Source organism: Methyloceanibacter sp., assembly GCF_050726195.1.
Classification (GTDB): Bacteria; Pseudomonadota; Alphaproteobacteria; order Rhizobiales; family Methyloligellaceae; genus Methyloceanibacter.
Window position 1 is genome coordinate 110347 of record NZ_JBOHJC010000005.1, and the last position, 55276, is coordinate 165622.

The 55276-nt window shown below is 65.1% G+C and carries 53 protein-coding genes and 1 tRNA gene (1 of these 54 cut by a window edge); 19 read left to right on the forward strand and 35 right to left on the reverse strand.

Annotated features, from left to right (window positions below; translation table 11 throughout):
* The 4 genes in view from ACRECX_RS05190 to ACRECX_RS05205 are tightly spaced (at most 9 nt apart) and all read right to left on the reverse strand, a layout consistent with a single transcriptional unit that may run on beyond the window.
* Window positions 1–487 carry the 5' portion of a GNAT family N-acetyltransferase gene (locus ACRECX_RS05190; RefSeq protein ID WP_431557748.1) on the reverse strand. The gene continues 2 nt to the left of window position 1, outside the view, so 487 of the gene's 489 nt are visible here — the first part of the coding sequence; its start codon is at window positions 485–487; only part of the stop codon is in view: it crosses the left edge, with 1 base visible at window position 1.
* Window positions 487–1176: a tRNA (adenosine(37)-N6)-threonylcarbamoyltransferase complex dimerization subunit type 1 TsaB gene (gene tsaB, locus ACRECX_RS05195; RefSeq protein WP_431557749.1), complete on the reverse strand. Its 690-nt coding sequence runs from the start codon at window positions 1174–1176 to the stop codon at window positions 487–489. The genes ACRECX_RS05190 and tsaB overlap by 1 nt, the downstream gene beginning before the upstream one ends.
* Window positions 1177–1185: 9 nt before the next feature.
* Window positions 1186–1776: a malonic semialdehyde reductase gene (locus ACRECX_RS05200; protein WP_431557750.1), complete on the reverse strand. Its 591-nt coding sequence runs from the start codon at window positions 1774–1776 to the stop codon at window positions 1186–1188.
* Window positions 1773–2330: a NifU family protein gene (locus tag ACRECX_RS05205; RefSeq protein WP_431557751.1), complete on the reverse strand. Its 558-nt coding sequence runs from the start codon at window positions 2328–2330 to the stop codon at window positions 1773–1775. The genes ACRECX_RS05200 and ACRECX_RS05205 overlap by 4 nt, the downstream gene beginning before the upstream one ends.
* A gap of 847 nt (window positions 2331–3177) precedes the next feature.
* On the opposite strand from ACRECX_RS05205, the gene ACRECX_RS05210 reads away from it, so the two are divergent.
* Entirely contained in the window at window positions 3178–3384 is a 207-nt protein-coding gene (locus ACRECX_RS05210; protein WP_431557752.1) for a hypothetical protein, read from the forward strand.
* A 76-nt stretch (window positions 3385–3460) separates the two neighbouring features.
* Here the strand turns inward: ACRECX_RS05210 and ACRECX_RS05215 are convergent, their stop codons facing one another.
* The 4 genes from ACRECX_RS05215 to mepA form a co-directional block, all read right to left on the reverse strand.
* Complete coding sequence (locus tag ACRECX_RS05215; protein ID WP_431557753.1) at window positions 3461–3748, reverse strand: EF-hand domain-containing protein; 288 nt, start codon at window positions 3746–3748, stop codon at window positions 3461–3463.
* A 121-nt stretch (window positions 3749–3869) separates the two neighbouring features.
* Window positions 3870–4433, reverse strand: coding sequence for a universal stress protein (locus ACRECX_RS05220; protein ID WP_431557754.1), 564 nt, complete (start codon window positions 4431–4433; stop codon window positions 3870–3872).
* A gap of 65 nt (window positions 4434–4498) precedes the next feature.
* Window positions 4499–4894 (reverse strand): DUF2237 family protein, encoded by a 396-nt coding sequence (locus ACRECX_RS05225; protein WP_431557755.1) that lies wholly within the window; start codon window positions 4892–4894, stop codon window positions 4499–4501.
* 49 nt (window positions 4895–4943) lie between these two features.
* On the reverse strand, window positions 4944–6146 hold the full coding sequence (gene mepA / locus ACRECX_RS05230; protein WP_431557756.1) for a penicillin-insensitive murein endopeptidase: 1203 nt from the start codon (window positions 6144–6146) through the stop codon (window positions 4944–4946).
* Between the two features lie 207 nt (window positions 6147–6353).
* Between mepA and ACRECX_RS05235 the strand changes: the two genes are divergently transcribed.
* Entirely contained in the window at window positions 6354–6779 is a 426-nt protein-coding gene (locus tag ACRECX_RS05235) for a L,D-transpeptidase (protein WP_431557757.1), read from the forward strand.
* 4 nt (window positions 6780–6783) lie between these two features.
* On the opposite strand, the gene ACRECX_RS05240 is transcribed toward ACRECX_RS05235, so the two are convergent.
* Window positions 6784–7923, reverse strand: coding sequence for an alpha/beta fold hydrolase (locus ACRECX_RS05240; RefSeq protein ID WP_431557758.1), 1140 nt, complete (start codon window positions 7921–7923; stop codon window positions 6784–6786).
* A gap of 160 nt (window positions 7924–8083) precedes the next feature.
* Between ACRECX_RS05240 and ACRECX_RS05245 the strand changes: the two genes are divergently transcribed.
* The 4 genes from ACRECX_RS05245 to ACRECX_RS05260 all read left to right on the forward strand — a co-directional run bounded on the left by ACRECX_RS05245 (window position 8084) and on the right by ACRECX_RS05260 (window position 12401).
* Complete coding sequence (locus tag ACRECX_RS05245) at window positions 8084–9223, forward strand: class I SAM-dependent methyltransferase (RefSeq protein WP_431557759.1); 1140 nt, start codon at window positions 8084–8086, stop codon at window positions 9221–9223.
* A gap of 144 nt (window positions 9224–9367) precedes the next feature.
* Complete coding sequence (locus ACRECX_RS05250; RefSeq protein ID WP_431557760.1) at window positions 9368–10039, forward strand: carbonic anhydrase; 672 nt, start codon at window positions 9368–9370, stop codon at window positions 10037–10039.
* A gap of 149 nt (window positions 10040–10188) precedes the next feature.
* Window positions 10189–11316 carry a linear amide C-N hydrolase gene (locus ACRECX_RS05255; protein ID WP_431557761.1) on the forward strand — a complete coding sequence of 376 codons (1128 nt, stop codon included), beginning with the start codon at window positions 10189–10191 and terminating at the stop codon, window positions 11314–11316.
* A gap of 188 nt (window positions 11317–11504) precedes the next feature.
* The gene (locus ACRECX_RS05260; RefSeq protein ID WP_431557762.1) at window positions 11505–12401 is read left to right on the forward strand and encodes a hypothetical protein; all 897 of its coding nucleotides are present in this window, start codon (window positions 11505–11507) and stop codon (window positions 12399–12401) included.
* A 5-nt stretch (window positions 12402–12406) separates the two neighbouring features.
* Here the strand turns inward: ACRECX_RS05260 and ACRECX_RS05265 are convergent, their stop codons facing one another.
* Window positions 12407–12616, reverse strand: coding sequence for a hypothetical protein (locus ACRECX_RS05265; RefSeq protein WP_431557763.1), 210 nt, complete (start codon window positions 12614–12616; stop codon window positions 12407–12409).
* 229 nt (window positions 12617–12845) lie between these two features.
* Between ACRECX_RS05265 and ACRECX_RS05270 the strand changes: the two genes are divergently transcribed.
* Window positions 12846–14942, forward strand: a complete 2097-nt coding sequence (locus ACRECX_RS05270) for an AI-2E family transporter (protein WP_431557764.1) — start codon at window positions 12846–12848, stop codon at window positions 14940–14942.
* Window positions 14943–14961: 19 nt separating this feature from the next.
* Here ACRECX_RS05270 and ACRECX_RS05275 read toward each other — a convergent pair whose 3' ends face one another.
* From ACRECX_RS05275 to ACRECX_RS05285, 3 genes are all read right to left on the reverse strand, one after another.
* Complete coding sequence (locus ACRECX_RS05275) at window positions 14962–15216, reverse strand: hypothetical protein (RefSeq protein WP_431557765.1); 255 nt, start codon at window positions 15214–15216, stop codon at window positions 14962–14964.
* A gap of 258 nt (window positions 15217–15474) precedes the next feature.
* The gene (locus ACRECX_RS05280) at window positions 15475–16203 is read right to left on the reverse strand and encodes a trypsin-like serine peptidase (RefSeq protein WP_431557766.1); all 729 of its coding nucleotides are present in this window, start codon (window positions 16201–16203) and stop codon (window positions 15475–15477) included.
* A gap of 22 nt (window positions 16204–16225) precedes the next feature.
* A complete protein-coding gene (locus ACRECX_RS05285; RefSeq protein WP_431557767.1) occupies window positions 16226–16963 on the reverse strand; it encodes an SGNH/GDSL hydrolase family protein in 738 nt (245 codons plus the stop codon).
* 217 nt (window positions 16964–17180) lie between these two features.
* Between ACRECX_RS05285 and ACRECX_RS05290 the strand changes: the two genes are divergently transcribed.
* A complete protein-coding gene (locus ACRECX_RS05290; RefSeq protein ID WP_431557768.1) occupies window positions 17181–18965 on the forward strand; it encodes a pyrroloquinoline quinone-dependent dehydrogenase in 1785 nt (594 codons plus the stop codon).
* Between the two features lie 83 nt (window positions 18966–19048).
* On the opposite strand, the gene ACRECX_RS05295 is transcribed toward ACRECX_RS05290, so the two are convergent.
* Window positions 19049–20341 (reverse strand): MFS transporter, encoded by a 1293-nt coding sequence (locus tag ACRECX_RS05295; RefSeq protein WP_431557769.1) that lies wholly within the window; start codon window positions 20339–20341, stop codon window positions 19049–19051.
* Window positions 20342–20421: 80 nt separating this feature from the next.
* Here ACRECX_RS05295 and ACRECX_RS05300 point away from each other — a divergent pair, with 80 nt between their 5' ends.
* Window positions 20422–21012, forward strand: coding sequence for an HdeD family acid-resistance protein (locus ACRECX_RS05300; protein ID WP_431557770.1), 591 nt, complete (start codon window positions 20422–20424; stop codon window positions 21010–21012).
* 1 nt (window position 21013) lies between these two features.
* On the opposite strand, the gene ACRECX_RS05305 is transcribed toward ACRECX_RS05300, so the two are convergent.
* The 3 genes from ACRECX_RS05305 to lepA form a co-directional block, all read right to left on the reverse strand.
* Window positions 21014–22414 (reverse strand): SH3 domain-containing protein, encoded by a 1401-nt coding sequence (locus tag ACRECX_RS05305; RefSeq protein ID WP_431557771.1) that lies wholly within the window; start codon window positions 22412–22414, stop codon window positions 21014–21016.
* Between the two features lie 52 nt (window positions 22415–22466).
* A complete protein-coding gene (locus ACRECX_RS05310) occupies window positions 22467–23591 on the reverse strand; it encodes a TAXI family TRAP transporter solute-binding subunit (protein WP_431557772.1) in 1125 nt (374 codons plus the stop codon).
* A gap of 430 nt (window positions 23592–24021) precedes the next feature.
* On the reverse strand, window positions 24022–25839 hold the full coding sequence (lepA, locus tag ACRECX_RS05315; protein WP_431557773.1) for a translation elongation factor 4: 1818 nt from the start codon (window positions 25837–25839) through the stop codon (window positions 24022–24024).
* A gap of 177 nt (window positions 25840–26016) precedes the next feature.
* Here lepA and ACRECX_RS05320 point away from each other — a divergent pair, with 177 nt between their 5' ends.
* Window positions 26017–26220 (forward strand): hypothetical protein, encoded by a 204-nt coding sequence (locus ACRECX_RS05320; protein ID WP_431557774.1) that lies wholly within the window; start codon window positions 26017–26019, stop codon window positions 26218–26220.
* Window positions 26221–26417: 197 nt separating this feature from the next.
* Entirely contained in the window at window positions 26418–26642 is a 225-nt protein-coding gene (locus ACRECX_RS05325) for a hypothetical protein (protein WP_431557775.1), read from the forward strand.
* A 60-nt stretch (window positions 26643–26702) separates the two neighbouring features.
* Here the strand turns inward: ACRECX_RS05325 and msrA are convergent, their stop codons facing one another.
* Window positions 26703–27305 carry a peptide-methionine (S)-S-oxide reductase MsrA gene (gene msrA / locus ACRECX_RS05330; RefSeq protein ID WP_431557776.1) on the reverse strand — a complete coding sequence of 201 codons (603 nt, stop codon included), beginning with the start codon at window positions 27303–27305 and terminating at the stop codon, window positions 26703–26705.
* A 108-nt stretch (window positions 27306–27413) separates the two neighbouring features.
* Window positions 27414–28241, reverse strand: coding sequence for a M10 family metallopeptidase C-terminal domain-containing protein (locus ACRECX_RS05335; protein ID WP_431557777.1), 828 nt, complete (start codon window positions 28239–28241; stop codon window positions 27414–27416).
* Between the two features lie 259 nt (window positions 28242–28500).
* On the opposite strand from ACRECX_RS05335, the gene ACRECX_RS05340 reads away from it, so the two are divergent.
* Both ACRECX_RS05340 and ACRECX_RS05345 read left to right on the forward strand, forming a co-directional pair.
* Window positions 28501–30135 (forward strand): GMC family oxidoreductase, encoded by a 1635-nt coding sequence (locus ACRECX_RS05340; RefSeq protein WP_431557778.1) that lies wholly within the window; start codon window positions 28501–28503, stop codon window positions 30133–30135.
* A gap of 14 nt (window positions 30136–30149) precedes the next feature.
* Window positions 30150–31550: a CapA family protein gene (locus tag ACRECX_RS05345; protein WP_431557779.1), complete on the forward strand. Its 1401-nt coding sequence runs from the start codon at window positions 30150–30152 to the stop codon at window positions 31548–31550.
* A gap of 19 nt (window positions 31551–31569) precedes the next feature.
* Here ACRECX_RS05345 and pheT read toward each other — a convergent pair whose 3' ends face one another.
* The 6 genes from pheT to ACRECX_RS05375 all read right to left on the reverse strand — a co-directional run bounded on the left by pheT (window position 31570) and on the right by ACRECX_RS05375 (window position 37766).
* On the reverse strand, window positions 31570–33984 hold the full coding sequence (gene pheT / locus ACRECX_RS05350) for a phenylalanine--tRNA ligase subunit beta (RefSeq protein WP_431557780.1): 2415 nt from the start codon (window positions 33982–33984) through the stop codon (window positions 31570–31572).
* A gap of 1 nt (window position 33985) precedes the next feature.
* Window positions 33986–35074, reverse strand: coding sequence for a phenylalanine--tRNA ligase subunit alpha (gene pheS / locus ACRECX_RS05355; protein ID WP_431557781.1), 1089 nt, complete (start codon window positions 35072–35074; stop codon window positions 33986–33988).
* Window positions 35075–35108: 34 nt separating this feature from the next.
* Window positions 35109–35468, reverse strand: a complete 360-nt coding sequence (rplT, locus tag ACRECX_RS05360; protein WP_431557782.1) for a 50S ribosomal protein L20 — start codon at window positions 35466–35468, stop codon at window positions 35109–35111.
* Between the two features lie 40 nt (window positions 35469–35508).
* On the reverse strand, window positions 35509–35712 hold the full coding sequence (rpmI, locus tag ACRECX_RS05365; RefSeq protein WP_431557783.1) for a 50S ribosomal protein L35: 204 nt from the start codon (window positions 35710–35712) through the stop codon (window positions 35509–35511).
* A gap of 160 nt (window positions 35713–35872) precedes the next feature.
* Complete coding sequence (gene infC, locus ACRECX_RS05370; RefSeq protein ID WP_431557784.1) at window positions 35873–36394, reverse strand: translation initiation factor IF-3; 522 nt, start codon at window positions 36392–36394, stop codon at window positions 35873–35875.
* A gap of 148 nt (window positions 36395–36542) precedes the next feature.
* Window positions 36543–37766, reverse strand: a complete 1224-nt coding sequence (locus tag ACRECX_RS05375; RefSeq protein ID WP_431557785.1) for a glycosyltransferase family 4 protein — start codon at window positions 37764–37766, stop codon at window positions 36543–36545.
* 50 nt (window positions 37767–37816) lie between these two features.
* On the opposite strand from ACRECX_RS05375, the gene ACRECX_RS05380 reads away from it, so the two are divergent.
* The gene (locus ACRECX_RS05380) at window positions 37817–38617 is read left to right on the forward strand and encodes an alpha/beta hydrolase (protein ID WP_431557786.1); all 801 of its coding nucleotides are present in this window, start codon (window positions 37817–37819) and stop codon (window positions 38615–38617) included.
* On the opposite strand, the gene ACRECX_RS05385 is transcribed toward ACRECX_RS05380, so the two are convergent.
* The 4 genes from ACRECX_RS05385 to ACRECX_RS05400 are packed head-to-tail and all read right to left on the reverse strand — an operon-like array spanning window position 38602 to window position 41532.
* Entirely contained in the window at window positions 38602–38808 is a 207-nt protein-coding gene (locus ACRECX_RS05385) for a type II toxin-antitoxin system HicB family antitoxin (protein ID WP_431557787.1), read from the reverse strand. The two genes, ACRECX_RS05380 and ACRECX_RS05385, sit on opposite strands and share 16 nt — an antisense overlap.
* Window positions 38808–39704, reverse strand: coding sequence for an SDR family oxidoreductase (locus ACRECX_RS05390; RefSeq protein ID WP_431557788.1), 897 nt, complete (start codon window positions 39702–39704; stop codon window positions 38808–38810). The genes ACRECX_RS05385 and ACRECX_RS05390 overlap by 1 nt, the downstream gene beginning before the upstream one ends.
* Window positions 39701–40819: a tRNA epoxyqueuosine(34) reductase QueG gene (gene queG / locus ACRECX_RS05395; protein ID WP_431557789.1), complete on the reverse strand. Its 1119-nt coding sequence runs from the start codon at window positions 40817–40819 to the stop codon at window positions 39701–39703. Before queG ends, ACRECX_RS05390 begins: the two co-directional genes overlap by 4 nt.
* Before the next feature lie 26 nt (window positions 40820–40845).
* Entirely contained in the window at window positions 40846–41532 is a 687-nt protein-coding gene (locus ACRECX_RS05400) for a glutathione S-transferase family protein (protein ID WP_431557790.1), read from the reverse strand.
* A gap of 99 nt (window positions 41533–41631) precedes the next feature.
* On the opposite strand from ACRECX_RS05400, the gene ACRECX_RS05405 reads away from it, so the two are divergent.
* Window positions 41632–42429 (forward strand): undecaprenyl-diphosphate phosphatase, encoded by a 798-nt coding sequence (locus ACRECX_RS05405; protein WP_431557791.1) that lies wholly within the window; start codon window positions 41632–41634, stop codon window positions 42427–42429.
* Here ACRECX_RS05405 and ACRECX_RS05410 read toward each other — a convergent pair.
* On the reverse strand, window positions 42426–44888 hold the full coding sequence (locus tag ACRECX_RS05410) for a S8 family serine peptidase (protein WP_431557792.1): 2463 nt from the start codon (window positions 44886–44888) through the stop codon (window positions 42426–42428). The two genes, ACRECX_RS05405 and ACRECX_RS05410, sit on opposite strands and share 4 nt — an antisense overlap.
* Window positions 44889–45360: 472 nt before the next feature.
* Here ACRECX_RS05410 and ACRECX_RS05415 point away from each other — a divergent pair, with 472 nt between their 5' ends.
* Window positions 45361–46374, forward strand: coding sequence for a helix-turn-helix transcriptional regulator (locus ACRECX_RS05415; protein WP_431557793.1), 1014 nt, complete (start codon window positions 45361–45363; stop codon window positions 46372–46374).
* A 128-nt stretch (window positions 46375–46502) separates the two neighbouring features.
* On the opposite strand, the gene ACRECX_RS05420 is transcribed toward ACRECX_RS05415, so the two are convergent.
* Both ACRECX_RS05420 and ACRECX_RS05425 read right to left on the reverse strand, forming a co-directional pair.
* Complete coding sequence (locus ACRECX_RS05420) at window positions 46503–47264, reverse strand: calcium-binding protein (protein WP_431557794.1); 762 nt, start codon at window positions 47262–47264, stop codon at window positions 46503–46505.
* A gap of 490 nt (window positions 47265–47754) precedes the next feature.
* On the reverse strand, window positions 47755–49044 hold the full coding sequence (locus ACRECX_RS05425) for a calcium-binding protein (protein ID WP_431557795.1): 1290 nt from the start codon (window positions 49042–49044) through the stop codon (window positions 47755–47757).
* A gap of 241 nt (window positions 49045–49285) precedes the next feature.
* On the opposite strand from ACRECX_RS05425, the gene ACRECX_RS05430 reads away from it, so the two are divergent.
* Window positions 49286–50248 (forward strand): AraC family transcriptional regulator, encoded by a 963-nt coding sequence (locus ACRECX_RS05430; protein ID WP_431557796.1) that lies wholly within the window; start codon window positions 49286–49288, stop codon window positions 50246–50248.
* Window positions 50249–50349: 101 nt separating this feature from the next.
* Here ACRECX_RS05430 and ACRECX_RS05435 read toward each other — a convergent pair whose 3' ends face one another.
* The 3 genes from ACRECX_RS05435 to ACRECX_RS05445 form a co-directional block, all read right to left on the reverse strand.
* Window positions 50350–51921: a calcium-binding protein gene (locus ACRECX_RS05435; protein ID WP_431557797.1), complete on the reverse strand. Its 1572-nt coding sequence runs from the start codon at window positions 51919–51921 to the stop codon at window positions 50350–50352.
* Between the two features lie 87 nt (window positions 51922–52008).
* Window positions 52009–53178, reverse strand: coding sequence for a helix-turn-helix transcriptional regulator (locus tag ACRECX_RS05440; protein WP_431557798.1), 1170 nt, complete (start codon window positions 53176–53178; stop codon window positions 52009–52011).
* Window positions 53179–53303: 125 nt separating this feature from the next.
* On the reverse strand, window positions 53304–54278 hold the full coding sequence (locus ACRECX_RS05445) for a complex I NDUFA9 subunit family protein (RefSeq protein WP_431557799.1): 975 nt from the start codon (window positions 54276–54278) through the stop codon (window positions 53304–53306).
* Between the two features lie 129 nt (window positions 54279–54407).
* Here ACRECX_RS05445 and ACRECX_RS05450 point away from each other — a divergent pair.
* Together ACRECX_RS05450 and ACRECX_RS05455 are read left to right on the forward strand one after the other, a co-directional pair.
* Window positions 54408–54494: transfer RNA gene (locus ACRECX_RS05450), tRNA-Leu, on the forward strand.
* Between the two features lie 35 nt (window positions 54495–54529).
* Entirely contained in the window at window positions 54530–55177 is a 648-nt protein-coding gene (locus ACRECX_RS05455) for a ribonuclease D (protein WP_431557800.1), read from the forward strand.
* Window positions 55178–55276 lie beyond the last annotated feature (99 nt).

Genomic DNA, 55276 nt, shown 5'->3' on the forward strand with positions numbered 1-55276 from the left:
ATCGTCGACCCGCGCCATCATCGGGGGGTGAGTCTGAAAGGGCAAGGCTGAAGATCGCGGCGTCCGCGCCGCTTTCGTAATAGGCCGGGCGCCGTCCGACCGGCATGGCGCCCAAAGACCGATAGAGCGCGAGCGCTGCGGCGTTGCCCTCCTCAACCTCGAGGAACAGGCGCTTGACGTCGCCTGTCCGCAACTGCTCCGCCGCCTCAATGAGAAGCGCGCGGGCAAGGCCGAGGCGCCGACACGCCGGCGCGACGGCAAGGGTCAGAAGTTCGGCCTCGTCGGCGGCGCGCCGCGCGATCAAAATCCCGGCGGGAACCGGCCCAAAATCGCCGGCATACCCAACAAGGCAGAGCGTGCCGGGACCGGCGATGAAGGTTGCCATCGCCGCCTCGTCCCAGGCCTTCGCGAAACACGCTGCGTGGATGGACGCCATGAGTGCCGCATCGAATGGCGCCGCCTGGCTCACGAGAATCTCGACCGGCATCAGCGCCGCTCCACAGTCTGCGCCTGCGGCTTGGCGTCGGGCGGGCGCAGATAGAGCGGCCGCAAGGTTGGAGAGGTCTCGCGCGTTCCGAGCGCGATCTCGGCAAGCGCCGCCGCGCTCGGCTGGAGATCGGGCAAGACCGCTTCGATCTGCCGGCCCTTCGCCGTAGCCGCCGTCGCGAGCAGGTCTGCTCCGCTGCTGGCGGCAAGGTGCAACCCATCGGGCAAGAGAGCGATGGCATCATCGGGCGCAATGAGAAGGGGCCCCTCGATCCTGGTTCCAGCGGCATCGTAGAGACCGAGATAGAGCATGCCGCGGCGCGCATCCGCGGCGATCGCAAACGGCCCGTTCGGCGCGGTCTCTTGCTGAAGTGCAACTCGCGCCATCACCGTGAGGCTGTCGGTGCCGAAGAGCTTGGCCTTGGTTACGAGCGCGAGCCCGCGCGCCGCGGCAATGGCGATGCGCACGCCGGTGAAGCTGCCTGGTCCCACTGTCGCCGCGATCACGTCGAGGTCGTCCGGGCCGATCTCCGCCTCGGCCATGACCGCCTCGACCATCGGCATCAGCGCCTCGGCATGGCCGCGCATCATCTCCGCGTAGCGCGCATGTAGCCGACGCGCGTTGCCTTCGGCACACAACACTGCCGCGGAACAGGCACCCATGCTCGTGTCGAGCGCGAGGATGTTCATGGGGCTTCTTTAGAGGATGCGCGCCATCTGGTCGAAGCTGAACCGCGGCGAGCGCGGAAATAGCGTGCTCGCATCGCCATAGGCGAGATTGCACAGGAAGTTCGACTTGACGCTGGTGCCGGCGAAGAACTCGCGGTCGACGCCATCATTGTCGAATCCCGACATCGGCCCGCTATCGAGGCCGAGCGCCCGCGCCGCCATGATCAGATAGGCGCCTTGCAAGGTGCCGTTACGGAACGCCGTCTCTTCGATCTTCTTCGGCTTGCCCGCGAACCAGCTTTTGGCGTCGGTATGGGGAAACAGCATCGGCAGGTGCTCGTAGAAGTCAAGGTCGTAGCCGATGATGGTGCACACCGGCGCCTTTATCGTCTTGTCCCGGTTGCCTTCCGACAGATGCGGCTTGAGCCGTTCCTTCGCGGCGGGCGACTTGAGAAAGAGAAACCGCGCCGGGCTGCAATTGGCCGACGTCGGGCCAAGCTTCAGAAGATCGACGATCTCGTGCAACAGCTCGTCCGGAACGTCTTTGTCGCGCCACGCATTGTAGGTGCGCGCGTCGCGAAACAGTTGATCGAGGCAGGCGTCTGGTAGTTTCCCCGTCAAACCGGACGCACCTCTTGCACTTCGGGGATGAAGTGGCGGAGCAGGTTTTCGATGCCGTGACGCAAGGTCGCCGTCGAGGAGGGACACCCCGAGCAGGCGCCGCGCATGTGGAGAAACACAATGCCGTCGCGATAGCCCTGGAAGGTGATGTCGCCCCCGTCCTGGGCGACCGCGGGCCGCACCCGCGTATCGAGCAGCTCCTTGATGGTCTTGACCGTGGCCTCGTCCTCCGGCGCAAAGAACTCGCCCTCGCCCTCGGGGTGCGCCGGCTCGCCGCTAGTCACCGCCTCGCCCGACAGATAGTGCTCCATGATGGCGCCGAGAATGGCGGGCTTCAAATGCTGCCACTCGCCGTCGCCTTTGGTGACGCTGATGAAGTCCGACCCGAGAAACACGCCCCTCACGCCCTCGATCTCGAACAGGCGGGCGGCGAGCGGCGAGGACTTGCCCTGCTCGGGGTCCAGAAACTCGACGGTTCCCTCGCCGAGCACGGCCCTTCCCGGGAGGAACTTCAAGGTGGCGGGGTTGGGGGTCGCCTCGGTCTGGATGAACATCGTCTGCCTCTTTGGCTCCTAACGCGCGATCCCTGCGAAAGGTCACGCCAGATTAGAATAATTCTAGTCCATAGTTGGCCCTGCCTGGCCCAAAGTCAAGGCTGCGCGGCCTCTTATAGCATGGACGCACGACCCCGTTGCCGCGACGCGTTGAGCGCCCGGGTTATGCTCCTTTCTCCCCCTCTGGTCATGAGGGGGTGGCGCGCCGAACGGCGCAGTCCGTAATTGGTGTCGTGTCCTTGGCGAGGACACGCGGGCGCCTTCCGGCGCGCCACATGCGCTCAAGTAGGCCAGAGGCCGGTAGCGCATGCTCATTTGCGGCATTTACCAGCGCCGGGCCGCGCTTTCGCCGCAAGTCTCCCGCGCCGGGCCAGAGCTTCTTTCAGGTTTCGCCCCGGCGCGTTTGGTGTGGACCTTGCGGTCGTCAGTCAGCTCCTGACAGGACCTCATCTTGGGTCCGGGCGGAGCCCCGGCGCCGCCCGGGTGCTTCAGTGCGAGTGAAGCCCGCAGGCGCCGCACCCCGTCCCGCCACTCAAGACGCCTCTAGAGCAACGCCCCTTCAGAAGGACGAGGTGGCCGCATTGTAAGCGAGGGGTCGCGGAAGGTCTAGGAATATTTTCCAGCTGATATGGCGAACGCCTCGCGTGGGTTGTCCCGATTTCGCTTCGCTCATCCGGACCACAATTTGAACTGGCGGCGCGTCCTCCATACCTCGACTGTACGCAACGGATAGCCAGAAGGTATTGGGAAAGGGGGCGCGGGCTTTTTAGCCTGTCACTCAAGCCGGGTCTCGAACCGGCTGAGGACTCAGGAATCCTCCTGACCTCCAGATCCTTGGAGAACCCCCATGCTGAAATTTCTCTATGCCGGCGCCCTGATCGTCGCCTTCGCCACGCCCGCGCTTGCCGCGGACTATTATGTTGCGCTCCGCTACGGCGGCGGCTGCGTGATGACGTCAACCGCGCCGAGCAGCAAGTCTTACAAGGTGATGGGCGTCTACCCGACCAAGCGTCAGGCCAAGATGGCCATGCACGGCATGATGGAGTGCCGTTAGGCTCTGGCATGCAAAGCGGCCCCGGGACGAGACCCCGGGGCCGCTTTTCAATTGCGTAGTGAGCCGGCGCTGCCGCTCACCGGAACGGGTACTTCACAAGACCCTTCTTGCAGGCCTTCTTGAACTCCCGCTTGGAGATACGTCCGTCCTGGTCCGGACCGTCAGCCAGTGCGAAGTTGACGATGAATGGAGCGGCGTTCTGCCGGTAGAGATAGCGGCCATCGGGAACGGCAGCATGCCAGACCGTCTTGCACTGTTTCTTGTCCAGGACGGCGGACGGCCGGCCCGAGGTCATCGTCGCGGCCGAGGCGTATCCCGACACGACGAGCAAGGCCAGACCTGTCAGAATTGCGAACGTCCGCATTGGCATCCTCCTCTGTTATGAAGTTTCGGAGGTTACGCCTGTGCGCTCCGGCCCAATACGGCAAAGAGCCGCCCGGCAGCGTCCGCCTGCGCTCTTGGTAAACCGCAGGTATCCGGATGGCTCAGGCCAGCGCGAGAATTTCCTCGATGCTGAGGTGGCCGGGCACCACGGTGAGAGGCACCGGGAACACGCCGGCGAACTTGCCGCCGGCAAGACTCGACACGAGCGGGCCGGGGCCTGAGGGGTCCTTCGAGGCGCCGAGCACGAGCACGCCGATATCCTGGTCCTCCTCGATCAGCTTGGTAATCTCCTCGGCCTTGGTGCCTTCGCGCACGATCTCCTCCGGCACCAGGTCCTCGAAGCCCATGGCCTTGAGCTTGCGGCCGAACAGGCGGAACACGGCCTTCGCCTTGTTCTGTCCCTCCTCGCGCGCCACCTCCTCCACGCCGAGCCAGTGCAGCGCCTCGCCCTCGGGCTCGATCACATAGAGCAACGCCAGCTGGCCCGTGGTGCGCTGGGCGCGGCTGGCGGCGAAGGCGAGCGCGCTTTCGCATTCCGGCGTTTCGTCGACGACCACGAGAAACTTGCGCTTGTGACCTTCGGCAAAGATTTGCCGCAGCTTGCGCAACTTTGCACTCGCGGCGGGCGTCTTGGCAGGTTCGGCTGGCTTCTTCTTCCTAGGCATGGGGCGGCATGCTGCCATCACTCCGCGTCGCCAACAAGGAAACTTCCACGGGCGATCTCAGCGCCTCAAGCAAGGTCGATGGCGTAGCGCTTGAGGTCTTCGAGTGTCACCACCTCGAGCGTGGCCTCATGCGTCGCGGCGAGAATAACGCGCGGCGCGCGGTTTGCCTCGAGCGCCTCGCGCCAGCGCGCGGCGCACAGGCACCAGCGGTCGCCGGGCTTGAGCCCCGGAAATCCGAAATCGGGCATCGGCGTCGAGAGATCGTTGCCGCGCGACTTGGAGAAGGCGAGGAACTCGGCCGTCACCTCGACGCACACCGTGTGCAGGCCGAGATCCTCGGGCCCGGTGTGGCAGCAGCCGGTACGATAGAAGCCGGTGAGCGGCCGCTCGGAACAGTCCTTGAGCGGCTCGCCGAACACGTTCTTCTGCCCCTGGAAGGGATTTGCCCGCCGCTCCAACATGGGTGGGATTGTGCCCGAAGCGAACTGTGAGGTGAAGAGCCTCCCGGCCTCAGCGGATCGGGTTGCGGTCGGGCATTGGCATGCCGATCTGGCCGCCATTGCGCAAGGTCTGCAGCGCCGCCTGCGTGAGGATCGGCAGCCCGGGTCCCGCGTCCTTGCTGGCGAGGGCCTTAAGCGCCACCGGCGGCAGTTCCTCCTCCTTTGCGGGGGGCTCGAAGCCGCCGGCGGTGAGCACCGTCTTGCAATCGCCAGGCAGGTCGGTGAGCCGGAGCGGCGGCTTGGTCTTGGCCGGCTTGGCCGGCTTGGCGTCGGGCTTCACGTCTTGCTCCGCTTCTTCCGCCGCCTGCACTGCTTGTTGTTGTTCCGCCTGCCAGATCGCCGACTTCTTCAGCATCTCGTACCAGTCCTTGAGCTCCTGGCCGCAGCCGTCGTCGCCCAGCACCGGCTTCTGGTTCTCGCAACCGGCCATGCCAGGCGGGCAGGCGAGGCGTACGTGGAAATGGTAGTGGTGGTTCCACCACGGCCGCACCTTGCCGAGCCAGGCGCGCTCCGTGCCGACGCTCGCGGCGCGCTCGCAGAGCCCCTTTTTGATGGCCGGATGCACGAAGATGCGCGCGAGCTGGGGATAGGACGCCGCGCGCTTGATGAGCTTCACATGCCCAAGAGTGAACACCTCGGGATCGACGCTGAACGGGTCCTTCAGCATCGACACGGCGTTCATGTCCTCGCGCTCCTGCGGCGTCAGGATGCGGTCCGGCATCGGCGTGAGCCAGATATCGGCGTCGAGCCCGATCTGATGGCTGGTGTGGCCGTTGAGCATTGGCCCGCCGCGCGGCTGCGACATGTCGCCGACGAGAAGGCCCGGCCAGCCGTCGAGCGCGCGCGCATCGCTCGCCAGCCGCTCCATGAACTCGACAAGCTGCGGGCTTCCCCAGTTGCGGTTGCGGGTGAGCCGCATGACCTGCCAATCCGGCCCGTTGATCGGCAGCGACACGCCACCGGCAAGACAACCCTTCGAGTAGCTGCCGATGGCGCGGGCGGCGAGCGGCGCGGGCGTGGCCGCGGCTCCGAATAGAGTCTTGGCCGGGGGCGCCGGGGGCGCCTTGGGCTTCTTAGGCGCGGGCTTGGGCTGAGGCTTGTCGGTCGCCGCGGCCGCCACCGGCTTGGCGCCCACCTTGGGCGCCTTGATCTGCTCGGCGGACACGCCGCTGCAATACAGCAAAAGTATGAGACTCAGGAACAGCCCTCGCATCGGCACTTTCCCATCAGGCCCGTCTCGCGCTTTGAGACTAGCACAATTGATGTGGGTAAATGGAGACCGCGGGCCGAAGAAGCGCGATTTGGTCCGCGCGTTCAGCAGACGTTCAGCCGCAAGCGCTTAAATTTGACCGATATTTTGATTCGGGAACCGCCAGGCGGGGGCGCATCTGGCGGCCGACCTGAAACGGAGGGAGCGATCATGCGACGCTGCGTGTTTCTGGCCGGGCTGCTCGCCCTGGCGCTGGCCTTGCCCGGCTCTGCCTTTGCCGGCGTGCTCGCCCAGATCAGCCTCGGAAGCCAGCGCATGCAGGTCTACGTGAACGGCGAGCCGGTCTACAACTGGCCCGTGTCGACGGCGCGGCGCGGCTATCGCACCCCGACCGGGACTTACAAGCCGTACCACCTCGCGCGCCGCCACTACTCGACGATCTATGACGGCTCGCCGATGCCCCACTCGATCTTCTTCCACAAGGGCTACGCCATCCACGGCTCGTACGAGACGAAGCACCTCGGCAGCCCGGCGTCCCATGGCTGCGTGCGGCTCCACCCCTCCAACGCCGCCGCGCTTTATGGCCTGGTGCAGCGCTACGGCGCCGGCAACACCACCATCAAGATCACGCACTGAGCCGCTAGCGCCCGCACACGGAGGGCGCCGGGAGCCCACGAAAGCGGTCGTCCATCCATTTCAGCGCCGTCGATACGCTCGCTTTGGCGGCGAAGGTGTGGGAGACGCCGGGCAGCTCGACGAACATCACCCGCGTTCCTTGCTTGCACGGATGCGTGCCGAACTGCTTGGTGATCCTAGGCCAGACGGTCGTATCGGCGGTGCCTTGCGCCAGGAACACCGGCGCGCCGGCGGGCGCCTGACCCGGCGTGTTCTTCGCCATGATCGAGCGCCACGGCTCGGTCTTGGTGGGGTTGGCCTTGAGGAAGCGCATGGACTGAAGCGGCTTCTCGGCGTCGTTGATGGCGGCGAACTCGGCGACCGACTCGATGCAGTCATGCGCCATGGCCTGATAGGCGCCCATGGCGGCGGGCTCGACCAGCGTGGAAGCCGGCGTGCCGTAGAGGTTGGACCACGAGTAGATGGTCATGGCCGTGAGCTCCTTGCCTTCCGAGGTTCGGCTGTCGGCGTCGAACAGCTCTATGAGGTAGGTCGCGGGCGCCGCTGCGGCGATGCCGAGCAGCTTGAGCTCGGGCGCGTAGGCTCTGGCGAGCTCGCCGGTATAGAGCGCGGCGTGGCCGCCCTGGCTGTGGCCCCACACGACGAACCGGTTCGACGCGCCTGAGCGCGGCAAGGCGATCGCCGCGCGCACCGAATCGAGCACGGCGCGTCCCTCGCTGATGCCGATCAGGTAGGGATGAATGCCCGGCGTGCCGAGCCCCGGATAGTCGGTGGCGACGACGATGTAGCCCTTGTCGAGCATCGACGGGAGTCCCCAGATCATGCCGGCGGTGTCCGGCATCAAGGATGGCGCGCATTTCTCGACCACGCCGGATGTCGGGTGCGCGTAGGCGATGACGTTGCGGCCGCCTGCGGGCGGCGTGCCGGCAGGGATGAAGATCGCCGCCGATACGGCGATCGGCTCGCCCTTCAAGCCGGTCGACCGGTAGAGGATTCGAAACGCATCACCGTTACCGGGTCCGCCGCCGAGAAGCGGCCACACATTGAGGATGGCGCCAGGCTTTTCTGCCTTTGCGCTGTCCATGGGACCGAGGACGAGCAGGGCCGTGACGGCAAGCCGCAGGCAGGACTTCATAAGACGCATTCCAAGGCTCCCGGTTGCTGACGCGGCGGGATCATAGCCCGGCAGTCCCGCATTTCCGCTACCTGAACCTCGGATTTGCCGCAGTCGTGGGCATTTCATTCGACCCGCTTCCGGGGCACAATCGGCCCCGAATGCCAAGAAAAGCCGGGGGAATAACCGCATGCCATCAGCCGCAAGCACGCTCGACGCCTTCATCAACCGGGTCGGCGGGATCGCGACGCCGTTCTCCCTCGAGCTGCCCGACGGCGCCAAGCGAACCGTGGGACAAGGCAAGCCCGAGTTCCACGTCGGCTTGCACAACGAGCGGGCCATCAAGGCGCTCCGCACCTTGGACGAGGGCGACATCGCTGAGGCTTATCTACAAGGCGACATCGACATCGAAGGCGACATGCTGAAGCCGTTCGCGCTGCGCGCCTCGCTCGACGATAGCCATCCGCTGGTCGCCGCGTGGCGCTTCATTCAGCCGCTGCTGTTCGGGCAGGTCTACACCAACAAGCAGGCGATCGCGTCCCACTACAATCTCGACCCAAAGCTGTTCCTGAGCTTCCTCGATCCCGTCTTCCCGGCCTACAGCCAAGGCGTCTACGCTAACGATGACGAGCCGTTGTCGAAGGCGCTTCAGCGCAAATTCGATTGGGCCATCGCGCAATGCGATCTCGGCGCCGGCAAGCGCGTGCTGGAGATCGGGCCCGGCTGGGGCGCCTTCGCCGGCCACGCGCTGCAATCCGGCGTCCACTTCACCGGCATCACCAATTCGGAAGTGAGCCAAGCCTTCCTGCGCGACAAGCTCGCCAATTTCGGCGACCGGTTCGATATCCTGCTCACCGACTTCTACGACTTCGAGCCGAACGAGCCTTTCGACGCCATCGTTATCATGGGCGTCATCGAGCACCTGCCGAACTACGCGAAGGTGCTGAAGAAGTTCTACCGCCTGTTGAAGCCGGGCGGCCGCGTGTTCCTCGACGGTAGCGCCGCCAGGAAGAAGTACGAGCTGTCGACCTTCATGGTGCGCTACATCTATCCCGGCAACCACTCCTTCCTCGTGCTCGACGACTTCCTCAACAAGATGAACAAGACCGAGTTCGAGGTCGAGGAGCTGCACAGCGACCGCTGGAGCTACTACCTCACCTTCAAGCAGTGGGCGGAGAATTTGGAGTCTAACAAGGACTCCGTGAAGAAAACGTTCGGCGAGTTCGAGTATCGCCGCTTCCGCCTCTATCTGTGGGGCGCGGCCTACGAGTTTCTCGCCCGCAACCTCGACTGCTACCGCATGATCCTGTCGAAGCCTAAAAACGCCTAGGTCAGTAGACGTAAGTCTTAAGGATTGTCCGCCTAAAGATTGAGCCTGACCGGCGTGGCGCGCTCGAAAGGGGTGCGCCCACAAGGGAGACTCACAACCATGTGCGGAATTTGCGACTCTAAGGCGATCTCACGGCGCAGCCTCATGGCTGGTGCCGGCACGCTGCTCGCGGCGGGCGCTTTTGCCGTTCGCCCAGGCCACACTGCCGAAGAGGCGCCGCTGTCAAACGCCATCTCACCGTCCGAGGCGCTCGACCGGCTGAAGCAAGGCCACGCCCGCTACGCTGCCGGCGAGTTCAACGAGAGGGATTACCTTGCCGGCCGTGCCGCGCGGGCCGCGGGCCAATACCCAGTCGTGGCGGTCCTCGCCTGCGCGGACAGCCGCGTTCCGCCGGAGATCATCTTCGACAAGGGTCCTGGTGAAGTCTTCGTGGTCCGTGACGCCGGCAATGTGGTGAGCACCTATGGACTGGCGAGTATCGAGTACGCGATCGTGGTCCTCAAAGTGCCGCTCCTGCTCGTGCTGGGGCATTCAAACTGCGGCGCGGTCGCCGCGGCGCTCCAGTCTGCGCTGGAGCGCAGCAAGCTGCCGGGCCATCTGCCAGAGTTGGTCGAGGCGATCCAGCCGGCGGTGGACGCCGCCCACGGCAAGCATCCGGGCGATCTTCTGGCCGCGACCATTGACGAGAATGTCCGCCTCGGCATGAGCAACCTGAAGACGCGGTCGGATGTCATCGGTGACGCCATCAAATCGGGCAAGGTGGGCATCGCCGGCGGTGTCTACGATCTCGCCACAAGCAAGGTCAATTTCCTGTAGGCGCGCCGCATCCCCGCAAACTACCGCAAATGCCGTAGACTTCGGCGGCAAAGCCTTAAGCCTAGGTCGAGCGTGCCATGGATGCTTAATGGCGGCTTAGGGGATCGCCGCGATCATCGCCGCACGCACTTCTCTGGGAGGATGTCATCATGATCCGCCGCGCTGCAATCTATACACTCGCCGCTTCGCTCGCTCTCGCCACCACGCCGGCCTTCGCCTGCACCGGCATCAGCCTCAAGTCACAAGACGGCGCCGCCATCCGCGGCCGCACCTTGGAGTTCGGCTTTCCGCTTCAGTCGAACGTCATCGTCGTCCCTGCCGGCAAGGAGTTCACCGCCGTCATGCCTGACGGCGGCAAGGGCCTGACCTATACGACCCGCTACGGCATTGTCGGCGCCAACGCCTTCGACCAGGTGGCGATCATCGACGGTCTGAACGATCAGGGCCTCTCCGTCGGCCTGTTCTATTTTCCGGGCTACGCTCAATATGCCGACGCGAGCCAGGTCGACGCCGCGCACGCGCTCGCGCCCCAGGATTTCGGCATGTGGGTGCTCGGCAACTTCGCCACGGTCGATGAGGTGAAGAAGGCGGTCGAGGACATCGCCATGGTGGCGACGCCCATGCCTGGCCTCGGCAGCGCCAAAGGCGCGCCCGCCGACGTGCACTTCTTCATCCAGGACAGAAGCGGCAAGTCGATCGCCGTCGAACCTATCGACGGCAAGCTGAAGGTCACCGACGCGCCGCTCGGCGTCATGACCAACGCGCCGACCTACGACTGGCACCTGACCAATCTCAACAACTATCTCAATCTCTCGGTCAAGGACGTGACCTCGTCCAAGCTCGGCCCGGTCGGCTTATCGAGCTTCGGGACAGGCGCCGGCCTGCACGGCTTGCCGGGCGACTTCACGCCGCCGTCGCGCTTCGTCCGTGCCGCCATCTTCAGCCAGGCGGCGACGCCGAACGCTGAAGCCGAGGACGCCGTGTTCAGCGCCTTCCACATCTTGAATCAGTTCGACATTCCGAAGGGCTCGGTCCAGGGGTCGGTGGTCAGTAGCACGGCCGCTGAGATCACGGAGTGGACCAGCGTCAACGACCTCAAGAACCTGCGCTGGTATTTCCGCACCTATCAGGACCAATCGATCCGCATGGTCGATCTCGAGGAAGCCATCAAGGCGGCCAAGGGCGAGATCCGCACCATCGACATGGAGACCTCGGCCCAGAAGGTGCAGAACGTCTCGACCGAGGTGAAGAGCCCCAACCACGCTGCGGCGGACTAGCCGGCTTTCTTGGCGCGCTCATCAACGAGGCGGCCCCGGAGGCATCCCCGGGGCCGCTTTTGTTGTGGAGTGTCCCATTTCAAGACGGGCCGGGCGGAAACGCGTGGGGCGCCCCGCCGTGAGGCGAGACAGATGGCGTTTCCATGAATAGGATCGGCGCCCTGGGGAAACGTCCGCTGCGCCGTGCCATGTCTCATTGTCGTTTGTCGCTTTCATTTGCCCGTTTCCGCGCCGCGATCTGCGCGGCCACCCTTGCGCTTGCGCTCGTCGCCTTAGCGCCGCCTCCGGTCTATGCCCAAGAGCCGGCCGAAGAGCCGGCAGCGGAGCCGCAGCAAGAAGCGCCGGCGGAAAGCAAGCCGTCATGGGACGTTTCGAAGCCGTGCGAGAATGTGCAGCATCCCTACGAGGCCGACCTCTGCCAGCAATGGCGCACGGCGGAGGCTGCCGAGAAGACCGCCATTTCCACCGAGCGCGCCGTGGCGCTATCGCGGCTCCTGATGCTGATCGGCCTCGCGGCGACCGGCCTCCTCCTTTTGCTGTTCATTCCTCTCATCCTCGCCGCTCTCGCGGCGCGCCGCGCCGCCCGTGGTGCTGGCGCCGCCCATGCGTCAGCGCCCGACACGGCCGATCGCGAGGACGAGGTCCGCGCTTACGTGGACGTGGACAAGCTCGAGTTCATCGAGACCCCGGAGTCGGAAGGCGTGGTCAAGGTCAAGGTCGTGTTCCGCAATACCGGCCAGACGCCGGCCTTCAAGACCCGCAGCGCCACCCAGATCGGTATCAGGGGCGTGGCCGACGAGGACCTCATCCCCGTCATGCCGCTCCCCGACCGCGCCGCGAACTCGGCGCGCCCGCGGCTCGGCCGCGACGCCACCACCGTTGACATCGTCGAGTGCGATTCGACGCCGAGCCTCGCCGACCGCGTGATGAACGGCGACGCCACCATCGTCGTGTGGGGCTTCGCCGAATACATGGATGTGTTCGCGCGGCGGCGCCGGACGTCGTTCCAATATCTCTGCAACGCCGAGACGCTCGACACGGGGCAGGTCTTCAAGCCCATGGTGCGCGGCGACGAGGAAGGCTAGTCAGCCTAGTCGCACCAGGACCTCAGTCTGCCGAGCGGGCCGCGGCGCCAATAGCAATCGGGCCCGAAGGTCGGAGCCAACGCAACCGCATAACCGGGATCCACGGGCACGTAGCCGGGCGCCGCTTCGACATAACCCGGGTCCACATAGTCGGGCGCCACTTCGACATAGCCGGGCTCGACATAGCCGGGTTCCGCGACATAACCCGGCGCCACATAGCCGGGCTCGGGCCCGCACCCGTAAGGACCGCAATCGAAAGTCCGCGCGGATTCGCAACCGGGCGCAAGTCCGCGCGGATTCGGAACCGGCTAGGCTTTTCAACGGTTTCTTGGTCTATTCACGGTGCAATGCCGACCCCTGGAGCGTAAGCTTCAGAGCCAAGCGCCGGCCGGGCCCTCGCGCGGAGCCACGGGCGTCTTGGCGTGCCGGGACCGTAACGCGCCCATGTCGCCCCGACTGCCGCTCCTCACCACCTCCGCCGACGCGAGAGCCGCCACGCTTCAGGGCCTGCTCATTGCCACCATCGTCATCGGCGCGCTCTATTTCGCCCGCGACGTGCTCCTGCCGCTTGCGCTCGCCATCCTGCTGAGTTTCGTGCTCACGCCGCCGCTTCTCCTCCTCCGGCGCATCAAGGTGCCGCGCGTGCTCGCCGTCGCCATCGTCGTGGGCGTAGCCTTCGCCATCATCTTCGGCCTTGGCTGGCTGATCTCGCGCGAGGCTACCCAACTGGCCGCCGACCTTCCCGGCTATCAGGCGACGCTCTCGCAAAAAATCCAGTCGCTGCGCGAGTCGACGAGCGAATCGAAGGTTCTGCAAAAGGCGGAAGACGTCCTCACCGATCTGCAAGCGCAACTTGACCAGCCCCAACAAGCCCCGCCGGCGCCTTCGGTCGGCGCGGAGGCACTGCATCCCGACGACAAGCCGGTCGTGGTCGAGGTCCGCCAGCCGCCGCCGACAGGGCTCGCGCTCTACCGCCGGATTGCCGGCACGCTTCTCCCGCCGCTCGCCACCGCCGGCATCGTGCTCCTCCTCGTCGTGTTCATCCTGCTGCAGCGTGAGGACTTGCGCGACCGGCTGATCCGCCTGTTCGGCGCCTCCGATCTCCAACGCGCCACCTCCACCATGTCCGACGCGGCGGGCCGCCTCTCCCGCTATTTCCTCAGCCAGGTGCTGATCAACGCCGCCTACGGCACCTTCATCGCAGTGGCGCTATGGGCCATCGGCATGCCGAGCCCCATCGCCTGGGGCATCCTCGCCATGCTGATGCGCTTCGTGCCGTATGTCGGCTCCTACATCGCCGCCGCGCTGCCGCTCCTCATCGCCGCGGCCATCGACCCCGGCTGGACCACGGTGATCATGGTGCTCGTGCTGTTCGTCGCCGGCGAGATGTTCATGGGCCAAGTGGTCGAGCCGCAAGTGTTCGGCCGCGGCACCGGCGTCACCCCCATCGCCGTCATCGCCTCGACCATCTTCTGGGCCTGGCTGTGGGGGCCGCTCGGGCTCCTCATCGCCATGCCGATCACCGTGTGCCTCGCCGTGCTCGGCCGCCATGTCGAGGGGCTCGGCTTCCTCGACGTGCTGCTTGGCGACGAGCCGGCGCTGACGCCGGAGCAGAGCTTCTACCAGCGCGCCCTGACCGGCGACGCGGCCGAGGCCACCTATCAGGCCGAGCTTTGCCTCAAGGACCAGAGCCTCGTCGCGTATCTCGACAGGGTGGCGCTTGGCGGCCTCAAGCTCGCCGAGCGCGATGCCGCCCGGGGCGCGCTCGACGGCCAGCAGACCGAGCGCATCGCCCGCACCGTGAAGGAGATGCTGGAGAACCTCGCCGATTTCGAGCCGCGCCGCTGGTTTCAGCGCCTCCGCCACAAGGACGAGGCGACGGAAAACGGCAAGGAGGGCGCCGAAGGCTTGGCTTCGCTCGAGGCCGCGGAGGAGGACGCCGAGGAGAAGCTCCCGGTTATCGATCCGCTCCTGCCCGAGTGGCGCGACGGCGAGCCGGTGCTCGTCATCGGCGGCCGCTCGATGCTCGACGAGGTGGCCGGCGCCATGCTCGCTGCCGTGCTGGAAAAGCGCGGGCTCGGGGCCAAGGCTTTAGGCCCGGAGGCGATCTCCGCCGGCCACATCACCTCGCTGCACAACACGCAAGCGCGCCTCCTATGCCTGTCCTATCTCGGGCTCGGCACCGGGCCCGCCCATATCCGCTATCTGGTCAAGCGCCTGCGGCGCATCCTCCCCGAGGGCACCCTGATCCTCGTCGCCTATTGGCAGGACGGCCAGGACAGCGACAGCGTCAAGGAACTGCTCGATGTGGCCGGCGCCGACGCCTACGCCGCGACGCTTCACGAGGCTGCGGAGTATTGCGTGAAGGCCGCCAAGGGGGAGCTGAAGGGCGAGGCTGAGGCGGCAGAAGGCGAGGCGGAGAAGGGCGGCGATACAGCTGCCGCGGCGAAGGCGACCGCCGCGAAGGCCGCATCGGCCGCCAAGACGCCTGCGCCTGCCGACAAACCCAAAGGCAAGAAACCCGCCGCCCGCGTGGCTTGATGGACCGGACCGAACGCCCCTATGCCGCCCAGGAGCGGATCCCGAGGACCTGGGGCAGGACCTCGTAGGCTTGGCCGAGCAGCTGTGGCGGTTCGAACTCCAACTCAGACATGGCTCTTAGGAGCCTCTCGTCGGACTCCAGTTCGGCGGCGAGCTTGAGCCAGGTCTCCGCCAGGGCTACGAGCTCGCGTCGCGCCCCGTCCGTTGCCGCGCATTGGGCGAACGCCAGGAAGCGCTCCGCATTTTGGCGGCATTCGCCAGGATCTCCTGTCATGCCTGCCGTCCTTTCTGGTGCAGGCGGGAGTCTTGAGGCTCTCAGCCGCCGGGGCCTGTGGTGGTCATGTGCCGACGATGGAGAGAGCTTGCGCCCGCGGCCCGCGCAGTGCGAGTCCCTTATCTCGCAATGCAGCAACGCCGGCTGTCGGGCGAATCCACGATTTTGTCTTGCGGCAAGGCCCCGAAAATCGTGGATGCCCGGCACAAGGCCGGGCATTACGGGTGTCTATTGGGACGCGGAAGTCTGGATCGCGGGTCACGGGCAGGTGCGGCCAGCAATCATCCCGCCCCACGCCCCGATGGGGACGGCGACCGAACCTGCCTTCCCTGTCCCCACCATGATCGCCGCCAGTTTGAGTCCGGCTCCCGTTTGGACGAAGACCGGTCCCCCGGAGCTGGCCGGGTGCGCGGCGCAATCGGTGAGCCAAAGATGCTCGGCCTGTTTGACGAGGCGGCAGCCGAACTGCGCGGTCAACACGTAACGCCGCTTCGCCGGGTAGGCGGCATGGACCAGCGACGCGCCGGCGCCGCCAGCGCCGGCCTGATCGAGGTCCAATGGCGCGATCTTGTCGAGACTGTCGGCAAGCGTGATCAGCGCGACATCCTGTGCGAGCGACGGCTTTTCATAGTCGTAGCCGGGAGGAAAATGCAGACACTTGGCCGTGGCATGCCCGAGCCAGTCCGACCCTCTGACGCCGGCGAGAAAATGGATGTCATGATGCGGGAACGGCTTCTTGCGCCAGGGATCGACCACGCAATGCGCTGCGGTGATGACGACATTGGGCGCGATCAGCGACCCCGTGCATTCGCTTCTGCGCCGGTAGCCGGCGACATTGATCTGGCCGATCGCGCCCCAAGGGGGCCCCGTCTCCTCGATCACCTTCGTGCCGCCGTCCGACGGGCTTGATGGATCTTCTGCGAACGCGCTGATGCCGGTGATGAGGAAGACCGACAGGCATACGATGCCGTGCGCGCAGTGCCGCACGGCTTCGCATCTTGGGTGTCGATTATGCCCCATAGACCTCACTGCGGCGCATCTTGAAGTCGTGGGTGGTGACCACCTCGGCAATGACATGTGCGAGCTTGGCGCCGCCTTTGACCGACGGCTCGATGGGGTTGGCGTAGTCGGCTGGTGAATCGAAGACCAGGCGCAGATCGATGAGCGGTAGCCTGCGGGCGAACGCTTGCCTCGTGATGACGTCGTTGAAGATGGTGAGCCCCGTATTGCCGATGCGGCGCTCATCCGCATCCTCGTAGTTCGAGTCGTAGATCGTGCACACCACGACAGGGAGCTTCGTGCGCGTCACGGCATCGATCATCGCCGCATAGGTCTCGGTAAACGCGGCGCGCACTTTCGAGAGCTTGTCGAGCGCCTCTCCCACCGAGCGGGACTTCTCCTCGAGTATCTCCTTGTACTGAAGCGCGTCGTTGCCGCCCGACGACACCACGAGATGGGTCGCGCCCGCGGGCAGCCGCGCGATCTGGCCTTTCACGTCCGCCGTGACCGAACCGTCGACTGCGCCGAGCGTGGCGCTCCAGCCTGTGGGCAGCGCTTCGCGGAGCTGCTGGATGACGTCGGGGCCGTCGCCGACATAGGCCTTGTTGTCGAAGATCGAGTCGCCGAGCAGCACGACGTGCTTCTTGGCGGGGGCCGGCTCGGCGCGCGCACGCGAGGCGCTTGCGAGGATCGCCGCGCCGGCGATCAGCGCGCGGCGGGAGGGGCTCGGCGGGGTGTCATCGCTCATGGCCGGGCATCATGTCATCGCCGGCTGCGGCGATGCAATTCCCCTCTCCCTCCCCCCGCAGGGGAGTCTCTCCTCCCCTTACGCCGCCAATCCGGTTGAGAACCCGAAACTGTCATCCCGGTGACACCAGAGGTTCATGCGCGGTTGCGACTCTTTCCCTCGCCGCGGCCGGCCTCCCCTGCCGGCCGTACCACCTATGCAATTGAGGGAGGAGAGAATGCCAATATCCGCCTTCCAAATGCCCGTGTTGGCTGTCTTTACCGTCCTGTTGTCCACCGCCGCTTGGGCGGAGGAGCAGGCGCCAATCAAGTCCTACCGGAGCATCACCAGCGACGTTCTGCTCGATCCGAACCCCGCCGACTGGCTGATGTGGCGGCGCACCTACAATAGCTGGGGCCACAGCCCGCTCGATCAGATCAACAGCAAGAACGTCAATCGGCTTCAACTGGCCTGGGCCTATACCCAGGAACCTGGCAACCAAGAGGCCGCGCCGCTCGTTAATGACGGCATCATGTATCTGGCGCAGTCGAACAACGTCGTGCACGCACTCGATGCCACCAACGGCGATCTGCTCTGGGAATACCGCCACCCGTTGCCAGAGCTTAAAGGCAGCTACGTCAAGCGCCAGCTGCTGCGCTCGCGCAACGCCATCGCGCTCCATGACGACAAGGTCTATCTCGCCACCGGCGACGCCCGTCTCGTGGCGCTCGACGCCAAGACCGGCGAAATCGTGTGGAACGTCGCGGTCGCCGATTACAACCCCGGCTTCAACTACACCGCCGGTCCGCTGATCGTGAAAGACATGGTCATCGCCGGCATTTCCGGCTGTACCACGCCCGACACCGGTGGCGGCTGCTTCCTCACCGCCCATGACGCCGAGACCGGCAAGGAGCTATGGCGCCGGCACACCATTGCCCGCGGGGACGATCCCAACGACGCCACCTGGGCTGGTATCCCGCTCGAAGAGCGCAAGGGCGGCTCCATGTGGGGCACCGGCGCCTACGATCCCGAGCTCAATCTGATCTATTGGGGTGTCGCGCCGCCAATCCCGCACTCCGAGCTTGCCCGCGGCACGCCGGAGGCGGCGCACCTCTATACCAACTCGACGCTCGCCATCGACCCCGACACCGGCAAGATCGTGTGGTATTTCCAGCATCTGCCGAGCGACAACTGGAACCTCGATCACGCCTCCGAGCGCGTGCTGGTCGACGTCGGCGACGGCGACGACACGAAGAAGATACTGCTCACCATCGGCAAGACCGGTATCGTCTGGGCGCTCGACAGGAAGACCGGCAAGTACCTCTGGAGCACCGAGACCGTGCATCAGAACGTCATCTCCAACATCGATGAGAACGGCAAGATCACGCTCAACGAGGCGACGAAGCCCAAGGAGCTCGATGTCGACTATCTCGCCTGCCCGTCGCTCTATGGCGGCAAGATCTGGCAGGCGACGGCCTACAACCCCACCACCAAGACGCTGTACGTGCCGCTCGCCAATATGTGCAACGACTACAAGGTCGTCGAGCAAAACCCCGACCCCGGAGAGGATTTCGGCCGCGGCCGCTTCGCCGAACGCCATGCGCCCGGCAATAACGGCATGGTCGGCCGCATCGAGGCGGTGGACGTTGAGACCGGCAAGCCGATGTGGAGCCACCAGCGCCGGGCCATCATCAGCGGCGGTCTGCTCACCACCGGCGGCGGTCTCGTGATCGGCGGCGACGGCGGACGCCGTGCGCTGGCGCTCGATGCCCGCACCGGCACGGTGCTGTGGGAGCTGCCGGTCAGCTCCTCGATCGGCGGCTTCCCGATGACCTATATGGTCAACGGCAGGCAATACCTCGCCATTCCGGTCGGCTCCAACAAGCTCGTTCAGTTCTCGGCGTCTCTGACGCCGGATGTCATTGCCCCGGCCGACCGGAAGGAGGGTAAGGGCTCTGCGTTGTTGGTGTTCGCGCTGCCGCAGGCTCCCGACCTGCCGGCCGTCGCCGAAGCCGAGCAGTAGGGGACTGTAGGGTGGGCAACGGCGCTTGCCGTTGCCCACGCTGAGGATGCGCGCGGTGGTGGGCACGCTCCGCTTTGCCCACCCTACGGATTCGTTCTATCGGTCGCTTGCGGCTCTCGGAAGCAGAGCGCCATCAGGCCGCCGAGGGCGAGCGCCGCGGCGAGGAACAGCAGCGCCGCAGAGAAGTTGCCCGTCGCCTCTCTCAGCACGCCGACGATATAGGGCCCGGCGAAGCCGGCCGTGTTGCCCATGGAGTTGATCAGCGCCAGGCCCGCCGCCGCGCCCGTGCCGGTCAGAAGCGCCGTGGGCAGCGACCAGAACGGCCCGAGCGCCGCATAGAAGCCGAGTGTGGCGAGGGTCAGCGCGATCATGGTGGGCAGCAGCGGCCCGGCATAGGCGCTCCAGGCGAAAGCGGACGCCGCAAGCAGCAGCGGCAGGGCGATGTGCCAGCGCCGCTCGCTGAGCCGATCCGAGCGCCGTCCCCACACCACCATGGCGATCGCCGCGAAGAGATAGGGGATGGCGGTGAGGAAGCCGACCTCGAGCGGCGCGAGTCCGAAACTCGCAATCACTTGCGGCATCCAGAAGCCGATACCGTAGAGCCCGATGACGATGAGGAAATAGAGCAGCCCGAGCGCCAGCACTCTAGGACGAGTGAGGCTCGCGCCGAGATCGGCGTAGCCCACCTCGCGCGTGGTCTTGGCCTCTGCGGCGAGCGTGTCTGCGAGCGACTTGCGTTCGTCCGTGGTGAGCCACGCCGCCTGTTCCGGCTTGTCGTCGAGGAACGCGAGCGCGACGAGCCCGAGGACGATGGCGGGTAGGCCCTCGACGATGAACAGCCAGTGCCAGCCCGCAAGCCCCAAAAAGCCGTGCATCTCCAGAAGCGCGCCCGAGACGGGTCCGCCCACCACCGTGGCGAGCGGCACCGCCGCCATGAACAGGGCGACGATGCGGGCGCGCTCCGCGGCTGGAAACCAATAGGTGAGGTAGAGAATGACGCCGGGGAAGAAGCCGGCCTCGGCGATGCCGAGCAGAAGCCGCAGGACGTAGAAGCTCGTCTCGCCGGTGACGAGCGCCATGGCGCAAGCGACGATGCCCCACGAGATCATGATGCGGGCGAGCCAGATGCGCGCGCCGAAATATTGCAACGCGAGATTGCTCGGAATCTCGAATAGGATATAGCCGACGAAGAAGATGCCGGCGCCGAAGCCGTAGACCGCGGGCGAGAAGCCGAGGTCCTCGTTCATGTGCAGCGCGGCGAAGCCGACGTTCACCCGGTCGAGAAAGTTGACCACATAGCAGAGACCGAGGAACGGGATGAGGCGCCGCGCGGCCTTGGCGACGGCCGCGTCGCGGTGCCGGTGATCTTGGTCCATGGGCCTCCGGGGCTTTGGAGTATGCTGCCGCGGGCCATCATACTGATTCGGCCGCAATTTAAGAGGAGGAGGCTAACCCCATGGCCATTCCCTTGGATCAGGCAGCGGCTGCGCTCCGCGAAGCCATGCGCGAGACGGTGAAGCGCTATTCGTTCTGGTATCTGGTCCAAGGCGTGTTGCTGGTGGTGGCGGGCGTGCTTGCCCTGGTCTACCCGTTCGTCGCCTCGGTCGCCATCGTCTATCTGCTCGGCTGGATCCTGATCGCGAGCGGCATCTTGCAGGGCATCGGCCTCATCGGCGCGAGCAACGTGCCGCATTATTGGCTGCAGCTCATCTCGGCGGTGCTCGCCATCGTCATCGGCGTGTTGCTGTTGCGCGCGCCGGACAGCGGTCTCCTCATCATGACCGTGCTGCTCATCGTCTATTTCATGGTCGAGGGCATCGCTAAGATCATCTTCGCGCTGACCATCCGCCCGTTTCCCAATTGGGGCTGGGTCTTGGGCAGCGGCTTCGTCGGCATCCTGCTCGCGCTCATCCTATGGGCCAACATGCCGCTCTCGTCGGAGTGGGTGCTCGGAATGCTCTTGGGCATCCTCCTGGTGTGCGAGGGAGCAGCCCTCACCTACCTTGCCTGGAAGGTGCGCACGGCCGGGGCGGGCACGGCGGCCTAGACTAGGGCGCGGCGGTTTCCTTGAGGAAGCGGGTGTAGATCCAGCCCTCCTCGGAGCTCGCAGGGTTGGCCACTTGCACCCAGTTGCCCTCGCGGGCTTTGACGCGAAGCTTCGTGCCGGCCTGCAGGACCTTCAGGATCTTCTCGTCGCCCGCCCCGGTCCGCAGATTGACGGCGCTGGTCACCTCGACCCATTCGTTCTTGCCCGCGAGGTCTGCGGCGGCCGCCACGAGCCTGCCAAGCGGACCTGGACTTGGCTGGGGCTGAGCTGCTGCATTTGGCGTCTCCACTGGCGCCGGCGCCGCCTCCTCCGGCACGGCGGCTACCTCCTCCATCTCCGCCGCGGGTGCGAGCGCCCATTGCTGCTTCAGTACCGCAAGCTTCGCCTCGCGGTCGGTGATGCCGAGAGCGCCGGCGCGGTCGTACCAAGCCGCGGCCGCCTCCGGATCGGGCTTGATGCCTTGCGTGCCGAGCGCGGCGATGACCTCGGGATTGTAGGTCGCGCCGACCGCAAGCGCCGCCTCGCCGCTACCGGCCTCCGCGGCGCGCTCGAAATAGGCGCGGGCGCCAGCGAGGTAGCCGACGGCGATCATCTTGTTGCCATGATCGATCAAGTCCTCGACCCGGTCTGCCTCGCCCGCACGGACGACAAGCCCTGCAGCGGGATCAGGCGCGATGTCGAGATCGGTGCCCGCCCGCGCGAGCACGGCGCCATCCGCCGCGACAAGCTCGACACGGAGGCTTGTCCCGCCGGACGCGTCCTCCGGCACGCGCAAGGTGAGCCCGTCTATCTCATCGGGCCCCAGGCTCCATTCGTTGACGCCATAGGGGCGCCCTTGCGAGAACGCCGCGCCCTGCGGCAGGTCGCGGATGGCGATGACGCTCCGGCCTGGCAACGCGCCCGCGGCGTCGATGGCGATGGCGAAGGCAACCTGTTCGCCCGGCTTTGCCTCGATGCGGTCGGGGACGGTGAGCACGATTTCCGGCGCAGGCGTTGCCGCGCCAAGCACTGGCGCGGCGGCGATATTGGCCTGTTGGCTTGTCGTGGCCGGCAGTGCGGCGAAATCGATCCCTGAATCCGGCCCGCGCAGCGCACCGAACCACAGCAGCCCGGCGAGAATGGCCGCCGGGGCCAAAGCCACCAAGGTCAGCACCGCGAACACACCGGGGCTCGGCCAGGTGAAACGCCGAGCGCCGCGGTCTTTCAGCGGTGGAATGACCCCGCCGAGTGGCCGCGGGTCCCGAGTGGCACGTAGTCCTTCGGGTGCGAAGCGCTCGGCCATGGACGACACCGTGTGCCCTGCCAGGTTCTCGGCGGGCAGCTCCGCGGCAATGCGCTCCGCCAGACTCAGCGGACGAGGTATTTCGGGCATTTCAAGTGGCTTGAGCGCCGGCTGGACCATGGCACCCTCCCTACGCGTGACACCAAACAGATGAGCTCGCTTCTAAGTCCCGTCAGTTCTTGTTCTGGTTCTTGCTCCATTCGAGAAAGGCGCGGAACAGTTTGGAGCGCTCCTCTTCCGAGGCGGAGGCGGAGCCCGCGTCGGCCTGGGCGAGGAACGTCTCGAACTTGGCCCGTGCGCCGGAGTCCGCGGCAATGGACTCCTTCGCACGCTCAATCCAAGCCTCAGCCAGCGGTGAGCGCTGCCAGCCCTCGAGAGTCGCGGCGAAGTTCACTTGCTGCCACTTGGGATGCCGCGGCGGGGCCATGAACGCATCGAAATTCGAGAAGAAACGATTCACGAAACGATCGAGCTTGCGGTAGCGCGCGTTGTCGCTCGCCCAATTGAACGACACGAGCACCGCGCACACCGCCAGCGTGTCCACGCGCGTCCCCTCCGCGATCAGTGCGGGATAGTCGTCATGGGTCAGCGTCGCGGGGTAATATTCGTCCTCGAGGCCCTTGGCGTAGGGCACGGGCAGCAGCCTCAGTCCGCCGTCTTCGAGATGGGCGAGGATCGGCGCGGGTTTGCCCGTCACCACCACGGCGGCGCCGATCTCTCCGGCCTTGAGCTTGGCCACGGCGTCGGCCTCGTCGAGATGGACCACGCGCACGCCGATGCCGAGCGCCTCGAACACGAGACGCGCGGTGATCTCGGCGCCGCTGCCCTCAGGCCCGAAACTGACGACCTGGCCTTCCAGCGCGCGAACATCATCGGTTTCCGCCCGCGCCAGCACGTGCATCTCCTCGTTGAACAGCTTGGCGACGTAGGCGATTTGGCTTTCGAGGTCGGGACCGAGTTCGCCCGTGCGCGCGAAGTGCTTAAGCACGTTGGCCTGAGTGATGCCCATGTCGACGCCGCGCATGAACAAGACGTCCTTGAGATTTTGCGCCGGGCCTTTGCCGACCATCGGTACCACGCGCATTTGATCGCCGTCGTCGAGCACTGCGGCGATGTCCTGTATGACGGCGAGGTCGGTAGCGTGAAAGCTGCCGGCCATGATGGTGACGGTGTTGTCGTTGAGCTGCGCGCGATAGCGCTCGCGGACGCTCTGCGCGCTCTCGGCAGCTGCCATATCGGCCGCGACGAGTGCCAGAACGGCGAGCAGGCACAAGCGTGTAGCCAGGGCGAAACGCATCGACTTGCCCCTCACGCGCTTCACCCCGAAACCGGCCGCCCGGCTCGAAGCGCGGGAAGACGAGGCGGCCTGATGCAGCAAATTGGCTGGTGCTGGCGGGAGGAGGCGTATTCTTAGCTCGACTTCCCCCGTCGTGCTGCGATCCCTGTGGCGCGAATGGGAAGTGATATCTTTGTCGCTGTCAAGTACTTAGCGACCAATTGCACAACAATATCACAGTCTTGCCACAACTATGACCGGCAACGACTGGAAAACGGCAAGACCAGGGCAAGTCGATAACTTTGCATTAACCAAAACAACAATTGCCGCCGTCGGGTAAGACTCCGGGCGTAATCTTGGCGCAGCATTGGGGGCGGGTCGCAGGGATGCGCCCGCGCTCGTCCCTAACGCGCGTGAAGGCGAGTTGGTTTCGTGGGGTGAGGCGAGGCCGCTAATCGGCGTCCATCTTGAGCGCGGCGATGAACGCCTCTTGCGGGATGTCGACCCTGCCGAAGCTGCGCATCTTCTTCTTGCCCGCCTTCTGCTTCTCCAGCAATTTTCGCTTACGGGTGATGTCGCCGCCATAGCACTTGGCGGTCACGTCCTTCCTGAGCGCGCTGATCGTCTCGCGCGCGATGACCTTGCCGCCGATCGCCGCCTGGATCGGAATCTTGAACATGTGGCGCGGGATCAGGTCCTTCAGCTTCTCCACCATGGCGCGGCCGCGCGTCTCGGCGCGGCTGCGGTTGACGATCACCGACAGCGCGTCGACCGGCTCATCGTTGACGAGCAGCGCCATCCTCACGAGGTCGCCTTCCTCGTAGCCGATGATGTGGTAGTCGAACGAGGCATAGCCGCGCGAGACGGATTTGAGCCGGTCGTAGAAGTCGAACACCACCTCGTTGAGCGGCAGATCGTAGACAAGCATGGCGCGGCTGCCGGCATAGGTGAGCGTCTTCTGCCGCCCGCGCCGGTCTTCGCACAGCTTGAGCACCGAGCCGAGATGCTCGTCCGGCACGAGAATGGTCGCCTCGATCCACGGCTCTTCGATCTTGGCGATGCGTTGCGGCTCGGGCATGTCGGCCGGGTTGTGCAGCTCCTTCATCGTGCCGTCGGTGAGATAGACGCGGTAGATCACGGAGGGCGCCGTGGCGATGAGGTCGATGTTGAATTCGCGCTCCAGTCGCTCGCGCACGATCTCGAGATGCAACAGCCCGAGAAAGCCGCAGCGGAAACCGAAGCCGAGTGCCGCGGACGTTTCCATCTCGTAGTTGAAGCTCGCGTCGTTGAGGCGGAGCTTGGCCACCGCCTCGCGCAAATCCTCGAACTCGGATGCATCGACCGGAAACAGCCCGCAGAACACCACCGGCTGCGCCGGCTTGAAGCCTGCAAGCGCCGTCGCGGCGGGTTTCCGCTCGTCGGTGACGGTGTCGCCGACGCGCGTGTCCGCCACCTCGCGGATCGAGCCGGTGAAGAAGCCGATCTCGCCGGGTCCGAGCCGGTCGCGCATCTCTTGCTTGGGCCGGAAGATGCCGACCCGGTCGACCTGATAAGCGGCGCCCGTCGACATCAAGCGGATGCGCTGGCCTTTGGCGAGGACGCCGTCGATGATGCGCACCAAGACGACGACGCCGAGATAAGGATCGTACCAACTGTCGACGAGCAGCGCCTTGAGCGGCGCGTTGATCTCGCCCTTGGGCGCCGGCAGGCGATGCACGACGGCCTCCAGCACCTCCTCGACACCCTTGCCGGTCTTGGCCGAGATCTCCAGCGCGTCACGGGCGTCGAGACCGATCACGTCCTCGATCTGCTGGCGCACGCGGTCGGGCTCGGCGGCGGGGAGGTCGATCTTGTTCAGGACCGGCACAACCTCGTGATCATTGTCGAGCGCTTGGTAGACGTTGGCCAAGGTCTGCGCCTCGACGCCTTGCGTCGCGTCCACCACGAGGAGCGATCCCTCGCACGCAGCAAGCGACCGGTTCACCTCATAGGCGAAGTCGACGTGCCCCGGCGTATCGATCAGGTTGAGCTCGTAGAGCGCGCCGTCCTTGGCGCGATAGTCGAGGCGCACCGTCTGGGCCTTGATGGTGATGCCGCGCTCGCGCTCGAGCTCCATGGAATCCAGCACCTGCTCCTTCATTTCCCGCGCCGTAAGGCCGCCGCAGAGCTGGATCAGCCGGTCCGCGAGCGTCGACTTGCCGTGGTCGATATGGGCGATGACGGAGAAGTTGCGGATGCGGGAAAGGGGCGGCGCCTCGGATGCACTCATGGGCGGCTAGGTAGGGGAGCAGCAAGCCGCTGGTCAAGCCGCTCCCTGCGGCAATTGCGACCGTCCCCTGCGGCAATAAAGGCGAAACCATGGGAACGTTTGCCTCAAAAAGGCAGTTGTCAGGGTCTAGGCGGGGGCTGCTAGGAAGGTTCCTCCCAACCTGATTGGAGAGTCACAATGATCAAGAAGATGCTTCTCGCCGCGATTGCGGCAGGTCTCGTTTCCGCAACGACGCTCCCCCTGCAGACCGCTCCGGCCGAGGCCGCCGTCATGGCCGGCATGAGCTGTAAGGACGCCGCCAAGGCACAATATCCTGATGACCGCAAGACGCGGCACGAGTTCAAGAAGGCCTGCAAGGATGCCTGGAAGGCTTCCCAGTAGTCCAGGTCTCGCCTGAACTTGAGGCAAGTTGTAGGAAAGGGGGCCTTCGGGCCCCCTTTCTCATTGCGCGGAGATCAACCAATTCGCAAGGCCGCCCTGATACTGGCTTCCCGGCCTTGCAGTCCATTGACCGCGGGGCTCGAACCAGGCCTTATCGCGCCGGTGAACGCCGCGATTTATTCATGGGAGCAAATTCAATGCTGAAGAAGATGTTACTCGTTGCCGGCGCCTCTTTCGTCCTTGCCGGCGCCACGATGATCGCCGCGCCCGTTCCGGCCGAAGCCAGACACGGATGCGACGCACGGGCCGACGTGCTCTACCCGCACAACAAGCATGCGCGCAAGGGCTACAAGAAGTCCTGCAAGGTCGACCACCGGGCCTGGAAGAAGCGTAACAACAAGGGCATCTGGATCGTTCTCTGAATCCGGCTCTTGCCGAATGATTGAAGAGGGTCCCGCCGGTGCGGGGCCCTTTTCGTTTTGTCAGCTCTGCTTATCGCCCCAGATCTCGGCAAGCCGCTGGGCGCGCCCGCAATTCCACTTGTAGAACTTGTAACTCACCGGATTTAGCGTGTGGTAGTCCTGGTGATAGTCCTCGGCGTCGTAGAACGTCGTCACCGGCTTGATCGCGGTCGCGACCTCCTGCTTGAAGCGGCCGGCGATGTCCTGCTTGGTGGTCTCGGCTTGCGTCTTCTCCTCATCGTCCGACACGAACACGACGGTCTTATAGGCCGGCCCCTTGTCACAGAACTGTCCGGTGGGGTCGAACGGGTCGACGTTGCGCCAGAAGTGGTCGAGCAGCTCGGCGTAGCTCACCTTGGACGGGTCGTAGGTCACCTTGACGGCCTCGACATAGCCCTCGTGGCTGCCATAGGTGGGATCGGGCGTCGTGCCGCCGGCATAGCCCGACACGGTCTCGGTCACGCCCTCCACATGGTCGTAAACGTCCTCCACGCACCAGAAGCAGCCGCCGGCGAAGATTGCGGTCTTGGTCTCCGCCGCCCGCGCGTCGTATGCCCCGCAGGCGAGAATAAACGCGGCCAGGAAGATGGCCGTCAGGCTTGCGCAAATCGTCCGCGCGATCATGGGAGCTCTCCTATTCATGTCCGATCAGAACGATAAGGAGAGCTTGCCCGCCGGCATAGTGGCTCTCGCGCGACCGTGAATTGAATTGATGCAGGCCGGCCGGTGCCGCTATAGCAGGAAATCATCGGTATCGAGGGTACCTATGTTTGCAATCTTGACCCGGAAGTCCGCAGTCCCGTCGCCGTTGACGTCGCCCTCGAGGACGCCTGCGGCAAAGCGAAGCTCGCCGGCCGTGTTGGTAAAATCGGCATCGCCAACGAACGTGAACGCCTGATTGTCAGCTTGAGTCGTATCAGCGTCGATGCCGCGGAGATCGACACGGTCGCCCTGGCTGCGGCTGAAATTGAGAATGGTGTCGGCAGCCGAAACCTTGCTGTCGCTCAGTTTCTCGAACACAAACCGATCGCGGCCCGTGCCGCTGGACATCACGTCCTTGCCGGCGCCGCCGATCAGTACGTCGTTGCCCTTGTTGCCGATCAGCCGGTCGTTACCTTGGCCGCCGTCGATCGTATCGCTGCCGCGGTTGCCGTCGAGGTAGTCGTTGCCGTCGCGCCCATCGAGCTCGTCCGACTTCCACCCCGAGCGGATCTTGTCGCGCCCATCATCGCCCTTGAGTTCGTAGGGCTGGTTCCTGAAGAAGTTCTCAAGTCCGCTGCCGCTGAGCGCCGTCGACACCTTGAGGCGCGGCGAGAAATCCACGTCGAGGAGATGACTGGATCCCTTGTCGATGATGAATTGCCGAATCGTACCGCTGGTCGGTACGTCGCCTATGTACTTGAAGCCCGAGCCCGTTGCGTGGAGTGTAATGTTATGGCCGCGATCCTCGAGGTCGAAGCGCGAGGAGCCGTGCGGCTCGGGGTCGCCGTGCTTGGCATGGTCGATCAAGGCGTTGATGTCGACTCCCTTGGCGGTGAGGACTCTGAGTTTGATGGTCATGGTGTGTCCCGAGGGGCCATGCGGGATAGGCCGGCCTAAGCGCCTTCGGCTTGGACTAAGTGTCTAGAAAGCTTCATTGGAAAGCACCTAACGAAGCCTAATCTTCGCCATGCAAATTTGATGAATTGGCCCAGGGATGCCCCTCCTGTCCCCCGTGCCTTGGCCTGTGGCCCGCCGATTGCTAAGCCATGAGGCACAAACCAGCGAGCGCCCTTCTCGAGCCATCATGCACCAGCGCCTTTCACTGCCTACGAGCGCGATGAAGCCGGCCTACGATGTAGTCGTGGTCGGGTCCGGCTATGGCGGCGGCGTGTCGGCCTCGCGGCTGTCGCGCGCCGGCCAGCGCGTCTGCGTCATCGAGCGGGGCCGGGAGTTCCCGACCGGCGCCTTTCCCAGCCGCCTGCCTGAGCTTCGCCGCGAGCTGCAATTGAACGGCGGAAAGATTCGGTCCGGCTCGCGCGCCGGACTGTTCGATTTCCGGCTCGGCTCCGACATCCATGTGCTGGTGGGCTGCGGCCTTGGCGGCGGCTCGCTGATCAATGCCGGCGTCGGCCTGCGGCCCGATGCCCGTGTGTTCGCCGACCGGTCCTGGCCGGAGGCTGTCCGCAACGACGGCCTGCTCGATCTCGGCTTCGAGCGGGCTAGAGCCATGCTGCGCCCCTCCCGCTACGGCAAGGCGCCGGAGCTGACCAAGTATCGCGCGCTCGAAGCGGCGAGCGCGGCGTTCGGCGAGCCCCCTGTGGCCGCGCCCGTCGTGGTGAGCTTCGAGGACACCGTCAACCCGGCCGGCGTGGCGCAGCCTGCCTGCACCTTGTGTGGCGATTGCTGCTCGGGCTGCAATGTCGGCGCCAAGAACACTGTGGCCATGACCTATCTTCCCGACGCGCACGCCCACGGCGCCGAGATCTTCACCGAGCTCACGGTGAGTCGCGTGGAGAAGCGCGATGGCGGTTGGCGCGTTCACTTCACGCCCTCCGAAGAGAAGGATGCGGCGCCTGCCTTCGTCGACGCCAGGACCGTGGTCCTCGCCGCCGGCACGCTCGGCTCGACCGAAATCTTGCTGCGCTCGCGCGAGCAGGACCTCGATCTCTCTGACCGGCTGGGGGAGGGCTTCTCCGCCAATGGCGACATCATCGCCTTCGCCCTTGGCGGGCGCGAGCGGGTCAACGGTGTCGGCGTCGGCGAGCCGCCGAAATATGTGGGCGACACCATCGGCGCCTGCGTCGCCGGACAGATCGAGCTGCCCGACCGCGAGCGGCTCGATTACAGCATGATCATCCAGGAGGGCGTGCTGCCCTCGGCGCTCGCGCCGCTGCTGCCGGTCTTCTTCATCTCGGGCGGGCGCCTGCTCGGCGCGGCGCAGAGCCTCATCAAAGGCGTCTATCAAGGCCCGCTGTCGCACCTCCACACCTTCTTCGTCGTGTCCCATGACGACGCCAAGGGCCGCATCATGCTCGACAACGGCGGCGCGCAGGTCCATTGGCCCAATGTCGCCGATCAGCCGGTCTACGCGCGCGTCGACGCGGCGCTGACCAAGGCGGCCGAAGCTGTCGGCGCGCGCTACATCAAGAGCCCGCTTGCCGCGACCAGCATGGGCGTCAAGCCCGCGACGGCGCATCCGCTCGGCGGCTGCGGCATGGGCGAGGATGCCGCGCAGGGCGTGGTCAACCACAAATGCCAAGTGTTTGCCGGAACGAGTGGCGAGGCGGTTCACGCCGGGCTCTATGTCTGCGACGGCGCGGTCATTCCGCGCTCCATCGGCGTCAATCCGCTGCTCACCATCACCGCGCTCGCTGAACGCGCCATGGTTCACCTTGCTCGCGACCACAATCTGGGATTCGATGTGAACTCGATTCGCCAGGCAGAAAAGGCCAAGTCAGAGCTTATGACATGAGGGCCGTCTGACCCATGCCAAGCCGCCTGCTACAGCCCCTTGGCGCCGCGGCGGCAATTGTGGCGCTCGTTGCCGGAGCGAGCGCGCTTAAGGGCGCGGCCCGGCTTCAGCCTTGCGCCAGCACGGAAGTGACCGCCTCGATCGGCGCCGCTGCGGCGGACCAGCCGGGGCCCGATCGTCTCACCATCGTGCTCGCGGGCGATGCCGGCTTCAATCCCAAGGGCGAAGCGGTCGCGCCGGAAGGGTTTCGCGACAAAGATAAGAAGCTGATGAGCTTCCCCGAGACGCTCTCGGGAATTGCCAAGGATGTCGACGGCGATCTCGCCTTCGTCAATCTCGAGACCGTTGTCACCGACCGCAACGATCTCGTCCCCGACTCCAAGGGACAGACCTCGCCCTACAACTTCAAGAGTCACCCGCTGGCGCTGAAGGCCCTCATCGACGCGGGCTTCAATCTGTTCTCCCTCGCCAACAATCATTCCATGGATTACGGCGCGAACGGCGCCGAGGAGACGCTCTACCACATGGCCGTGGCCGCGGCGGAGCGAGCCATCGCCTATGCCGGCATCGGCACCAATTTCGAGGAGGCGACGCGGCCCGGCTGCCTCGAACTCGGCGACGTCACGTTCGGGTTCGGCGCGACCGGCATCGTCACCGGCCAGCGCGACGAGCATCGTGCCGGCGAGAACAAGCCGGGACAGGCGGAGTATCGGCACCGGCCCGATTTCGAGCTGATCGTGAACCGGCTCGCAGGGCTTCCGGTCGACTACCGCATTCTCTCCATCCATTACGGGCTGGAGGGCCGGGTGGTGCCGGACAAGCGGCAGCTGGACGAGTGGCGTGGCTACGCCGCGCGCGACAGGGGTATCGACCTCATCGTCGGTCACCATCCCCACGTGGCGCAAGGCGTGGAGCTCGCCGGGGGATCGCTGATCTTCTACGGGCTCGGCAACTTCATCCATCCGGGCACGACCGAGATGACCCGCTTCGGCGTCTGCCGCGATTATGGCCTCATGGCAAAAGTGCATCTTGCGCGCATCGACGGCGACTGGCGCATCGCGGCGATCGAGGCGATTCCGCTCACCAAGACGCATATGCGCCCCGAGCGCTTCAGCCCGCAGGAAGGGGTGCGGCGCATCTATGCGCTGAACCATCTCGGCGCGCAGCTCAGCGACGGCGCAACGGCGGAAGGCGTTCGCTTCACCCCGCGCGCCGACGGCACCGGCCTCTATTGCACGCCGGACGCGGCGGCGCTCGGCGGCAAGCAGGGCGCGCTCTGCGCCTCTTGGCGTCCCGCACCGGCCATCCCCAAGAAGCTCGGTCGACAACTCGCCGCGGCCTGCGCCGATAAGCCGTTCTATGGCGCCGGCGACAAGCAGCGCGCCCCGTCGCCCTTCGGCGGCATCCGCCGCTAGCGCGCCGCACCATGGCGGCCTAGCCCCGCAACACCCCGCCTGTGGCTTTGACGATCGCGGCCACCACTTTCTCCGCCACCGCCTCGATCTCGGCGTCGGTCAAGGTCTTGTCGCGCGGCTGCAAGGTCACCTCGATGGCGATCGACTTCTTGCCCTGCGGCACGCCCTGGCCGGTGAACACGTCGAACACCCGCGTCTCGGCGATCAGCGCGCGGTCGGCGCCCAGGGCCGCCCGCACCATGTCGCCGGCCGCGACCCCTTCATCGACCAGGAAGGCGAAGTCGCGGCGCACGGCTTGCAGGTCCGAGGCATCGAGCGCCGGCTTCGCCGTACCCTTTAGTTTCGCCACCGGCAGATCGTCGAGATAAAGCTCGAAGGCGGAAATCGGCGCCTCCGCGCCCAGCGCGGCGAGCGTGTTGGGATGGATCTCACCGAACACCCCGAGCGTGACCTTTGGCCCGAGCTTGAGCGCGCCGGAGCGCCCGGGATGGAACCAGGCGGTCGCCTCGCGCGTAACCGTGAAGCTCGACTGATCGAGGCCGAGCGCGGAAAGCGCCGCCACAGCGTCCGCCTTGGCGGCGAATACATCTGCGGCAGGGGCTTCGCCCGACCAGTGGCGGCCTGAGCCTGTAAGCGCCGCATGGCCGTAGCGAACGCCGGCCGCGGCAACGAACTGGTCTTCAGGCCGGGCGCCCCGATAGGCTTGCCCAAGCTCGAACAGGGCGCCGTCGGCGAAGCCTCTGTCGCGGTTCCGCTTGGCGGCGCCGATCAGCCCCGGCAGGAGGCTCGGCCGCATTTCTGCCAGCTCGCTTGAAATCGGATTGTCGAGGGTGAGCGCGGGCTTGCCGCCGCCGAATAGTTTGGCCTCTGTCGGCGCCACGAACGACCAAGTCACCGCTTCGACGAAGCCGCGGGCGGCCAGCAGCCGGCGCACGAGTCTCTGGCGCCGTTGCGCCTCGGTAAGCACGGGTGCCGCGACGCCAGACTGGCGGGGCAGGGGGGTCGCCGGCACGCGATCGACACCGACGAGGCGGACCACCTCCTCAACGAGATCGGCGGGGCCGCTGATATCCGGTCGCCAGGAGGGTGGCGTGGCTTTCACCGCCTTGGTCTTGCCGTCGAGCGCCACGCCGAGCGCCGCAAGCCGCCGCTTGATGTCCTGATGGGGGAGCGCCAGCCCGCTCAAGCGCGCGATCTCGCCGAGGTCGAACTTGAACGGCGCATTCGGCTTCGGCGTCTTGCCGGCGACCGTGATCTTGCTCGCAGCGCCGCCGCAGATGTCGAGCACCATGAGGGTGGCAAGCTCGAGCCCCGGGATCACGAACTCCGGATCGACGCCGCGCTCGAAGCGATAACGCGCGTCGGACTGGATGTTGAGCATGCGCCCGGTGCGCGCCGTGCGTTTCGGATCGAAATAGGCCGACTCGATGAAGACGTTGGTCGTGGCTTCCGTGCAGCCGGTATCCTCCCCGCCGATCACCCCGCCAAGCCCAAGCACGCGCGTCTCGTCGGCAATCACGCACATCTGCGCGTCCACCTCGTAGGTCTTGCCGTCGAGGGCGAGGAAACTCTCGCCCTTTTTGCCAAGCCGCGCGCGGATCGCGCCGACCAACTTGTCGGCGTCGTAGACGTGGAGCGGCCGCCCGCGGCCATACGAGATGTAGTTGGTGATATCGACCAGCGCGTTGATGGGGCGAAGGCCGATCGCTTTCAGCTGCCGTTGCAGCCATGCTGGGCTCGGGCCGTTCCTGACGCCGCGCACCAGGCGTCCTGCGAAAATCGGGCAGGCGCTCGCCGTCTCCGTGGTGAATTCGAGCGTGATCGGAATGGGGTTGGCGAAGCCGCCCTTGACCGGCTTGACCGTGTCCCTCTTCAGCTTGCCGAGACCTGCGGCGGCGAGGTCGCGGGCGACGCCGCGCACGCCGAGGCAGTCGGGCCGGTTCGGCGTGATGGCGATGTCGAACACCGCATCGTCAAGGCCGAGCGCCTTGGCGGCGGGTCTCCCCACCTTGGCCTTCGCGGCAAGCTCGATGATGCCCGTGTGCTCGTCGGACAGCTCGAGCTCGCGCTCCGACAGCATCATGCCGCTCGACTCGACGCCCCTGATCTTCGCCTTGGTGAGCGTGAGGTCGATGCCAGGCACGTAGGCGCCCACCGGCGCGAACACGCCCTTCATCCCGGCCCGCGCGTTCGGCGCGCCGCACACGACCTGCAGCCGCTCCGTGCCGGTGTCGACCTCCAGCACCTGCAGCTTGTCGGCGTCGGGATGCTTCGCAGCCTTGACCACCTCCGCCACGCGGAAATCCTTGAGCGCGGTGGCGGGGTCGAACACGTCTTCGACCTCGAGCCCGATACGGGTCAAAGTCTCGGCGATCTCGGCCACGCTCGCCTTCGTGTCGAGATGCTCCTTCAGCCAGGACAGCGTGAATTTCATGTCAGGCGCTCAGACCGGCGGCGAGGGTGGGGATTGCGAGCGGCGCAAAGCCGTAATGCTTGAGCCAGCGTAGATCGCCGGAGAAGAACGCGCGCAAATCCGGCATGCCGTATTTCAGCATGGCGATGCGGTCGATACCCAAGCCGAAGGCGAAGCCCTGGTATTTCGCCGGGTCGAGATTCACGGCACGCAGCACATTGGGATGCACCATGCCGCAGCCGAGGATCTCAAGCCACTGGTCGCCTTCGCCGATCTTGATCTCATCGCCGATCTTGGCGTAGCCGATATCGACCTCCATGGACGGCTCGGTGAACGGGAAGTGGCTCGCGCGGAAGCGCATCTTCACCTCCGGCACCTCGAAGAACGCCTTGCAGAACTCCTGCAGCACCCATTTCAGGTGGCCAAGATGAGTCTCCTCGTCGATTACCAGCCCTTCGACCTGATGGAACATCGGCGTGTGGGTCTGATCGGAATCGCAGCGATAGACGCGGCCCGGCGCGATGATGCGGAGCGGCGGCTTCTGCTTGAGCATGGTGCGGATCTGCACCGGGCTCGTATGGGTGCGCAGCAGAGCGCGCGTCCCGTCCGGCCCTTCGGCGAAGTAGAACGTGTCGTGGTCCTGGCGGGCGGGATGCTCCGGCGGCATGTTGAGCGCGGTGAAATTGTTGAAGTCGGTCTCGATGTCGGGGCCTTCGGCAATCGAAAAGCCCATATCGGCGAATATCTCGGTGATCTCGTCGGTGACCTGGCTCACGGGATGGATGCGGCCTTCGGCGATGGGGCCCTCGCGCACCGGCAAGGTGACGTCGGCGCGCTCATGCGCGAGCTTCGCGGCAGTGGCGGCGCTGGCAAGCTCCAGCCGCTTTGCCTCAAGCGCGTCCGCCACGGCGGTCTTTACAGTGTTGACGGCCTGGCCGAAGTCGCGGCGCTCTTCCGGCGGCATGGCCCCCAGAAGCTGCATCAGCTCCGACACGCGGCCCTTCTTGCCGAGCGCGGCGATGCGCACCTCCTCCAGCGCGCCGAGATCGGCGGCGCGCGAGATCGCCTCAAGCAGCTCTGATTGCAGGCTGTCGAGCTCTGGCGCGCTCATGGCTTCCGGCTCCCCTGGCCCGGCGAGGCGGGCCTCACGCCCGCGCGGCGGCTGAGGCAGCCTCGACCAGACCCTGGAAGGTTTGCGGCTCGTGCACGGCGATATCGGCCAGTACCTTGCGGTCGAGCTCGATCCCGGCCTTCTTCAGGCCGTCGATCAGCCGCCCATAGGTCATGCCGTTGGCGCGCGCGGCGGCGTTGATGCGCTGGATCCACAGCGAGCGGAACGTGCGCTTCTTCACCTTGCGGTCGCGATAGGCGTACTGGCCGGCCTTCTCGACGGCCTGGCGGGCGACGCGGATGGTATTCTTGCGGCGGCCGTAATACCCCTTGGCCTGCTTTAGCACCTTGCGGTGTTTGGCATGGGAGGTAACGCCGCGTTTCACACGGGACATAGCAGTGCTCCTTAAGCGTTAAGGTCTCGCCCTTCGGGCCCTAGCGGGCATAGGGGAGGAAGTTCTTCTTCACGATCTTGGCGTCTTCGTCCGACAGGACCATCGTTCCACGCGCGGTTCGGATGAACTTGGTGGGGCGCTGGATCATGCCGTGACGCTTCCGCGAGGCCTGGCATTTCACCTTGCCGGACGCCGTGACTTTGAAGCGCTTCTTGGCACCGCTCTTGGTCTTGAGCTTGGGCATTTGGCTTCCTTAACTTTGGGCCGCGGCAGGCTAGCCGCCCGGCGTTCTTGAACATGATGCTTGGAAAGCATGTGAGCCGCCACGGCATGCCCTGCCGGGCGGCTCCTTGAAGGGCGGGTTATAGGGGGAATCCGGGCCCGATGGCAAGCGGCTGGACCGCCTAGCGCGGCGCCAGCACCATGACCATCTGCCGCCCTTCCAGGCGCGGCTCCGACTCGACCTTGGCCACTTCCGAGGTGTCCTGCTTGACCCGGTCGAGCAGTTGCGCGCCAAGCTCCTGATGGGCCATCTCGCGACCCCTGAAGCGGAGCGTCACCTTGACCTTGTCACCTTCCTCGAAGAAGCGGTTCATCGAGCGCATCTTCACGTCGTAGTCGTGGGTGTCGATGTTCGGCCGCATCTTGATCTCCTTGATCTCGACGGTGCGCTGCTTCTTGCGCGCCTCGGCGGCCTTTTTCTGCGCCTGGTACTTGTATTTGCCGTAATCCAGGATCTTACACACCGGCGGCTCGGAGTTCGGCGCGATCTCGACGAGATCGAGCCCGGCCTCCACCGCGCGCGCGAGTGCGTCTTCGATCTCGACCACGCCGACGTTCTGACCACTGGCGTCAATGAGCTGGATTTTTGGAGTATCGATACCCTCGTTGATACGGGGGCCTCCCCGGTCGGGGGTGAGCTTCATGGGCCGTCTTACGATGTTTCATTCTCCTCTATTGAACGGCGCCCTCGCCGCGGCGAGGCACGGGGCGCGCATGAACTGACGTATGTCCTGCACTTCTACAGGATGGGAAACGGGCCTGACAAGTCATGCCTTGCCGGCCAAGAGCCTGTCATGCGCCGTCCCCGACGCCTTCCGCTGCCTGGTAGAGGGGCGGATTTTCGAACAGTTCGGCCAGCTTGGTGCCGAGCAGTTCATCGTAGACGGCGAGTGTCTTCGCCTGCATCTGGCCCAAGTCGAACTTGCTGCTCACGCGTACTCGCGCACGTGCGCCGATCGCCGCGCGCTCGTCCGGCGTCAAATCCAGCGCGCGTTTGATGCGTTCTGCCAGAGCCGGCGCATCGCCGGGCGGCGCAAGCCAGCCGGTGAATGCGTTTGCGTCGTGTTCGGCCGCGACGATCGTCTCCGGCAGGGCGCCGATATCCGAGACGATGACGGGACAGCCCATAGCCTGCGCCTCGATGCTCGTCCGGCCGAACGTCTCGGGCACGAGGGAGGGCACGACAGCGGCGTGAGAGGCAAGAAAGGCCACCGGCATGTCGCCGCAATGGCCGACTAGCCGCGCCTTGTCGCCTAGACCGTGGCGCGCGATGAGATCGTTCAGTTCTTGGCGGTACCCTTCGCGTCCATCACCGACGAAAATCAGGACGGCACCTTCGAAGGCGCCATCCTGGACGAGTCGCCGCACGGCCTCGATGGTCTGCCGTTGCCCTTTGATGCCGGAGAGCCGCGCCGCGTGCAGCACGACCTTCGTCTCGGGCGCGATACCCCACGTCTCGCGAAGCCGCGCCACGGGTCCCGGCGGCACGACGAACGGATCGAAGATCGCGCCGTCAATGCCGCGATAGATCACGCGGGTGCGCGCCCCGGCCGCCTGCTGCCGTGACATGATGAGGTTCGCCGTATAGCGGGAGTTGGCGATGACGCGGTCGCCCCGCCCCATGACGCTGTTGTAGACCGCTTTCACCGGACCCGGATTGCCGTAGGCGCCGTGATAGGTCGTGACCAGCGGGCGCTTGGTCCAGCGCGCGGCGATGAGCGCGCTCCACGCCGGCGCCCGGCTCCGCGCATGGACGAGCGCGATGTTGCGCTCTTCGATGAGCCGCGCCAGCCGCCTGGCGTTGGCGAGTATGGTGACGGGGCTCTTGCTGGCCATGGGCATTTCGATGACCTCGCCGCCGGCGCGCGTGACGGCGGCCGCCATCCTCCCGCCTTCGCTGGCGACAAGGGGGGTCGCGCCGGCGCGGGCGAGCGCCTCGGCGATCTCGATGGTCGATTGCTCGCTACCCCCGGTTTCGAGCCGGGGGACGACCTGGAGTATGGTCACGTTTGCCATCACGGGAATGTCTTTGGCGAAAAACCTTGTTCGCGCTACGGCTGATTTGAATGGACCAGCAAGAACCACAATTCCTCGAGGTCGGCCAAGGGCCTAAACGCCGCCGACTCGCCTACGCTCTCGCCGATTCCGGCCCCGGAGGCTCCGGCCTCGCGCTTCTGTGGCTCCCAGGCTTTCTCTCCGACATGGTGAGCACCAAGGCGCTGGCGCTCGCCGATTGGGCGGAGGCGCGCGGCCATTCCATGCTCCGCTTCGACTATTCGGGCCACGGGCTGTCGCCGGGGAATCTGCTCGAAGCCTCGATCGGCGATTGGTTGGAGGAGGCCACTTCCATGCTCGGTCTCCTGAAAGGCAAGCGCGTGATCGTCATCGGCTCGTCCATGGGTGGCTGGATTGCCCTCTTGCTCGCCCGTGCGCTTGCGAAGTCGGGCGGTGTACCACTGGCGGCCCTCGTACTTATCGCGCCGGCCTGGGACATGACCGAAAAACTGATGTGGGAGAAGATGTCGGAGAAGACGCGGCGGCTCGTGGAGACGGAAGGCCTGTATTACGCGCCGTCGCTCTACGGCGATCCCTATCCCATCACCAAGCACCTGATCGACGAGGGCCGGAAGCATCTCGTCGTTGGAGGCGGCATCGAGGTCGGCGCCCCGGTGCGCATCCTGCAAGGCATGCGCGATCCTGACGTGCCCTGGCAACACGCGCTGGCGCTGGTCGATCTCCTCGCGAGCGACGACGTCCAGCTGACTCTCGTCAAGGACGGCGATCACCGCCTCTCGGAGCCCGGCGACCTGCGCCGCTTGGAGGCAACGGTTGCGGCACTTGTCGAGCGTGTTCAGGACTCGACGTAGTCTGCAATGCTGGTTGCGGCAGGGACCTCCAGGCCATCAGTTTTGAGCCCCTCAGTATGGAAGCGGATTGCCGCGCCAATTTCCTCCTCGACGGCCTCGACGGTTTCCCCAGTGGCGACGCAGCCTGGGAGGTCCGGCACGTAAGCCGAATAGTTTCCATTCCCCTTCTCGATCACGATCGCGTAGCGCATCAAAGCTTCTCCTTGAGTCTCGCTTGCGATTGATGCTCCGGAAAAAGCGAAGCGAGGCCTTCACGGTAGGTGGGATAGCGCAAAGTCACGCCGAGCTCCGATTTTATCAGCTGATTGCCGATCCGGCGGCTGCCTTCATAGAAGCTCCGCGCCATGGGCGTGAGGTCGGCTTCGGCGAACTCAACCTCGGGCGGCGGCGTCATGCCGATCATCTTCGCCGCGTGGGCGACCACGTCGCCAGGCGCCGCCGGCTCGTCGTCGGCGACATTGTAGATGGCGCCCGCCCGTGGCCGGGCGATCGACGCTTCGAGCACGCTCGCGATGTCCTCCACATGGATGCGGCTGAATACCTGCCCGTCTTTATTGATGCGCCGCGCCGTGCCCGCGCGGAGCTTGTCGAATACGCTTCGGCCGGGGCCGTAGATGCCGGCGAGGCGAAACACCTGCACGGGGACGCCGGTTTCCGTGCCGAATGCAAGCCACGCCTGCTCCGCCGCGACCCGTGCCTCGGTACGCGCACTGTTCGGCGTGGGCGCCGTGTCCTCGTCACACCACTGACCCTGCTGATCGCCATAGACGCCGACCGTGGAGAGATAGCCGATCCACTGAAGGCTCCCCAGCTTGGCAAGGTCGTCGCGGTAGTGGGCGAGAACAGGATCGCCTCCCGGGCCCGGCGGAATCGAGTGGAGGAGATGCGTGGCGCCTTGAAGCTCGGTCACAAGCTCTTGGTTGCCCGGCTCTCCGGCGAAGCGGACTGCCGCATAGCCCCTCGCCTTGAGTTGTCCTGCCTTCGCCGCGTCACGCGCCGTTCCGGCGATCCCCCACCCTTGGCGCGCGAGCCGCGCTGCCAGCGCCTGCGCCGAAAAGCCGAGCCCGAAGGCGAACAGGCGGCTCACGCTGCGGCCCCCAGCCACTCGCCGCGCACAACAGGATCTGGCTCGCCCGCCGCGAACGAGGTGCGCAACGCATGCAAGCGCTGTGGCGCAAGGCGGCCGAGCGCCCACACGGCCATGGCCCGCACCAAGGGCGAGTCGTCGAGGAGCCGCGCCTCCACCAGCGGTACGAGGCTCCTGTCGTTCGAATTGCCTGCGGCGATCAGCACGTTGCGCATGAAGCGGTTGCGGCCCGTGCGCCTGATCGGCGTGCCGCGAAAGCGCTCGCGGAATGCCGCATCGTCAAGCGCGAGCAGTTCGGCGAGTGCCGGGCTGTCGCATTCAGCGCGCATGGCGAGTCTCGCCTCACGCGCGGTCCTTGCGAACTTGTTCCACGGGCACACGGCGAGGCAATCGTCGCAGCCGAAGATGCGGTTGCCCATGGCGGCCCGATAGCGCGGCGCGATGTGTCCTTTGTGCTCGATGGTGAGATAGGAGATGCACGCCCGCGCGTCGATTTGGTACGGCGCGGTGAAGGCGCCGGTCGGGCACACATCGAGACAACGACGGCACGCACCGCAATGATCTTGCTCCGGTGCGTCAGGCGCAATCTTCGCGGTGGTGAAGATCGAGCCGATGAACAGCCAGGAGCCCAACTCACGCGACACGAGATTGGTGTGCTTGCCCTGCCAGCCGAGACCCGCGCGTGCCGCGAGCGGCTTCTCCATCACCGGCGCGGTGTCGACGAACACCTTCACCTCGCCGCCGGCGAGTGCCTGGACGCGGCCAGCCAACGCCTTCAGCTTCGCCTTGAGCACGTCGTGATAGTCGGCACCCTGGGCGTAGATCGAGATGGCCCCGCGCGACTTCTCATCGAGAATGGCGAGCGGGTCGCCGCCGCGCCCGTAGTTCAGCCCGAGCACGACAACGCTGCGCGCGTCCGGCCATAGCGCGCGGGGGGCTTTGCGACGGTCGGCGGTGTCGGCGAGCCACGCCATGTCACCTTGACGCCCGTCCGCCAGGAATTGGTCGAGCGCCGCGCCTGCGCCGTCGACGGCATCGGCCGAGGTGAAGCGCACGGCATCGAAGCCGAGTCGCCCGGCCTCCTCAGCGATTTGCGATTTCAGTGTCTGTGCCATGCCCACTCAATGTCGGGGCGCCGTTCTCAAAAGTCGAGGTCGGCATAGGTGCCGGAGGGCGTGAAGCCCGCGACGCGGTCCTGGAGCAGCGGTCTGAACGACGGCCGCGATTTCAACAGCGCGTACCAGTTCTTGGCCGGCTCGAACTCCTCCCACGGCACCTCGCCAAGATAGTCGAGCGCCGACAGATGTGCCGCCGCGGCGAGGTCGGCGAAACTCATGGCGTCGCCCGCGAGCCAACTCCGCGTCTCGGCGAGATGGCCGACATAAGTCAAATGATAGCGCAGATTGTCGTGCCCGGCCCGCATCGCCTCCATGTTGGGCGAGGCGCTTTGCGGCCCGAACCGGCGGAACACCTTCTCCTCCACGAGATAGTCGGTCACCTCGGCGTAGAACTTGCGATGGAACCAGTCGACCAGCCGGCGCACCTCGGCGCGCGCCGCCGCGTCCCCCGGAAACGGCTGAAAGCCGCGGGCTTCGCGCTCGTCCATAGTGTCGCTGAGGTATTCGGAAATCGCGTAGGGCCCCGCGATCGGCCCATGGTCATCGGTGATCAGGACCGGCAAGGTGCCGGCCGGGTTGACCTCGAGCAGCCCCTGGCGCCACTCCCAGGGCTTCTCCTCGGTGAGCTCAGCCTCGACCCCGCACTCGGCGAGCGCGAGACGAATTGACCGGGAGAATGCGCACAAGGGGTAGTGTAGGAGGGTCGCCATCAGCGGGCCTTAGGCGGCATTCGTCGCAAAAAGAATCGCGCGGGGCCAGGGCCTCGTATAGAACCTGCACGCGCGCCGAACAAGCCGCGACGAGGGGCTATGACGATAGAGCAGATCATCGTGATCGCGGTGGTACAGGGAATCACCGAGTTCCTGCCCATCTCGTCCTCCGGCCACCTGATTCTCGTCCCCAACCTGATGCACTGGCCCGACCAGGGTCAGTTCGTCGACGTCATGGTGCATGTCGGCACCCTGTTCGCCATCCTCATCTATTTTTGGCGCGACGTCTGGCGCATAACCCTCGGCGCGCTCGAATTGTTCAAGGGGCGGGTGACCCAGGAAGGGCGCCTCGCCATCTACATCATCCTCGCCACCATCCCGGCGATCGCCTTCGGGTTGTTCCTCAAGAAGTTCGGCTTCGGCGACCTCGAGCGCAACGTCGCCGTGGTGGCGTGGAACACGATCCTCTACGGCCTGCTGATGCTCGTCGCCGACATGGTCGGGCCGCAGGAGCGGACCGTCGAGAAGATGACCCTCGGCAGCGCGCTCATCATCGGCGTGGCGCAGGCGCTGGCGCTCATCCCCGGCACGAGCCGCTCGGGCGTGACCATGACCGCCGCGCGCTTTCTCGGCTTCACCCGCCCCGATTCGGCGCGCTTCTCCTTCCTGCTCGGCATCCCGGCGATTGCCGGGGCCGGGGTGCTCACCGTCGGCGATGCGCTGGCGAGCGGCGACACCATCACCATGGACGCGGTCTATTGCGCGGTGCTCACCTTCTTCGCCGGCCTCGCGGCGATCGCCTTCCTCATGGCGCTGGTCCGGCGCATGAGCCTGCTGCCGTTCGTCCTTTACCGCATGGTGCTCGGCGGCTTCCTGCTGGTGATGCTCTACACCTAGAGCAGGAAATCGCCCTTGCCGAGGCTGCCGACGTTGACGAAGATCTCGAAGTCGGCCTTGCCGTCGCCGTTGATGTCGCCCTGGACGATCACGGTCGCCCCTTTGTCCTCGTAGCGAAGCTCGCCCTTCTTGTCGTGGAAATCCTGCTTGCCGATGAACTTGAACGCCTGATTGCCGCTGCCCGACTTGGCGTCGATGTCCTTGAGATCGATGTCGTCCGGGCCGCGCTCGAAATGATTGATCTTGTCGCGCTGGGCGCCCTTCTTGGTCTCCGATTTCGAGTCGAAATTGAAGATGTCCGAATCCGCGTCGCCGAACAGGGTATCGCGCCCGAGGCCGCCAGTGAGCACATCGTTGCCGGCTCCGCCCCGCAACGTGTCGTTGCCGCCGAGACCCGAGAGGATATTGGCGAAGCCGTTGCCGGTGAACGTATCGGCGCCGGTGGCGGAGCCGATCAGATTCTCGATGCTGACGAGCGTGTCCAGGGCTGCGCTGCCGGTATTCTGCGCTCCGGCAAGCGATAGATTGACGATGACCCCGCCGCCGGTCTGATAGTTCGCCGTGTCGTTATTGGCGCCGCCGTCGAGCAAATCATCGCCGAGACCGCCGCTCAGCGTATCGTTGCCGCGCATGCCGTAGAGCATGTTGGCCGCGCCGTTGCCGGTAATCGTGTCATTGCCGTCGCTGGCCACCGCGTTCTCGATGGCCGTTCCTGCCGCGATGGTGAACCAGCTGGCGCCGTTGACCTTGGTCGTCATCCCGGCAGTGAGATTGAGCGTCATGTTGCCGGTGACCGCGGCGGCGTCGATCCAGTCGGTGCCGCCATTGGTGTCGGCAAGAGTCGTGCGCCCGCCCTCGCCAGAGAGCGCCGCCATGTCGAGGAACTCGTCGGTGTAATGATAGACGTCGTCGGCCGACACGAATTGTCCGTAGAATTCGAAACGCACAAGGCTGAGGACGCCGTCGCCACCGCCGGCGACGTTATCTTCCACCCTAACCGTCCACTCCCCGAATACGTTTTCGCCGCGAAGCGCATCGATGCCGAACGTCCAGCCCAAACCGCTATCGGCCGTCTCATCGGTGCCGCCGGAGCCGTCAGCGATCCGGACTTCGGTCCCGTCAGGCGAAACCACGAAGATGTCGAGCTGCGTGAAGTCGTCGTGAAATAGAAGTATTGTCACGGCGACATGCTCGAGGACCATGTTGTCGGCGGGATTTTCGCTCTCCACGACAACGGACGACGAGACCGTCGCCTCGTCACTCATCGCGTGATCTGTATTGTTTTCCCACGGTCCCCAAAAAATCTCGTTATTCGACTTTTGCGCCTCGGTCTCGAACAGCGACCAGACCTCGGCCATGCGCACGGCGTTATACGCATTGACCAAGCCATAGCCGTAGTCGTTCGAGAAATGCCTGCCGCCGCCGTTCCAGTCGCCGGCGTCGTTGATGAACCACGTGCTTTCCTCATTTGTGCCGGGTCCCGCGCCGATGGCGCTGCCGGTATGCGTCGCGGAGGCGGCGAGGATGTTCTGCACGTCGCGCCAGCCGAGATCGGGATTGGCGTCGAGCATGAGGGCAACGACGCCGGTCACCATCGGCGTGGAGAAAGACGTGCCCTTCAGTCCGTCAGGCGGCGGAAACAGGGCGCTACTGGCGTTGTCGGCGGCGTCAACGTAGTCGTCATCGCTATATCCATCGCTGCCGGTCAGATCGGCGCTGACGATATTGGTCCCGGGCGCCGTCACCAGAACGCAGGCGCCGTCGTTGGAGAAATCGGCAGCGAAGCCGTCGTTCTGGATGGCGGCCACGGTAATCGTGAAGCGTGTCGCGTTTAGCCCGCTTCCCTGACCGTCCTGCGCGTCGTTGCCGGCCGCCTGGACGATGATCGTGCCAAGGCCTCCACGCCCATTTAGCGAGACGTGGTGATATTCCTGATTGGCCGCGGCATGTAAGGCATTGGGACCGGTGGTGAGGAGGTTGTGGGGGAACAGGAAGAGCTCCCCGATCGCGCCCCAACTGTTGTTGGTGACGTCGAAATTCGTCATTTGATGGATGGCGGACAGAGAGGCGGTGTGATCGGTACCGGTAGGGCCGAACCAGACGGGGCTCGTGGAATCCACGAGATCGATGCTCGTCAGGCTCGCGTCGAAAGCGATGCCCACGCCGCCCTCGCCATTGTTGGCCTTGGCGGCGATCTGTCCGCCGATCGTCGTCCCATGCGCGGGCAGGGCCGGGTTGGGGTCAGCCAGGTTAGGCTCGCCCGTAATCGGAATGCCGTCGATGATGACTGAGAGGCTTGCGTCATAGTTTCCCGCGAGATCGGGATGCGTCGATTCCATCCCGGTGTCGTAGACGCCGACGTGAATGCCGGCGCCGGTGTACTCGTCCCAGATCTTCTGGAGATTGCCCATCGCAGTGAGGTGCCACTGCTGGGTGTAGAGCGGATCGTTCGGTATCACCTGAAGTCCTCCCCGGCCGGCAGCGAGCCGCCGCGAACCAGTCCTGAACCTCGCTTACAGAGACGCCATTATCGCAAGTCCCGCGATAGTTGTGCAGGTGGAAAATGCGTGACCGCCGCCGTTCATCGCGGCGTCAACAAGGTCGTTGAGTTTCCGCCCCAGCGCACCCCCGTTTCCGGGGGTTCGATGCTCGAATCTGCGAGCCCGTGCCGGATTCTGGCATAAGCATAAGCCTTGCCGTGCCCCCGGCACCCGCTATCCAGAACGCCGGCACGGGCCGGATTTCACGCAGGAGTTGAGAAAAATGCGCTAACTTGATCTCGAAATCTCCCATTGAGCGAGAGGACGCCCTTGGCCTACTCGATCGAGGCGCTCGAGACCATCGAGCTGTTTTATCGGGATTGTCGAGCCGGAGGTGTGGCCTCACGCCCTGCATAAACTCGCGCTTTGCTCGGGCGGCGTTGGCACGGCCATGATTCCGATCACCCCGCTGAAGACGGATGGCCTTGTTCTTTCCGAAGCCCTGCTCGAGTCCAGAATCGCGTACGACCGCGAGTGGTGGCGCTACGACGTGCGCGTGTCGAGAATCCATTCCCGCAAACTAACCGACGGTGTCTGTTGCGAGGCCGAACTGTTCTCCGAGGAGGAGCTGGCGCGCAACCCATTTCGTCAGGAGTTCTGCCGCGACTATGGCCTCGGCGCCTTTGCCGCGCAGCTTGTCATGCCGCTCCCGAATTTCGTCGTTGCCTTCAGCGTTCAGCGCGCCGCGCATCTCGGGCATTTCGAGCGGCGCGAGCTCGATACCTTGGCGCTTATCGGCAAGCATGCAGCGCGCGCCTTACTTATTTCCACCCACCTTACCCAGGCGAGGAAGATCGAGCACACCGTGGCCAATGCCTTGGCGCAGCTGGAATGCGCCGCCTTGATCGTCGATCGCGAAATGAAAGTCGTCGTTGCCAACGCGGCGAGTGAGCGGTTGCTCGGCGATGGGCTCTGCATACACCAGGGCCAATTGCTGGCCACCTCGTCAATGCATCAGCAGTCCGTCGCGCGCCTGATCCACGCCGCGCTGAGAGGCGACGCGGCGGCAGACGATCTCGAGACCATCGCCCTGCCACGCCCCAGCGGCAAGAAACCGCTGCTAGTGCAAGCAGTACCCGCCTCCCCCGGATCGGCGATGTGGAGCGCGCCGAGCGGGGCTGCAGCGCTCGTCATCGTTGTCGATCCCGAGCGCGGCGAGCGCTTCGGCCTCGCCAGGGAACTTCGTCTGCTCGGGCTCACCGCATCCGAGGCGCGTCTCGCAGGGCTGATCGGCTCTGGCGTCTCCCGCGCCGAGGCCGCCGAGACGCTGCGTATCTCCGCCACCACGGTCGACGATACGATCAAGCAAATTTACTCAAAGCTGGACATTGCCCGTGTTGGCGAGTTGGTGCGCCTCGTCGATCGCCTTGCCGTCTTCGCACGCCGGCGAAGGGAACGACCCTAATCGGCGATTCTTGCCCAGATGCGGTTCTTGCCCAGACATGAAACACGCATCAGCGATGGCAGCAGCGGCTGCGTGTGACGGCTCCCTGCGCTTGCGGTAAGGGGCGTCCTGCGCGTCGTGCTCTACACCTAGAGAATGAAATCGCCCTTCGCCAGCGCGCCGACGGCGACGAAGATCTCGAAATCGGCCTTGCCGTCGCCGTTCACGTCGCCCTGGACGATCACCGTCGAGCCCTTGTCGATGTAGCGGAGTTCGCCCTTCTCGTCGCTAAACTTGTCTTTGCCGATCCACTCGAACTTGTGATTGCCCGAGCCCGATTTCGCGTCAATGGTCTTGAGATCGATGTGGTCCTGGCCGCGCTTGAAGTCCAAAATCTGGTCGCGCTTTCCGCCCTTGACGCTGTCCTTGATCGAATTGAAATCGAAGCGGTCGGCATTGAGACCGCCGGTGAGGAAATCCTTGCCGCGATTGCCGGTCAGGACATCGTTGCCGTCGCCACCGTTGAGACGGTCGCTCGCCGTGCCGCCGGTCAGCGTGTCGGCACCGGCTTCGCCAAAGACGGTGAAACCGGCCATGGCAGGAGCCCCAAGAGAGCCGATGAAGGTGTCGTTGCCAGAGCCGAGGTTCACGTCGCCGAAGATCAAACCCGTGTTGATGACGACATCGTTCTCGTTTGGCGCATCGAGATCGATGCCGCCGAACAGAGTGCCAAGATTGGTGACATGAACTGCTCCACCATTGATCGTCAGCGTGGCGATGGCCGCATTGAAGCCGCTGATGGTGGCGCCGGCCTGATTATTGATCGTTGTGACGACGCCCGGCGCGTCCACGATCTGGATGCCGTGCTGATCCGAATCGACGTCGCCGAAATTGATAATCGTGGCGCCCACTTGTCCGGCGAGCTGCTTGAATGCGGCAATGCCCGCAAGTTCTCCAAAGATCGAACCTGAATTAAAAACCGACACGCTTCCCGACGAGCCTGGGCGAGAAAGATGCCGGCGGAATCGACGCCGACAATCGCCCCGGCATTGGACACGTCTATATTGTTGCCCGATAACTGGAGGCCGTTGGCTTGACCCTGGATGGACCTGGTCCCAAGGTTTCTAACGATTAGGTCATCGGTGAAGGGGAGATCAACACCGTTACGGCCTGCTGCCGTGGCAACGATCACGCCGGCGTTGTCGAGCGTTAGCCCGTCGACAGATCCGCTTCTGACGGCTGAGAGCGAACCCGAGTAGACCAGGACGCCTGGAAGGATGTTCCAAAACTCGTCGTCAGCCGTGAAGTCGAGACCCGTGAGTTGATCTGTTGTTACATTGCCGCCCATGACGTGGTCCTCCGTCGCCTGGCCATAAGTCTCAACGGGCCGGCGACTTGCCCCTAAAGCAGGAAATCGCCCTTCGCCAGCGCGCCGACGTTGACGAAAATCTCGAAGTCGGCCTTGCCGTCACCATTGATGTCGCCCTGGACGATGACGGTCGCGCCCTTGTCGATGTAGCGCAGCTCGCCCTTCTTCTCGTGGAACTTGCTCTTTCCGATCCACGTGAAGGCCTGATTGCCGCCACCCGTCTGGGCGTCGATGTCCTTGAGGTCGATCTCGTCGCCCTCGCTGCGGCTGAAATCCATGATCTTGTCGCGCTGGCCGCCCTTCTTCGTGTCGTTGATGGAGTTGAAGTCGAACCGATCGGCCCCGGGGCCGCCGAACAGGGTGTCGCGTCCGAGCCCGCCGGTGAGCACATCGTTGCCGTCGAAGCCGAACAGCGTGTCATTGCCGCCCATACCCATCAGGAGGTCGGCATCGACGAATGAGAGATTAGGGAAGCCGTTGCCCCTGATCACATTGGCGGCGTTGTTGCCGATCAGGATGTCGTCCTCACTACTGCCGTCCAGATTCTCGATTGAATTGTAGGTGTCGCCTGCGGCATCGCCGGTATTGGTGCCGGGAGCAAGCAGAGAAGCACGCAAGGCTGCGCTCGCGTCGTAGACAACGGTGTCGATGCCAGAGCCGCCGATGAAGGTATCGCCACCGGCCTTTCCGACGAGCCTGTCGTTGCCGCCAAGGCCGCTGAGCGTGTTGGCGACCCCGTCTCCGTAAAGGGTATCGGCAAAGTTCGACCCCGTTAGATTCTGGATCGAGAAATAAGTGTCACCTAGCGCGTCGCCCGTGTTCACGCCGGGGCTCTCGAGATTTGCCAGGAGCCCGGCGGCCGCCGTTGCATAGCTCGCGGTGTTGTTGCCCGATCCCCCATCGAGAGTGTCGCCGCCGGCGCCGCCTATGAGAACGTCGTTGCCCCCATAGCCGGACAAGGAGTCGCTGCGCGACGTCCCGGTAATGGTGTCGCCAAACGAGAGAACGGTCTCGAGAAGATGGAGGAGATTGCCCTGTCCGAGACTACCGGTCGTTTGGTAACTCGCCGTGGCGATATAGAGCATGTCGGTGACTTGAAAGGCCGGCCCGAAGCCTTGGTCGAAGATGACACTTGTGAAGGCGGACGGGAGTCCGCTGCCTGGCGAAGGGTCACTTATGTTTCCATAGGCGGTGGCCACAAACTGGCCGCCAACCTCGAACCTGGCCGCGCCAGGATCGCCAAAAATCTGTGAAACACTTAGCGGCCCGGACGTTGGCAAAAACGACATCGTCGCGGGCTGAAAGAATGTAACTGTGGCCATGGCTCTCGTTCTTTCCAGTCGTGCGCAAGCGGGGGGACTGACGTCAAAAACATCGGGGACGAAATTGCCTCTCAGCGCGTTGAGGCCTAGGGCGGAAAGCGTAAGTGGCCGGTGCCGCATCGTCTTGGCGAGAGGCGAACTCCCGTTAGGCCGATTGCGAACTAATTTGCATTTCGGCCCGCGACGGCAATGCTAGTATGGGCTTCCGGAAGGGGCAGACCTCAAGCGGCGGAGCCAATTCATGCCCGCAACGACCACCACGCTGGCGCGCTTCTCGACGCGCGACCTTCCTGCGTCTGAGCGCGCTCCCTTCTGGCGCGAGATATTCTCCCGCGAAATCTGTCACATCGACATCGAGCCGCAGGCGGGCACTGCCATCGAGGCCGATGCGACCATGATCGTGCAGCCGGGCCTCGACGTAGCCTGGTGCAATTCCTTCACGCCAGCCTGCTGGAAGCGGACGCCCGAGTTTGTGAAGGATGGCGACGATTCCTATGCGCTGATCATGGCCGTGGGCGGCGCGATGCTGCGCTCCCAGCGCGGCCACGATCTTCCAGTCGAACGCGGCGACGGCGTCGGCATCCTCCACGCCGAGCCGGCCAGCATGAGGTTCAACAAGCTCAGCCACATCGCCTTGATGCTGCCGCGCGCCGCAATCTCCGCGCACGTAGCCAATCTCGAGGATACCGTGTCGCGCATTGTCCCGCGCGGGAACGAGGCGCTGTGGCTGCTCAGGCGCTATGTCGGAAACTTGCGCACAAGTCACCGCCTCACCGACCCAACGCTAGGCAAGCTTGTCGCCGCGCATGTCTGCGATCTTGTGGCCCTGGCGCTCGGCGCGACACGCGACGCTCAGCATGTCGCGCTCGCAAGAGGCGTGCGCGCGGCGCGGTTGAATGCCGTTAAGTCCGATTTCGCCGCCAATCCGGGGCTTTCGCTCCGCGCGTTGGCCGAGCGGCAAGGTGTGACGCCACGCTATGTGCAGATGCTGTTCGAGAGCGAGGGGACGACCTTCACCTCATATGCGCTCGATCGCCGTCTCGAATACGCTCGCCAGATGCTTGCCCACCCGAACTTCGACGCCTGGTCGATCAGCGCCATCGCCTATGCGTGCGGCTTTGGCGATCTCTCGCACTTCAACCGCACGTTCAAGCGCCACTTCGGCGCCACGCCTTCCGACATGCGTAGCCCCAAAGGCCGATAGTCCGGCTACAGCAGGAAATCGCCTTTTGCGAGGGCGCCGACGGCGATGAAGATCTCGAAGTCGGCCTTGCCGTCGCCATTAATGTCGCACTGGACGATGACCTAAAGCACAAAATCGCCGATGATCAGGTTGATGTTCCCCGAGAGTTGAATCTCGAAATCGACGACGGCATCGGCGTCGCCGCCAAGCTCGAACTGAACGATCGTATTGCCGCCACTGAACTCGAAGCGGACCTCCCCGCCTGCTCCCCCGCTGAAGTCATTCATCCCGATATACGCGAAGGTCCCGTCTACGGCGTCTGCGATGATGGCCGACACATCGATCGCATCGCCTTGGCCCCCGAACCCGCTGAAGCCTAAGATCATGTCGCGGTTCCCGGCGCCGACGCCCGTCACTCCAACAGAACCGAAGTGGAACACGTCTGCGCCGGCACCGCCTATAAGGAGGTCCACGCCAAAGCCGCCGCTGAGAAAGTCGTTGCCGTCCCCGCCGTTCAGCGTGTCATTGCCGCCCTGGCCGGCCAAGCTGTCATTGCCGTCGCCGCCTTGCAGCGCGTTGTTGCTGCTGTTTCCGGTTAGAGTATCGTCGAGAATGCCGCCGCCGACGACGTCCGAGCCGATGAGGCCTTCGATGCCCTCCAATGTGTCGCCCTGCGCATCCCCGCCGAGGCCTGTTCCAAGTTCCAAGCTAACGTTGACAGCGCTTGGAGAAAATTCGTAGCTCGCCGTATCGATCCCAGGGCCGCCAATCAACGTATCCGCACCAGCGCCGCCCGTGAGCAAGTCATTGCCGCTGCCGCCGATCAGCGTGTCGTCACCTGACCCGCCCCCTATGGTGTCGTTGCCGCTGCCGCCGTCGACGATGTCGTTGCCGCCGAGGCCGCCCAGATTGTCGTTGCCGCTGCCGCCTTGCAGGTGGTTGGCGCCGCCGTCGCCTTGGATCGTATCGTTGAGATTCGAGCCGATGACATTCTCGATGCTCGTGTAGATGTCGCCCGTCGCATGCCCGCCGGAGGCCGTTCCAAAGCCCAAGTCGATGACGACACCGCTTGGCGATCCGATGTAGCTCAGCGTATCCACGCCATCGCCGCCGTTTAGCGTGTCGGCGCCGGCACCGCCTTCAAGGGTGTCGTTGCCGTCGCCGCCGTTCAGCGTATCGGTGCCGGCACCGCCTTCGAGCGTGTCGTTGCCGCTGCCGCCGCTCAATGTGTCGTTGCCGCTGCCGCCATTGAGCTTGTCGTTGCCAGCGGCGGCATTGAGCTTGTCATTACCGGCGCCGCCGATCAGTATGTCGTTGCCGCCGCCGCCTACGAGCGCGTCTTTGCCGGAGCCACCCTTGAGCGTGTCCTTGCCGCTGCCTCCCTTGAGCGTGTCATTGCCGCCCTGTCCGACGAGATTGTCTTTGCCGCCGCCGCCCAAGAGTTTGTCGTTGCCGCTGCCCCCCTTGAGCGTGTCGTTGCCGCCCTGACCCTTGAGCGTGTCCTTGCCGCCATTGCCAAATGCCCGGTCGTTGCCGGCGCCGCCTTTCAGGGTATCGTTGCCCGAGCCGCCTTTGAGCGTGTCCTTGCCGCCGAGGCCGATAAGGATGTCGGCCCCGGCAAGCCCAAGGATCGTGTCGTTGCCGCCGGTGCCCCTCAGCCTGTCTTTTCCGCTGGTGCCTTTGATCGTTGCCATGATCGCTCTCCCTGGTTGGGGTCGGTCGTTGTGCCGACCTTGACCAGGGGCGCTCGCCGGCGCATCGGCCGAACGGCCGATATGGGGCTATTTTTGCTCGGATTTCGAGCGGCGCGCGGGACTGTCCAACCCGGCGATCAGCTTGACCAGCTCGGCCTGGCGCCGCGTGCCGGTCTTCTCGAACAGATGCTCGAGATGCGTCTTGACCGTCGAATGCGAGGCGCCAAGCAGCGAAGCGACCGGCGCGATGCCGCCCACCTCGATCACGGCGCGAAGCACTTTCTCCTCGGCGGGCGTCAGGCCGTAAAGCTGCCCTGCGGCATTGATCGCCGCCGGAAGATCGATGCTCGCCTCGCGCACGAACAGCGCGGCGGTGGCGGAGTGGTAGGCGCCAGCCGCATGCCGCGCACCGGAGGTGAGCGGCAGGACGTGCGCAACGAAGCGGCCGCCGTCTGGGCTCAGGAGCGGCAGAGCGATCCCGCCGGCCTCGATCGCGGCATCTCCTTCCAGCGCCGCGGCGAAGGCCTTGCGCAATGAAGACTGCACGCGCTCATCGGCAGCGACCAAGATCCCTCGCACGAGCTTGAGCGGGTCTCCTTCGTCGAGCACGGCCTGACCCGCCGCGTTGGCATGAACGATCTCGCCTAGCGGGCTGACCAGGAAGACGCCGGTGGCGAGACCGTCGATGGCTTCGGCGAAGGTCGCCGCTTGCAATGCGCGCATGTCGAGCAGCTTGCCGATCAGCACCGCGCGCCGGAAATGCGGCATGATGAGGCGCATGCGGCGAATTTCGGCCTCGCCGACGAGCCCGACGTCCTTGTGCCGGGCGCAAGTCAGCAAGCTTATGCTGGACGCAGTCTTGTCCAAGGTCCCTTGAACGACATCGACGATGCCGAGCGGTGCCACCCAGTCGGTGAAGAACTCCGAACCGATGATCTCCGGGTAGTTTGGCAGCCCGGCGAGCGTCATGATCTCCCCGATCCTCGAGCGCGAGGACTGGGGAATGGTCGGGTTCCTGTAATAATAGTTGTCGAGATAGTCCTGCCACGCGTCCGGCGGGTAGCCCCATTGGATCAGGAAGTTTGCATCGTGACGCAAAAGATCGGCCGCGCCGACCGCGCCGGAGGCGCAGTTGAGAAAGCGGCAGACTTCCGCCACCGCATCCGGCCATAGTTCTGGGTCGATGGCGGCATCATAGGCGGTGCCGACCAGCGTCAGGAGCTGCTCGGCTTCATCAGGGTCACGTGGACGTTGCATTTCGAAGCGATTTCTCGCGTCTTGGCCAACCCGCCGCCCAACTCCTGCGATTTTCTGCCCTTCCAGGTGCCAGTCAACCAACAGCTGACTAACTCGCCGGCAGTTCGCGAGTTGCACCTAGCCCGTCATGGCTTGTACACGGAGAACTGGCCGCGCGGGCGGTACTGTTCCAGATACTCAGGCACGACGCTCGCGATGGCGACAGGCTCGATGCCCAAGCCCTCCAGAGTGCGTTCAGCTTTGATCGCGTCGTCGCTCACCACGTTGTCGCGTTCCAGGAGCCGCACCTGGTCGACGGTGAGCAGCGGCTTCGGTAGAAGCTGCAAAAAGAAGCCTTGCAGCTTGGCGAGCCAGAACGGCAGCGGCACGAGCGGTCGCTTGCGCATGGTGTAGTCGAGCACGCGGCGCATCACCTCCTTCATGGTGAGGATCTCCGGCCCGCCCAATTCGTAAGGCGCCTCCGCGCCGGCCCGTCCTTCGAGCGCCGCCACCACGGCCTTGGCCACGTCGCCCACGAACACCGGCTGAAACTTCGTGTGGCCGCCGCCGATGAGCGGCAGCACCGGGAACAGCTGTGCCAGGCTTGCGAAGCGGTTGAAGAAGTCGTCCTCCGGTCCGAACACGATCGATGGCCGGATGATGACTGCTTCGGGGAACACCTCCCGCACCGCCGCCTCGCCCGCCGCCTTTGTGCGGGCGTACATCGACGGCGAGTCCGCGGCCGCCCCGATGGCCGACACATGCACCAGCGCCCGGGCGCCTGCGGCGCGCGCCGCCTCCGCCACGTTGCGCGCGCCCTCGTCCTGCACCGACTTGAAGGTCTGCTTGCCCGATGCGAACAGGATGCCGACGAGGTTGATCACCGCGTCCGCGTCCCTTGCTGCCGCGATGAGCGAGTCGGGGAAGCGCACATTGGCTTGCACGGCGTTGATCTGCCCGACATCGCCGAGCGGCTGGAGATGGCCGGCTAGCTCCGGGCGCCGCACCGCGACCCGCATGCGCGCGCCCGTCTTGGCCAGCGCGCGCACCACGTGCCGCCCGAGGAAACCCGAGCCGCCATAGATCGTAATCAGCGCGCTGGTGTTGAGTGTGATCGCCACTTAGATGCCCTTAACTTCGGCCTGCTATTGGTGAAAACTGCAGCATTACACGGGGGCCGCCAAGCTTTGATTGGCGCTTCTCCCGGTAATTGACAACGGGGACCACCGATCGTACCTCAACACTCTCAAGCCCAGGTGGCGGAACTGGTAGACGCGCTAGCTTCAGGTGCTAGTGCCCGAAAGGGCGTGGAAGTTCGAGTCTTCTCCTGGGCACCACTCCCGCCTCGCCCCCATGCGCCATGGGGGCTTCGATGTCGGCCAAGACCATTGAGACGCCTTTGAGCCAGCGCCAGACCGTCGAGCTTCACAAAGGCGATCTGCCGGCCGGCCGCTTTGCCGCCAAGTCGATTGCCATCGATACCGAGACGCTGGGGCTCAATCCCTTCCGCGACCGGCTCTGCCTCGTGCAGCTGTCCGACGGCGACGGCACCGCCGCCCTGGTGCAGTTCTCCGGCACGTACGATGCGCCCGAGCTGAATCGCCTTCTCACCGATGAGAGCATCCTCAAGATTTTCCATTTCGGCCGCTTCGACATCGCCGTGCTGAAGCACTTCCTCGGCGTCATGCCGCGGCCGGTCTACTGCACCAAGATCGCCTCCAAGCTCGCCCGCACCTTCACCGACAAGCACAGCCTGAAGGACCTTTGCCGCGAGCTGCTCGGGGTCGAGCTGTCCAAGCAGCAGCAGTCCTCCGACTGGGGCGCGGCCGAGCTGACCCAAGAGCAGCTCAACTATGCGGCGAGCGATGTGCTATATCTGCACGCGTTGAGGGATCGGCTCGACGTCATGTTGAGGCGCGAGGGCCGCGAGCGACTGGCCAAGGCCTGCTTCGACTTTCTGCCGACCAGGGCCGAGCTCGACCTCGAAGGCTGGTCCGAGATCGATCCCTTCGCCCACTAGGCGGCCCGAATGCCCGGAAATCTAAGGGCCCGCGGTCGCAATGTGATCAAAGTCCTGCGGCTAGGTTAGTCTAGGGTCGTAAGGAGCCCGGGGGTCGCC

Excerpts from the sequence above, each read along its gene's own strand:
- tsaB (WP_431557749.1), bottom strand. The coding sequence starts at position 1,176 with ATGAACATCCTCGCGCTCGACACGAGCATGGGTGCCTGTTCCGCGGCA.
- ACRECX_RS05205 (WP_431557751.1), bottom strand. The coding sequence starts at position 2,330 with ATGTTCATCCAGACCGAGGCGACCCCCAACCCCGCCACCTTGAAGTTC.
- ACRECX_RS05210 (WP_431557752.1), top strand. The coding sequence starts at position 3,178 with ATGCTGAAATTTCTCTATGCCGGCGCCCTGATCGTCGCCTTCGCCACG.
- ACRECX_RS05215 (WP_431557753.1), bottom strand. The coding sequence starts at position 3,748 with ATGCGGACGTTCGCAATTCTGACAGGTCTGGCCTTGCTCGTCGTGTCG.
- ACRECX_RS05220 (WP_431557754.1), bottom strand. The coding sequence starts at position 4,433 with ATGCCTAGGAAGAAGAAGCCAGCCGAACCTGCCAAGACGCCCGCCGCG.
- ACRECX_RS05225 (WP_431557755.1), bottom strand. The coding sequence starts at position 4,894 with ATGTTGGAGCGGCGGGCAAATCCCTTCCAGGGGCAGAAGAACGTGTTC.
- mepA (WP_431557756.1), bottom strand. The coding sequence starts at position 6,146 with ATGCGAGGGCTGTTCCTGAGTCTCATACTTTTGCTGTATTGCAGCGGC.
- ACRECX_RS05235 (WP_431557757.1), top strand. The coding sequence starts at position 6,354 with ATGCGACGCTGCGTGTTTCTGGCCGGGCTGCTCGCCCTGGCGCTGGCC.
- ACRECX_RS05240 (WP_431557758.1), bottom strand. The coding sequence starts at position 7,923 with ATGCGTCTTATGAAGTCCTGCCTGCGGCTTGCCGTCACGGCCCTGCTC.
- ACRECX_RS05245 (WP_431557759.1), top strand. The coding sequence starts at position 8,084 with ATGCCATCAGCCGCAAGCACGCTCGACGCCTTCATCAACCGGGTCGGC.
- ACRECX_RS05250 (WP_431557760.1), top strand. The coding sequence starts at position 9,368 with ATGGCTGGTGCCGGCACGCTGCTCGCGGCGGGCGCTTTTGCCGTTCGC.
- ACRECX_RS05255 (WP_431557761.1), top strand. The coding sequence starts at position 10,189 with ATGATCCGCCGCGCTGCAATCTATACACTCGCCGCTTCGCTCGCTCTC.
- ACRECX_RS05260 (WP_431557762.1), top strand. The coding sequence starts at position 11,505 with ATGTCTCATTGTCGTTTGTCGCTTTCATTTGCCCGTTTCCGCGCCGCG.
- ACRECX_RS05270 (WP_431557764.1), top strand. The coding sequence starts at position 12,846 with ATGTCGCCCCGACTGCCGCTCCTCACCACCTCCGCCGACGCGAGAGCC.
- ACRECX_RS05275 (WP_431557765.1), bottom strand. The coding sequence starts at position 15,216 with ATGACAGGAGATCCTGGCGAATGCCGCCAAAATGCGGAGCGCTTCCTG.
- ACRECX_RS05285 (WP_431557767.1), bottom strand. The coding sequence starts at position 16,963 with ATGAGCGATGACACCCCGCCGAGCCCCTCCCGCCGCGCGCTGATCGCC.
- ACRECX_RS05290 (WP_431557768.1), top strand. The coding sequence starts at position 17,181 with ATGCCAATATCCGCCTTCCAAATGCCCGTGTTGGCTGTCTTTACCGTC.
- ACRECX_RS05295 (WP_431557769.1), bottom strand. The coding sequence starts at position 20,341 with ATGGACCAAGATCACCGGCACCGCGACGCGGCCGTCGCCAAGGCCGCG.
- ACRECX_RS05300 (WP_431557770.1), top strand. The coding sequence starts at position 20,422 with ATGGCCATTCCCTTGGATCAGGCAGCGGCTGCGCTCCGCGAAGCCATG.
- ACRECX_RS05305 (WP_431557771.1), bottom strand. The coding sequence starts at position 22,414 with ATGGTCCAGCCGGCGCTCAAGCCACTTGAAATGCCCGAAATACCTCGT.
- ACRECX_RS05310 (WP_431557772.1), bottom strand. The coding sequence starts at position 23,591 with ATGCGTTTCGCCCTGGCTACACGCTTGTGCCTGCTCGCCGTTCTGGCA.
- lepA (WP_431557773.1), bottom strand. The coding sequence starts at position 25,839 with ATGAGTGCATCCGAGGCGCCGCCCCTTTCCCGCATCCGCAACTTCTCC.
- ACRECX_RS05320 (WP_431557774.1), top strand. The coding sequence starts at position 26,017 with ATGATCAAGAAGATGCTTCTCGCCGCGATTGCGGCAGGTCTCGTTTCC.
- ACRECX_RS05325 (WP_431557775.1), top strand. The coding sequence starts at position 26,418 with ATGCTGAAGAAGATGTTACTCGTTGCCGGCGCCTCTTTCGTCCTTGCC.
- msrA (WP_431557776.1), bottom strand. The coding sequence starts at position 27,305 with ATGATCGCGCGGACGATTTGCGCAAGCCTGACGGCCATCTTCCTGGCC.
- ACRECX_RS05335 (WP_431557777.1), bottom strand. The coding sequence starts at position 28,241 with ATGACCATCAAACTCAGAGTCCTCACCGCCAAGGGAGTCGACATCAAC.
- ACRECX_RS05340 (WP_431557778.1), top strand. The coding sequence starts at position 28,501 with ATGAAGCCGGCCTACGATGTAGTCGTGGTCGGGTCCGGCTATGGCGGC.
- ACRECX_RS05345 (WP_431557779.1), top strand. The coding sequence starts at position 30,150 with ATGCCAAGCCGCCTGCTACAGCCCCTTGGCGCCGCGGCGGCAATTGTG.
- pheT (WP_431557780.1), bottom strand. The coding sequence starts at position 33,984 with ATGAAATTCACGCTGTCCTGGCTGAAGGAGCATCTCGACACGAAGGCG.
- pheS (WP_431557781.1), bottom strand. The coding sequence starts at position 35,074 with ATGAGCGCGCCAGAGCTCGACAGCCTGCAATCAGAGCTGCTTGAGGCG.
- rplT (WP_431557782.1), bottom strand. The coding sequence starts at position 35,468 with ATGTCCCGTGTGAAACGCGGCGTTACCTCCCATGCCAAACACCGCAAG.
- rpmI (WP_431557783.1), bottom strand. The coding sequence starts at position 35,712 with ATGCCCAAGCTCAAGACCAAGAGCGGTGCCAAGAAGCGCTTCAAAGTC.
- infC (WP_431557784.1), bottom strand. The coding sequence starts at position 36,394 with ATGAAGCTCACCCCCGACCGGGGAGGCCCCCGTATCAACGAGGGTATC.
- ACRECX_RS05375 (WP_431557785.1), bottom strand. The coding sequence starts at position 37,766 with ATGGCAAACGTGACCATACTCCAGGTCGTCCCCCGGCTCGAAACCGGG.
- ACRECX_RS05380 (WP_431557786.1), top strand. The coding sequence starts at position 37,817 with ATGGACCAGCAAGAACCACAATTCCTCGAGGTCGGCCAAGGGCCTAAA.
- ACRECX_RS05385 (WP_431557787.1), bottom strand. The coding sequence starts at position 38,808 with ATGCGCTACGCGATCGTGATCGAGAAGGGGAATGGAAACTATTCGGCT.
- queG (WP_431557789.1), bottom strand. The coding sequence starts at position 40,819 with ATGGCACAGACACTGAAATCGCAAATCGCTGAGGAGGCCGGGCGACTC.
- ACRECX_RS05400 (WP_431557790.1), bottom strand. The coding sequence starts at position 41,532 with ATGGCGACCCTCCTACACTACCCCTTGTGCGCATTCTCCCGGTCAATT.
- ACRECX_RS05405 (WP_431557791.1), top strand. The coding sequence starts at position 41,632 with ATGACGATAGAGCAGATCATCGTGATCGCGGTGGTACAGGGAATCACC.
- ACRECX_RS05415 (WP_431557793.1), top strand. The coding sequence starts at position 45,361 with ATGATTCCGATCACCCCGCTGAAGACGGATGGCCTTGTTCTTTCCGAA.
- ACRECX_RS05425 (WP_431557795.1), bottom strand. The coding sequence starts at position 49,044 with ATGGCCACAGTTACATTCTTTCAGCCCGCGACGATGTCGTTTTTGCCA.
- ACRECX_RS05430 (WP_431557796.1), top strand. The coding sequence starts at position 49,286 with ATGCCCGCAACGACCACCACGCTGGCGCGCTTCTCGACGCGCGACCTT.
- ACRECX_RS05435 (WP_431557797.1), bottom strand. The coding sequence starts at position 51,921 with ATGGCAACGATCAAAGGCACCAGCGGAAAAGACAGGCTGAGGGGCACC.
- ACRECX_RS05440 (WP_431557798.1), bottom strand. The coding sequence starts at position 53,178 with ATGCAACGTCCACGTGACCCTGATGAAGCCGAGCAGCTCCTGACGCTG.
- ACRECX_RS05455 (WP_431557800.1), top strand. The coding sequence starts at position 54,530 with ATGTCGGCCAAGACCATTGAGACGCCTTTGAGCCAGCGCCAGACCGTC.